General features: G+C 73.1%; 47 protein-coding genes (2 of these 47 running past the window's edge). 12 read left to right on the top strand and 35 right to left on the bottom strand.

Features of this window, described 5'->3' with window-relative positions:
• The 4 genes from NOSIN_RS06265 to NOSIN_RS06250 form a co-directional block, all read right to left on the bottom strand.
• Positions 1-430: the 5' end (the start) of a flavin monoamine oxidase family protein gene (locus NOSIN_RS06265; protein WP_077689826.1), read on the bottom strand. The gene continues 968 nt to the left of window position 1, outside the view; only the first 430 of its 1,398 coding nucleotides appear in the window; it begins with the start codon at positions 428-430; its stop codon lies off the left edge, out of view.
• Between the two features lie 596 nt (positions 431-1,026).
• Positions 1,027-1,827 (bottom strand): PRC and DUF2382 domain-containing protein, encoded by an 801-nt coding sequence (locus tag NOSIN_RS06260; protein WP_077693443.1) that lies wholly within the window; start codon positions 1,825-1,827, stop codon positions 1,027-1,029.
• 337 nt (positions 1,828-2,164) lie between these two features.
• Positions 2,165-3,847 (bottom strand): RICIN domain-containing protein, encoded by a 1,683-nt coding sequence (locus NOSIN_RS06255; protein ID WP_077689825.1) that lies wholly within the window; start codon positions 3,845-3,847, stop codon positions 2,165-2,167.
• Positions 3,848-4,265: 418 nt separating this feature from the next.
• The gene (locus tag NOSIN_RS06250) at positions 4,266-5,024 is read right to left on the bottom strand and encodes an NAD(P)-dependent oxidoreductase (protein WP_077689824.1); all 759 of its coding nucleotides are present in this window, start codon (positions 5,022-5,024) and stop codon (positions 4,266-4,268) included.
• A 161-nt stretch (positions 5,025-5,185) separates the two neighbouring features.
• On the opposite strand from NOSIN_RS06250, the gene NOSIN_RS06245 reads away from it, so the two are divergent.
• Both NOSIN_RS06245 and NOSIN_RS06235 read left to right on the top strand, forming a co-directional pair.
• On the top strand, positions 5,186-5,878 hold the full coding sequence (locus tag NOSIN_RS06245) for a TetR/AcrR family transcriptional regulator (RefSeq protein WP_171986561.1): 693 nt from the start codon (positions 5,186-5,188) through the stop codon (positions 5,876-5,878).
• A gap of 792 nt (positions 5,879-6,670) precedes the next feature.
• On the top strand, positions 6,671-8,794 hold the full coding sequence (locus NOSIN_RS06235; RefSeq protein ID WP_236743311.1) for an ATP-binding protein: 2,124 nt from the start codon (positions 6,671-6,673) through the stop codon (positions 8,792-8,794).
• A 39-nt stretch (positions 8,795-8,833) separates the two neighbouring features.
• Here NOSIN_RS06235 and NOSIN_RS06230 read toward each other — a convergent pair whose 3' ends face one another.
• From NOSIN_RS06230 to NOSIN_RS06140, 20 genes are all read right to left on the bottom strand, one after another.
• Positions 8,834-9,307: an SRPBCC family protein gene (locus NOSIN_RS06230; RefSeq protein WP_077693440.1), complete on the bottom strand. Its 474-nt coding sequence runs from the start codon at positions 9,305-9,307 to the stop codon at positions 8,834-8,836.
• 188 nt (positions 9,308-9,495) lie between these two features.
• Complete coding sequence (locus tag NOSIN_RS06225; RefSeq protein WP_077689823.1) at positions 9,496-10,317, bottom strand: class I SAM-dependent methyltransferase; 822 nt, start codon at positions 10,315-10,317, stop codon at positions 9,496-9,498.
• Between the two features lie 10 nt (positions 10,318-10,327).
• Positions 10,328-11,968 (bottom strand): class I adenylate-forming enzyme family protein, encoded by a 1,641-nt coding sequence (locus tag NOSIN_RS06220; protein ID WP_077689822.1) that lies wholly within the window; start codon positions 11,966-11,968, stop codon positions 10,328-10,330.
• A 110-nt stretch (positions 11,969-12,078) separates the two neighbouring features.
• Positions 12,079-13,869, bottom strand: a complete 1,791-nt coding sequence (locus tag NOSIN_RS06215; protein ID WP_077693439.1) for a CoA transferase — start codon at positions 13,867-13,869, stop codon at positions 12,079-12,081.
• On the bottom strand, positions 13,866-15,491 hold the full coding sequence (locus NOSIN_RS06210; protein WP_077689821.1) for a class I adenylate-forming enzyme family protein: 1,626 nt from the start codon (positions 15,489-15,491) through the stop codon (positions 13,866-13,868). The genes NOSIN_RS06215 and NOSIN_RS06210 overlap by 4 nt, the downstream gene beginning before the upstream one ends.
• Positions 15,488-16,852 (bottom strand): protoporphyrinogen/coproporphyrinogen oxidase, encoded by a 1,365-nt coding sequence (locus tag NOSIN_RS06205; RefSeq protein ID WP_077689820.1) that lies wholly within the window; start codon positions 16,850-16,852, stop codon positions 15,488-15,490. The genes NOSIN_RS06210 and NOSIN_RS06205 overlap by 4 nt, the downstream gene beginning before the upstream one ends.
• On the bottom strand, positions 16,849-17,862 hold the full coding sequence (locus NOSIN_RS06200) for a UbiA family prenyltransferase (protein WP_077689819.1): 1,014 nt from the start codon (positions 17,860-17,862) through the stop codon (positions 16,849-16,851). Before NOSIN_RS06200 ends, NOSIN_RS06205 begins: the two co-directional genes overlap by 4 nt.
• On the bottom strand, positions 17,859-19,013 hold the full coding sequence (locus tag NOSIN_RS06195; protein WP_077689818.1) for a DegT/DnrJ/EryC1/StrS family aminotransferase: 1,155 nt from the start codon (positions 19,011-19,013) through the stop codon (positions 17,859-17,861). Before NOSIN_RS06195 ends, NOSIN_RS06200 begins: the two co-directional genes overlap by 4 nt.
• On the bottom strand, positions 19,010-20,215 hold the full coding sequence (locus tag NOSIN_RS06190) for a DegT/DnrJ/EryC1/StrS family aminotransferase (RefSeq protein ID WP_077689817.1): 1,206 nt from the start codon (positions 20,213-20,215) through the stop codon (positions 19,010-19,012). The genes NOSIN_RS06195 and NOSIN_RS06190 overlap by 4 nt, the downstream gene beginning before the upstream one ends.
• 79 nt (positions 20,216-20,294) lie before the next feature.
• Positions 20,295-20,822 (bottom strand): EF-hand domain-containing protein, encoded by a 528-nt coding sequence (locus NOSIN_RS06185; protein ID WP_077689816.1) that lies wholly within the window; start codon positions 20,820-20,822, stop codon positions 20,295-20,297.
• 182 nt (positions 20,823-21,004) lie between these two features.
• Positions 21,005-21,475 (bottom strand): DUF6917 domain-containing protein, encoded by a 471-nt coding sequence (locus NOSIN_RS06180; RefSeq protein ID WP_077689815.1) that lies wholly within the window; start codon positions 21,473-21,475, stop codon positions 21,005-21,007.
• On the bottom strand, positions 21,472-22,506 hold the full coding sequence (locus tag NOSIN_RS06175; protein ID WP_077689814.1) for a Gfo/Idh/MocA family protein: 1,035 nt from the start codon (positions 22,504-22,506) through the stop codon (positions 21,472-21,474). The genes NOSIN_RS06180 and NOSIN_RS06175 overlap by 4 nt, the downstream gene beginning before the upstream one ends.
• The gene (locus tag NOSIN_RS06170) at positions 22,503-23,642 is read right to left on the bottom strand and encodes an Ldh family oxidoreductase (RefSeq protein WP_077689813.1); all 1,140 of its coding nucleotides are present in this window, start codon (positions 23,640-23,642) and stop codon (positions 22,503-22,505) included. Before NOSIN_RS06170 ends, NOSIN_RS06175 begins: the two co-directional genes overlap by 4 nt.
• On the bottom strand, positions 23,639-24,922 hold the full coding sequence (locus NOSIN_RS06165; RefSeq protein WP_077693438.1) for a M20/M25/M40 family metallo-hydrolase: 1,284 nt from the start codon (positions 24,920-24,922) through the stop codon (positions 23,639-23,641). Before NOSIN_RS06165 ends, NOSIN_RS06170 begins: the two co-directional genes overlap by 4 nt.
• Positions 24,919-25,824, bottom strand: coding sequence for a sugar phosphate isomerase/epimerase family protein (locus NOSIN_RS06160; RefSeq protein WP_077689812.1), 906 nt, complete (start codon positions 25,822-25,824; stop codon positions 24,919-24,921). Before NOSIN_RS06160 ends, NOSIN_RS06165 begins: the two co-directional genes overlap by 4 nt.
• Entirely contained in the window at positions 25,808-26,821 is a 1,014-nt protein-coding gene (locus NOSIN_RS06155) for a Gfo/Idh/MocA family oxidoreductase (RefSeq protein ID WP_077689811.1), read from the bottom strand. Before NOSIN_RS06155 ends, NOSIN_RS06160 begins: the two co-directional genes overlap by 17 nt.
• 245 nt (positions 26,822-27,066) lie before the next feature.
• The gene (locus NOSIN_RS06150) at positions 27,067-27,384 is read right to left on the bottom strand and encodes a hypothetical protein (protein WP_077689810.1); all 318 of its coding nucleotides are present in this window, start codon (positions 27,382-27,384) and stop codon (positions 27,067-27,069) included.
• A 498-nt stretch (positions 27,385-27,882) separates the two neighbouring features.
• Positions 27,883-28,680, bottom strand: coding sequence for an FAD-dependent thymidylate synthase (gene thyX, locus NOSIN_RS06145; protein ID WP_077689809.1), 798 nt, complete (start codon positions 28,678-28,680; stop codon positions 27,883-27,885).
• A 258-nt stretch (positions 28,681-28,938) separates the two neighbouring features.
• Positions 28,939-29,079: a GPGG-motif small membrane protein gene (locus NOSIN_RS27145; RefSeq protein ID WP_170293681.1), complete on the bottom strand. Its 141-nt coding sequence runs from the start codon at positions 29,077-29,079 to the stop codon at positions 28,939-28,941.
• Positions 29,080-29,283: 204 nt separating this feature from the next.
• Complete coding sequence (locus NOSIN_RS06140; protein ID WP_077689808.1) at positions 29,284-31,521, bottom strand: anthranilate synthase component I; 2,238 nt, start codon at positions 31,519-31,521, stop codon at positions 29,284-29,286.
• 625 nt (positions 31,522-32,146) lie between these two features.
• On the opposite strand from NOSIN_RS06140, the gene NOSIN_RS06130 reads away from it, so the two are divergent.
• Positions 32,147-34,480, top strand: a complete 2,334-nt coding sequence (locus NOSIN_RS06130) for a HelD family protein (RefSeq protein WP_077689806.1) — start codon at positions 32,147-32,149, stop codon at positions 34,478-34,480.
• A gap of 78 nt (positions 34,481-34,558) precedes the next feature.
• On the opposite strand, the gene NOSIN_RS06125 is transcribed toward NOSIN_RS06130, so the two are convergent.
• From NOSIN_RS06125 to NOSIN_RS06105, 5 genes are all read right to left on the bottom strand, one after another.
• Positions 34,559-36,967 carry a hypothetical protein gene (locus NOSIN_RS06125; protein ID WP_077689805.1) on the bottom strand — a complete coding sequence of 803 codons (2,409 nt, stop codon included), beginning with the start codon at positions 36,965-36,967 and terminating at the stop codon, positions 34,559-34,561.
• Positions 36,968-37,267: 300 nt separating this feature from the next.
• Positions 37,268-38,245, bottom strand: coding sequence for an aldo/keto reductase (locus NOSIN_RS06120; RefSeq protein ID WP_077689804.1), 978 nt, complete (start codon positions 38,243-38,245; stop codon positions 37,268-37,270).
• Positions 38,245-38,643 (bottom strand): MerR family transcriptional regulator, encoded by a 399-nt coding sequence (locus NOSIN_RS06115; RefSeq protein WP_077693437.1) that lies wholly within the window; start codon positions 38,641-38,643, stop codon positions 38,245-38,247. The genes NOSIN_RS06120 and NOSIN_RS06115 overlap by 1 nt, the downstream gene beginning before the upstream one ends.
• 57 nt (positions 38,644-38,700) lie before the next feature.
• Positions 38,701-39,378 (bottom strand): TetR/AcrR family transcriptional regulator, encoded by a 678-nt coding sequence (locus NOSIN_RS06110; RefSeq protein ID WP_077689803.1) that lies wholly within the window; start codon positions 39,376-39,378, stop codon positions 38,701-38,703.
• A 41-nt stretch (positions 39,379-39,419) separates the two neighbouring features.
• A complete protein-coding gene (locus NOSIN_RS06105) occupies positions 39,420-40,214 on the bottom strand; it encodes a hypothetical protein (protein ID WP_077693436.1) in 795 nt (264 codons plus the stop codon).
• 659 nt (positions 40,215-40,873) lie between these two features.
• Here NOSIN_RS06105 and NOSIN_RS06095 point away from each other — a divergent pair.
• Positions 40,874-41,479, top strand: a complete 606-nt coding sequence (locus NOSIN_RS06095) for a TetR/AcrR family transcriptional regulator (protein ID WP_077689802.1) — start codon at positions 40,874-40,876, stop codon at positions 41,477-41,479.
• A gap of 103 nt (positions 41,480-41,582) precedes the next feature.
• Here NOSIN_RS06095 and NOSIN_RS06090 read toward each other — a convergent pair whose 3' ends face one another.
• Complete coding sequence (locus NOSIN_RS06090) at positions 41,583-42,293, bottom strand: hypothetical protein (RefSeq protein WP_206057622.1); 711 nt, start codon at positions 42,291-42,293, stop codon at positions 41,583-41,585.
• Between the two features lie 255 nt (positions 42,294-42,548).
• On the opposite strand from NOSIN_RS06090, the gene NOSIN_RS06085 reads away from it, so the two are divergent.
• Positions 42,549-44,378 (top strand): SpoIIE family protein phosphatase, encoded by a 1,830-nt coding sequence (locus NOSIN_RS06085; protein WP_077689801.1) that lies wholly within the window; start codon positions 42,549-42,551, stop codon positions 44,376-44,378.
• A 143-nt stretch (positions 44,379-44,521) separates the two neighbouring features.
• Here the strand turns inward: NOSIN_RS06085 and NOSIN_RS06080 are convergent, their stop codons facing one another.
• Both NOSIN_RS06080 and NOSIN_RS06075 read right to left on the bottom strand, forming a co-directional pair.
• Entirely contained in the window at positions 44,522-45,751 is a 1,230-nt protein-coding gene (locus NOSIN_RS06080) for an acyl-CoA dehydrogenase family protein (protein WP_077689800.1), read from the bottom strand.
• Positions 45,752-45,932: 181 nt separating this feature from the next.
• Complete coding sequence (locus NOSIN_RS06075) at positions 45,933-47,375, bottom strand: XRE family transcriptional regulator (protein WP_077689799.1); 1,443 nt, start codon at positions 47,373-47,375, stop codon at positions 45,933-45,935.
• Positions 47,376-47,594: 219 nt separating this feature from the next.
• Between NOSIN_RS06075 and aceA the strand changes: the two genes are divergently transcribed.
• From aceA to NOSIN_RS06060, 4 genes are all read left to right on the top strand, one after another.
• Positions 47,595-48,893, top strand: a complete 1,299-nt coding sequence (gene aceA / locus NOSIN_RS06070) for an isocitrate lyase (protein ID WP_077689798.1) — start codon at positions 47,595-47,597, stop codon at positions 48,891-48,893.
• Positions 48,894-49,117: 224 nt separating this feature from the next.
• The gene (locus NOSIN_RS27140) at positions 49,118-49,354 is read left to right on the top strand and encodes a DNA primase (protein WP_077689797.1); all 237 of its coding nucleotides are present in this window, start codon (positions 49,118-49,120) and stop codon (positions 49,352-49,354) included.
• A gap of 319 nt (positions 49,355-49,673) precedes the next feature.
• A complete protein-coding gene (locus tag NOSIN_RS27135; RefSeq protein ID WP_170293679.1) occupies positions 49,674-49,850 on the top strand; it encodes a hypothetical protein in 177 nt (58 codons plus the stop codon).
• A 130-nt stretch (positions 49,851-49,980) separates the two neighbouring features.
• Complete coding sequence (locus tag NOSIN_RS06060) at positions 49,981-50,811, top strand: CPBP family intramembrane glutamic endopeptidase (RefSeq protein ID WP_077689796.1); 831 nt, start codon at positions 49,981-49,983, stop codon at positions 50,809-50,811.
• On the opposite strand, the gene NOSIN_RS06055 is transcribed toward NOSIN_RS06060, so the two are convergent.
• Entirely contained in the window at positions 50,780-52,060 is a 1,281-nt protein-coding gene (locus tag NOSIN_RS06055; protein ID WP_171986560.1) for a CynX/NimT family MFS transporter, read from the bottom strand. The two genes, NOSIN_RS06060 and NOSIN_RS06055, sit on opposite strands and share 32 nt — an antisense overlap.
• A gap of 169 nt (positions 52,061-52,229) precedes the next feature.
• On the opposite strand from NOSIN_RS06055, the gene NOSIN_RS06050 reads away from it, so the two are divergent.
• Entirely contained in the window at positions 52,230-52,931 is a 702-nt protein-coding gene (locus NOSIN_RS06050; RefSeq protein ID WP_077689794.1) for a FadR/GntR family transcriptional regulator, read from the top strand.
• A gap of 78 nt (positions 52,932-53,009) precedes the next feature.
• On the opposite strand, the gene NOSIN_RS06045 is transcribed toward NOSIN_RS06050, so the two are convergent.
• Positions 53,010-53,771, bottom strand: coding sequence for an RraA family protein (locus NOSIN_RS06045; protein WP_077689793.1), 762 nt, complete (start codon positions 53,769-53,771; stop codon positions 53,010-53,012).
• A 247-nt stretch (positions 53,772-54,018) separates the two neighbouring features.
• The gene (locus NOSIN_RS06040) at positions 54,019-54,924 is read right to left on the bottom strand and encodes an Lrp/AsnC family transcriptional regulator (RefSeq protein ID WP_077689792.1); all 906 of its coding nucleotides are present in this window, start codon (positions 54,922-54,924) and stop codon (positions 54,019-54,021) included.
• 480 nt (positions 54,925-55,404) lie between these two features.
• Between NOSIN_RS06040 and NOSIN_RS06035 the strand changes: the two genes are divergently transcribed.
• Entirely contained in the window at positions 55,405-56,943 is a 1,539-nt protein-coding gene (locus NOSIN_RS06035; protein ID WP_077689791.1) for an LCP family protein, read from the top strand.
• 127 nt (positions 56,944-57,070) lie between these two features.
• Positions 57,071-57,671 carry the 5' portion of a cell wall anchor protein gene (locus NOSIN_RS06030; RefSeq protein WP_077689790.1) on the top strand. Its footprint extends 158 nt past the window's final position, so only the first 601 of its 759 coding nucleotides appear in the window; it begins with the start codon at positions 57,071-57,073; its stop codon lies beyond the right edge, outside the window.

The raw sequence follows: 57,671 nt of genomic DNA, 5'->3' as shown, positions 1-57,671 counted from the left end.
CCATGTTGCGGCGGTGGCGGTCGAAGAGCAGCCGCCGCCCCTTGGGGTCGTAGGCGGTCTCGGTGGAGCGGTTGAACACGGCCGTGCGGATGTCGGCCTCACGGACCAGCCGTGCGAGGGGGTTGTTCTCCTCGCCGCGCATCCAGGAGGCGCCCGCGTCCACGGTGGCCGAGCCCTCCCACTCGCGGATCGAGTGGATGCGCCCGCCCAGGCGGTCGCGGCCCTCCACGACGGTGACGCGCTCCCCCTCGTCGGCGAGCCGGTCGGCGGCGGCCAGACCGGCCATGCCCGCGCCCACCACGATGGTGTGTCCGCGCCCGGGTTCGGCCTCGCGTCCGCGCGGCCGGGCCGCGTGCTCTTCGCCCCCGCCGCCGCTCGGCCCCTCGCCTTCGGCGCTGCTCTCCTCGCTGAGGTCCCCCGGGTCAGTCATACTTCCCCCTCCGTGCCGGTGACCGACAGTGCGAGCCTAAGCGCCCCGGGTGCCCGCCCCTTGGAGGGACACCCGCCGACCCGCGGAGTCAGGCACGGCCCGGCACCTGTTCGACGGGCGGACCGGCCGCGCAGGCATCCAGGAGGCGTGCACGGGAAAGGCGTTTCCACGGCGGCCAGGCCACCATGCGGTGCGACCCCCGCCCGGACGGGTCGGGAAGGACCACCGACGGCACGTCCCCGCCGTTCGGGCGGACCCGGTACCGGGGCTCGCCCGGCTCCTCCCCGGCCGTCCGCCGAGCCTCTCGACCCGCGCGTTCCCTCGCGGAAGGAGCCGTCCGCCGAGTGGGTGGCGCGGAGGTGTTCGACGACGTCTTCCGAGGTGGCCGGGGCGATGGTCCTCACGGGTGTGCCCCTGTTCCGCCGCCAGGGGATGCGGCCACGCCCCGAGGGGGCGTGTGCTGCCTCCGCCGCCTCCTGTCGGAACGGAACAGGTCCTCCTGACCGCCTGGGACGGTCTCCACGGGCGTCCCGCTCGCCGGCCGCCTCCGCGCGGCCCCTGTCAGGCCGCGCGGAGGCGGCCTGACAGGCGGACCGTCAACCGGTCGTGGGCGGCTCTCCCTCTTCGTCCTCCAGCTCGATCCGCTCACGGCGGCGCTCGCCCCTGACGTGCTCGTCATGGGTGACGCCGCGCTTGCGGACGTGGACCTCCTCGACGGGGACCTGCTCCTTGGAGACGACCGGCCGCTCCTCGTAGAGCGTGAAGCTCTCCTCGCTCTCGCCCATCTGCTCGTCCCTCGGCACCGCGGAGGGGTCGTCGATCGGGCGCCGGTCGACCTGCAGCTCCTCGTGGTGCAGCGGCACCGTCTCGTCGAACTGCTCGCTCTCCACGTACTTGTGCAGCCGGGCCCGTCCGGACTCGCGCCGCTCCACGCCGATGTCCACGCGCTCCTCCGAGCGCGTCACCGACACGTCGTCGGTCTCGCCCGCGGGCGCACCCGAGGGAGCGGCCGTCTGCGGTCCGGGGCCCTCCCCGGCGACGTGGCGTCCCTCCTGTGCCGCGATCTGGGACTGCACCGGGGGGCCGCCGTGCTGGGCGTAGTACTCGCGGACGGTCTCCTCCTCCTCGGGGGAGATGTGCCGGTCCGCGTCGATGTGCGGTGCGTCCTTGACGGTGGACTTGTCGTAGGGCACCCGGATGTCCTCCTCCGCGGGCTGGGAGCCCTGCAGCGGAACGAGGGTCTCGTGCCTGCCGAACAGGCCGGTGTGCACCGACACCCAGCTCGGCTGGTCCGTGTTGTCGTCCAGGTAGACCTGGTTGATCTTGCCGACGTTGTGACCCTCCTGATCGAGGACGTTGTGCCCGATCAGGTCTGCGGGTGTGCGATCGCGTGCCACGATGTCCCCCAAAGGTTGCGTGGTCGAGAGGGGCGCCGGAGCGCCCCCAACGCTGTCCGCACACTCCCTACCCGTCACGACCTGGGAGGACTAACTCCCGGCACCAGTCGCTAACCGAACGTGGGCGAGTCTTGTCCGGGAATTTTCCCCGGGGCCCGGCCATTGGTCCTCGCCTGGTGCCGCCCTGACCGGGAAAGGAGCTCGCCCCGCGGCTCTGTCGCCCGGAGCTGTTGGAATATTACTACGGGTTACCACGGGGGTCTCCCGCGCCGCGTGGCACGACGGCGCGCGGCGCCGGGCCCGGCTGCGTCGCCGGACCCGGCGCCGTCTCGGCGGATCAGCAGGTGTTGTCGCTGCTGTTGCTCCACGTGATGTCGCGGACCACGGTGTTGACCGCGCACGGGCTCTCGTTGAGCGCGGTGTCCACCAGCCTCAGGTTCTGGAACGTGATGTCGGAGGTGTTGGCGAACTCGGAGCGGGCCGCGATCCGGATGTCGCCGGGACCCGCGATCGTTCCGCCCTCCTCGGCGATGGTGACGTTGTGGCAGTTCTCGACCAGCACGGCGTTGCTGCCGGTGTCGGCGATGTCGACGCGCTCGATCACCGCGCCGCCGCTCTCGGAGACGCAGAAGATCCCCCGGCCGCCGCCACGGGCGCGGACCTCGCCGACCCGGATGTTGGTCGGGTAGCCGCCGTTGAGCAGTCCGTTGCGGTTGGCCATGCGGAAGGCCGCGTAGCCCGTGCCGGTTCCGGCGCCCTCGGCGTCGACCAGGCCGACCGTGGCGTTGACGGTGTCGTTGAGCAGCAGGCCGGAGTAGCCGGTGTCGCGCGCGGTCACGGTGCCGATGGTCAGCCCGTCCACCCCGTAGGTCTCCACACCGTGGTTGTTCGTGCCCGAGACGTAGACGTCGTCGATGCTGATGTCGCGCGCCTCGCGGACCGCGTCGTTGTCGCGGCTGTCGATGCGCATGCCCAGGCCGCTGGACAGCCGCAGGTCGACCTGCCCGAAGTGGACGTTCCGCGAGGTCCGCACGTAGACGCCGAAGTACGGGGAGCCGGTGACCGACAGGTGGGGGACGGAGACGTCCTGGGCGTGTCTGATGCGCACGGCCGCGTTGTCGGCGCCCACCGAGCCGGTCACGTCGATCGTGCCGCAGACCTCCAGGGAGGTGTGGCTGGGCAGGTCGAGCGAGGCGTTGCCCGGCATGGAGCCGGAGCCGCGCACCACCACGCGCTCCTGCGAGGTGCGGCCGGAGCTGAGGCTGTCGACGGCCGCGCGCATGGCGGAGAGCATGTCGCCGCCGGTGTAGACGGTGCTCCCGCCGTTGCGGGCGGTCCAGGTGGAGCCGTTGAGCACGGCCTCGGCGTGGTAGGAGCCGCTGCCGCAGTCGCCGGAGGGGTCACCGCCGCCGTCGCCGTCCACGCGGACCAGGTCCCAGACCTGGTTGGCACCGCCGAGGGAGTCGTACTGGGACAGGCGGTCACCGGCGGTGGTGCTCCACTCCCAGACCTCCAGGGCCTTGCCGCTGAGGCGGTTGACCAGCTGGACGCCGCCGCCCGTGTCGACCGGGCGCCACTGCTGGTTGGCGCCGCCGAGGTCGGTGAACTGGCGGATCTCGGCGCCGTTGGCGGTGGAGTGCTCCCAGACGTCGATGGCCTTGCCGCTGTTGCGGTTGACGATGCGGTAGTAGCCGTCGCCGGCGGAGACGAAGCGGAACTGCTGCCAGGGCCGGTCGGTGCGGTTCCACTGGATGATCTCGGCGCCGTCCTCGGTGGAGGCGCTCTCGACGTCGGCGACCAGGCCGCTGTGCTGGTTGCGCAGGACGTAGTAGGCGCCGGTGTCGATGTCGGCGGCCTGCGCGGAGGTGGTGGCGACCGCGGAGAGGCCGCCCGTGCAGAGCAGGACGGTCATGGCGGCGTACAGGAACCGGCGCAGGCGGGAGAGGGGCCTGCGGGTTCCGCGGGTGGGTGGTGGCGCGGCCGGGGCCGGCCCGGGGAATACGGGGGGGTTGACGGGCATCGCTGCTCCTCTGTGCGAACTCCGGACGGCGGTGTCCGGATCCGGGGGGGTATGTGAGCGCTCTCATGCCAATTGGTTGCCGGGAACCTAACATGGAAAGCGCTTTACCGGTAGCGGCGCGACTACGGAAAGGAAGACGCGGACCCCGGCGCGGATCGTGGATCCCCTCGCGGCGTGTCGAACGGCGAGGACGGGCACGCGGCGTGCGCGGATGTGAGGAGTCCTCGTCACCGTTCCCACGCGCGGGGGCACCAGGCCGGAAAACCGCTTTCCCCGCCGGGGCGCGGTGGACACGGGCACCGCCTGGTCCGGCCGCGGACGCCCACCCCGGCGAACATCGCGCTCACGGCCATGACCAGCAGCAGGGCGCCGGCGGCACGGACCAGTCGCATGTGCGCCGTGTTCGGGACGCATAAGGTCACCGGGTCTCCTGAGACCCGTGGGGGCGCGGCGGCCGGGCGTGCGCGAGCGCCGAGGGCGTGCGGCATCCGACGATCGCCGGAGCCTCGTGGACCAGTGCGTCGTCGGTGACCGCCTCCACCATGAACAGCGCGAAGTCGGTCCGCCGCGTGATGTTGCTGGCCAGCACAGGGTCGCCGACGTGCCGGCTCCACACCGGCAGCCCCTCGCCCTCCCCCTCCTCGAGGTCGCTGCCGCGCACGACCGTCCACCGGGCGTCGCTGTCGAAGATCCGGCGGCACGCCTCCACCTGGTCGTCGATGTCGATGGCGCGGACCAGCCGCGCCAGCACGCTCACGACCCTGACGGAGGCGCGGAACCCGCGCGAGTACACGTCCCTGCCGTCGCGGGTGATGTGCCATCCGCAGGAGAACACCAGCCGCGCCCCCTCGGGCGCCAGGTCGAGCACCGCCTGGGCCGTGCCGGAGGAGTATCCGTGGACACCCCAGGGGACCAGGACCGTCAGGACCGCGTCACACCCGGCGACCGCGCGCCCGATGACCTCCCGGTCGTCCGTCGGCCCCGCGACCACGGTGATGCGGTCCGCGAACTCCGCCAGCTTGCCGACGCTCTTCTCCCGGCACACGCCCACGACCTCGTAGTCGCGGTCCAGGGCGTGCTGGACCATGTACCGCCCGAGCTTGCCCGAGGCCCCGACGACGCAGACCCTCGTCCGGGGCCCGCCGTCGGCCCTCCCTTGTCCCTGTCGCGTGTCCATACGCGTCCCTCCCGCTCGTCCGGCGGGCGCCCCGGAAGGACCGGTACGGCCGCGAACCTCGTCCCTTACACCTGTAAGGCTGTACTCGGAGGCTATCCTTACACCTGTAAGGCCGTCAAGGACGGGCGGCGAGGCACCGACGTAGTTCACGGAGACCCCAGGTGACACCGACTCCCAGACGGCAGCGCACGCCCCGTTCGTCCCTGAGCAGGGAGCGCGTCCTCGAAGGCGCCATACGCGTGGCCGACGAGCGTGGAGCCGCCTCGGTGAGCATGCGCAAGGTGGCCGAACACCTCGGAGTCGAGGCGATGTCGCTGTACCACCACGTGGCCAACAAGGACGAGATCCTGGACGGGATCGTCGACCTGGTCTTCGCCGAGATCGACCTGCCCCGGGACGCGGCCGACTGGAGGAGCGCCATGCGTCGGCGCGCGTTCTCCGCCCGAGCCGTGCTCTTTCGCCACACCTGGGCACTGGGCCTGATGGACTCGCGGCGCAACCCCGGCCCGGCGACGCTGCGGCACCACGACTGGGTGATCGGGTGCCTGCGCGGGGCGGGTTTCCCGATCGCGATGGCCGCCCAGGCGTTCTCCACCCTGGACAGCTACGTCTACGGGTTCGTCCTCCAGGAGTCGAACCTGCCCTTCGACACGCCCGGGGAGCTGGAGGACGTGGCGACGGCCATGGTCAGCGCCTTCCCGGCCGACGCCTACCCCCACCTGAGCGAGATGATCACCGACCACGCCCTGCGCCGGGACTACGCCTACGCCGACGAGTTCGCGCCCGGCCTGGACCTGATCCTCGACGGCCTGGAGAGGACCCTCGAGGGGTCGGCCGGCCCTTCCGAGGCGTGACCGGTCGCCCGACCGCGCACACGGGTTTCCAGGCCCTGGGCCGCCGACCGGGTCCGTTCACCGGTCCGTCGGCCGGCGGGGAGCCCGCCCTGCGCTCCGGAGCCCTCGAACAGCGCGGAAGCCCGGGAGGGATGTCCCGCGCACCGACGTCGCGGGGATGGCCGGGAGTGGCGACCCCGCTTCACCGACAGCGGTTCGACTGATGGGCTTTCCTTCACGGCGGGCAGGAATCACCATGGGGGAATGCGCACGAACGTGGCGGGGCCAAAGCCGTGAACGAGAACAGCGACCACACCACGCCCGTAGAAAGAGCCCTGGACCTGCGCAACGCGCTCGCCGTCGCTGACATCAAGCAACTCGTGCGCGCGTCGCGTGAGGGTGACGAGGACGAAATGGGGCGGATACGGCAAAGGTATTCGGAGGGATGGGCCGGACATGGCCAAAAGCCCTACGGGGCAAGGCTTCCGTGTTAGCTTCGAGGCCCGATGAACGCTGCGGAGCCCGAGCGGAGAGCCATGGGACTGGAGCTGTTGACCAAGGACGACAATTCGGTGGACAAGGGCTGCCCCTCGTCTACCTCAGCGACACGGTTGACTTCGTCGTCCAGGGCGCTGGGCTCAACGACGCCGGCTTCGCGAAGCCGACCGATCCCCTGGGCGAGGCCGCGGTCCGTGTCTCCCGAGACGGTCCTCGCCGCCGTCGAGTGCTTCCGGCGGAGGGGCGTGTGACCTCCGGCAATGCCGGGTTCCGGCCCGCAGGTATCCCCCGTTTCGACGCCGATATGCGACCCCTGTGACAGACACCGAAAACCCCCGGACCACGAACACCGTGCACGGCAGCCCGGAAACCCTGGTGCAGGCAGGCACAGTGCATGGTGACGTTCACATCGTCTCCCGACCCGCACGCCCCGTCCGCGTACCGCACCAGCTGCCCCTGGCCGCCACCGGCTTCGTGGACCGCACCGCTCACCTGCGACAGCTGGACGCGCTGGCAGCCGAGGCGGAGACGAGTGTTCCCGTCGCGGTGCTGGCCGGACCGCCGGGAGTCGGAAAGACCGCCCTGGCCGTCCACTGGGCACACCGGGCACGGAGCCTCTTTCCCGACGGTGATCTGTACACCAGCGTGCACGGGCACGCTCCCGGCCCGCGTGCCGAGGCCTCACAGGCGCTCGACGCGATCCTGCGAGCGCTCGGAGTTCCCCCCGAACGCATCCCCCTGGATCTGGACGGCCGTTCGGCCCTCTACCGCTCCGAAGTCGACGGTAAGCGCCTCCTGGTCGTTGTCGACGACGTGCTCAACCCGACACAGGTGCGTCCCCTGCTGCCCGCCGCGCCCGGCTGCATGGTCGTGGTGACCAGTCGGAGCACGCTACCTGGGCTCGTCGCCCGGGAGGGCGCCCGGCGGCTGTCCCTGGGCGTCCTCCCCGTAGTCGACTCGGTGGCCCTGCTGCGGAACACCATCGGAACGCGGGTGGAATCCGAACCGCGTGCGGCACATGAGCTGGCCGAGCACTGCGCGCGCCTTCCCCTGGCTCTCCGGGTGGCCGCCGAGCGGCTTCTCGACCGGCCGGACGCGACGCTGAGCGACCTGGTGAACGAACTGGCCGCCGAGGAGTCCCGTCTGGACGCCCTGGCCGAGGAGGACGAGTTGAGCGATCTGCGCGCCGTGATGACGGCGTCCTACCAGGCCCTGGACGACGACACCGCCCGCTTCTTCCGGCATCTGGGCCTCCATCCGGGGCCCGAGTTCTCCTCCGGAGCCGCCGCCGCGCTCACCGGTACGCGACAGGTTCGGGCACGCGGGTTCCTGGACCGCCTGGCCCGCGCGCACCTGGTGGAACGACTGCGTGAGGACCGCTACCGTCTGCACGACCTGGTACGGCTGTACGCGGTCGAGCGGGTCCGCGCCGAGGACGGACCGGAAACGATGGGCGAGGCGGTCGGACGGGTGGCCCGGTGGTACACACACGCCGCCGCCCGGGCCCAGCTCGTGGAGCTCCCCAACTTCCCCGTCGTGCCCGGGGAGGAACAGGACCACGAACTGCCCGGCTTCGCGTCCGTGGAGGACACGCTGGCCTGGTTCGAGGCCGAGCGCACGAACCTCCTGGCAGTGGCACGGGCCGCCCTGGACCACGGCCACCACGACACCGCCTGGCGGCTGCCCGCGAGCGTCTATCCGCTCTTCGAGCTGCACCGGCACTGGCACGAGTGGCGCGACTTGCACGCCATCGGCCTCCGGGCGGCCGAGGAGGCGGACGACGCCTTCGGAGCGGCCCGCAACCACCTGGGCATGGGCGACGCCCAGTGGCTGTTGGGCGACCCCGACGCAGCGGTGCAGCACTACGGGTTCGCCCTGGCGGCCGACCGCCAAGCCGGTGACCCGTGGGTGGAGGGCTTCGCGCTGCGCCAGCTGGGCGTGGTGGCCTGGCAGCGCGGCGAGCGGGAGGACGACACGGCCGGATACGTGGAACGCGCCATCACGGTCTTCCGCGAGTCGGGAGAACGGCGCGGCGAGGCGATGTGCCTGCTCAGCCTGGCCGACTTCGGCGCGGACCTGGCCAGGTGGGAGGAGGCGCTCGGCCGCTGCCGGACGGCGATCGATGCGTTCGGCGGTATCGGCGACGTGTGGAGCGTGGCGTGGGCACGGTGCACCCTCGGCCGGATCCTCACCGGCTCGGGTCGGGCCGCCGACGCCGTGGCGGAGTACCGGGCGGCGATCGGGGTCTTCGAGGAACGCGACGACGCCGACAGCCGGGCGGCGGCGCTGCTCGGCCTGGGTGACGCCCACGCCGAACTGGGCGACACAGGCGAGGCCCGGGCGGCGTGGCGTGCGGCCCTGGAACACCTGCGCGACCACGGCGATCCCCGCGCCGAGGAGGTCGAGGAACGTCTGGGCCGTCGGGCCGCGGGCGGCTGAGGTGCCCGCCGTGGCAGGCGGGTGGCCACGGACAGGCGGTCACCGTTCGACGTGGGCCGCGAGGTTGGCCAGGGACGAGGCGAAGGCCGCCTCGTGGTCGGTCTGGGAGACACCCCGGGGCACACCGGTCGCCTCGACGGCCACCAGGGTGCCCTCGGGCACCTCGGTGAGCCGCCAGACCATCGTCATCGTCCCCGCGAAGTCCGGATCCGGGGACTCGAAGACGACCCGCTGCACGATCCGCTCGTTCGGGACCAGTTCGGCGAACTCGACCTCGGTGACGTCGCTCGACTCCGAGGTCTTGCCCTGTCCGGCCTGCGGGTCGAGGTAGGTCAGCACCATGCGGAACCCGCCTCCGGGCCACGGCTCGAAGCGCTCCGTCCGTCCGGTCATGCCCTCCGGCGGCAGCCAGGCCGCGAGGGCGTCCGGGTCGGTCATCGCCGCGTAGACCGCCGACGCGGGCGCCCGAACGGTCCTGCTTCCCTGGTCCTTGCGCGGTTGCGTCCGGCCCACGGTCCCCACCTCTTCGCGACGGCACTTCCGTCTCCCGAACCTAGCGCCGTGACCGCGAGAGTTCACCGGGATATGCCCAACCGGGATGATCTTGCTCCCAGCGGCACTGTCGAGCGCTGACAGTGCCACCAGGAGCAAGATCACGGCGGTGGGACCCCACCCGACGGATCCCGGCCGGGCCCTGGCCCTCAGTTCGGGCGGCGGCCCTGGACCGAGTAGACCGCACAGGAGCAGGCCCGGAAGGAGGGGTCGGCGAGCAGGGCGCGCACGTCGGCGAGCTTGCGGTCGGTCATCCCCTCGCGCACGAACGCCTCACGCAGGTGGCGGGTGTGGTGCGCGATCAGGTGCACCCCCGGCGAGTCGGCGTCCCACAGCTCCAGCCGGGGCCGGGGGTCGACGTCCACCAGGCCCGCGCGGCGCATCGCCTCGGCGGCGTTGCGGCCCCAGGCCGGGTCGGCCCCGGCACGGATCATCAGCCTGGTCTTGGCCTCCTGGAACTCCTCGTAGAGCTTCTGGGACGCGGCGTCGGGCATGAGCAGCCCCGGCCCGTAGGTGATGTCGAACTCGTCGAGCTGGAGCACCCCGCCGGGCTTGAGCGCGCGCACCAGGCGGTCCAGGACCGCGATCCGCTCGGGGAGGTGCAGCAGCACCAGCCGGGAGTGGATGAGGTCGAAGGCGGCTTCGGGGAGCGGGTCGCGGACGACGTCGTGCCGGACCACCTCCAGCCCGTGGGTGTGCGGAATCCGTTCGGGCTTGATGTCCGTGGCCAGCACGCTCCCGGTCGGGGCGACGCGGTGGGCCAGCCAGAGCGCGACGCTGCCGCCGCCGGCGCCCACCTCCAGGCAGTCCCACCCCGGTCCGACACCGGTCCGCTCCAGGCGCTCGGTGGTCATCGGATCGTAGGCGGCCGCCAGGAAGCGGTGCTGGTCGAAGGCGTGCTCGCTGTGGTTGTCGAAGAGATAGCGCGAGGCCTTCCCGTCGGCGGGTGTCTCGGCGGCTGTGTCGGTCACCGGCTGCTCCTTACGGTGTCGTCTGTCGGTGGTGCGCGCCGACGGCCTCGGCCGCGACGCGGGTCAGGGTGGCCGTGCACACCTTCCCGGTGGGGCCGAGCGGCAGTTCGGGCAGGACCACCACGTGTTCGGGCAGCGCGCGGGTGTCCAGGCCGCGCTCGTCGCGCAGGAAGGCGATCAGCTCCCGCGGGGCGGGCGCCGCGGACCCCGCCGATGGGGACACGCAGGCGCACATGCGCTCGCCCAGGTCGGGGTCGGGCACGGGTACGCAGTGGGCCTCCGCCAGGGAGGGGTGGGCGCCGAGTGCGCGCTCCACCTCGGCGGGGAAGATGTTGACCCCGCCCCGGATCACCGTCCGGCGCAGGCGGTCCACCACCCAGAGCGCGCCGCCCGGGTCCAGTCGGCCCAGGTCGCCGGTGCGCACCCACCCGCCCGGGGCCCGGCGCTCGGCGTCCAGACCGGGTGCGGCGACGTGGCACAGCGGTGTCATCGGGCCCAGGGCCCAGATCTCGCCGGTCTCTCCGGCGGGTACCGGGCGGCCCTCGGGATCACGGACGCTCACCCGGGCCACGTCGGGCGCGGGGTAACCGGCCATACCCGGCTCCCAGGCCTGCGGTCGGCGTCCGGTGTGGCAGTTGACCCCGTCGGTGGAGCCGTAGACGTTGACCACCGGTCGGCCGAAGCGCGACGTGCAGGCGTCGTGGACCTCCCGGTGCAGCGGCGCCCCGCTGGACACCACCACGCGCAGGGACGAGGTGTCCGCCCGTTCGGGCAGCGCGGCCACGCGCCGCAGCATCGTGGGGACCCCGACCAGGTGGGTGGGGCGGTGCCGTTCGATCGCGCGCAGCGCGGCGAGCGGGTCGAAGCGGGGCAGCACCACCAGGGTGCCGCCGTGCCGGGCCAGGGTCACCGGCACCCCGCAGGACCCGAAGGAGGACGCCAGCGAGACCAGGACCAGGGCGCGCATCGGACCGGGGCCCGTGTGCAGCGCCGCCACGTAGTTGCCCCGGCCGCCCGCCATGGCGTTGTGCGTGTAGGCGACCATCGAGGGCTCGCCCTGCGAACCGGAGGAGACCAGGACGCGGGCCGGGGACTCGGGGTCGGGGCGCGCGGGACGCCAGCCGCCGGCCGCCTCGGGACCGGGTCGGTCCAGGCTGCACGCCCCGGAGCGGGCCGGACCGAACGTCCACACCCGGCGCAGGTGCGGCAGGTCCATCCGGCGGATCTCCTCCACCCTCTCCGGGACGGTGACGAGCGCGGAGGCCCGGGAGCGGAGCAGGAGGCTGCGCACGTCGTCCGGGGGCCGCCCGTCGGGAACGGGCAGCGAGACCGCGCCGACGGCCGCGACGGCGAGTTCGGCCACGGCCGCGTCGCGTCCGTTGGGCAGCAGGACGCCGACGACGTCCCGCTCCTGCCCGCCTCCGGCGGTCAGCGCGGCGGCCGCGCGGCGCACCGCGGCGTCCAACCCGGCGTAGTCGAGTGCGCCGCGGTCGTCGACGACGGCCGCCCGGTCGGGATGGGACCGCACGTGTTCGCGGAACAGGGTGTACAGGTCCTTGCCCGGACACCATCCGCGAGCGGTCCACTCCGCGCGCAGACGCCGCGGAACGAGGTCGGTCAGTACCAGTCCGTTGGACGAGGTCCACGTCATCGAGTCTCCGGAGAGGTCGAAGGGCACGTCGGGGCCGGGTGGGGCGAACCGTGTCGGCCCGGCGGGACCGTCCGCTGTGTCTCGTCCGCCCCGTCGGCGGTCGTGCGCCCTCATCGCGTCCTCTCCAGACCGGCCACGGAGGCCGCCGGGGCGCCGTCGACCGGCCGCACCGCGGCACGGGCGAAGCTCCACGGGGCCCGGAAGCAGGACGCGCCGCCGACCGTGTCGAAGGCCCCCGCGAACTCCGGTGCGGCGGCCATCTCCGCCAGGTCCCCGACCGGAGCGGGACCGCCCCGCTCCCCGGGCGCGGTGCCGCGTCCGGCGCGGCGCAGCAGCCGGGCCGCGTCCGACAGCGCGGTCCGGGCCCGTATCCCGGTACCGGTGCGGGCGCGGGCCAGCAGCGCGGCCACCGCCCCCTCGGCCGCGATGGTCCCGCCGAGCACGTCGGTCAGGGTCAGCAGGGACGGTGAGGGCTCCTCCCCGGGGCCGGCGAGGAGATCGGCCACCCCGCCGTGTGCCTGGACCAGGTAGTCGGTGGCCAGCGCACCGGGTTCGGGGGGTTCCCCGCCCCACCCGTCGGCGTGCACGTGGACCAGGGCCGGGGCACGGTCGGCGAGGTCGTCGGGGCCCAGGCCGAACCTCTCGGCGCGACCGGGCGGCCAGTTGTACAGCAAGGCGTCGGCCGTGGCCGCCAGGTCCTGTGCGGTCCTGCGCCCGGAGGCGGTCCTGAGGTCGGCCTCGACCACGTCCTTGCCCCGGTTCAGGGCGAGGAACCGGGCGGAGCAGTCCCCCGCCATCGGCGGCACCCCGCGCATCGGGTCGCCGCCCGGCGGCTCGACGCGCACCACCTCGGCGCCGAGCATGGCGAGCAGCAGGCCGGCGAGCGGGCCCTGGATCCGGTTGGTGGCCTCCACCACCCGCAGGCCCGACAGGGGTGCGGTGGCGTCGGCGCAGGGCCCCGCCGGCGGGAGAGCCGGGCCACCGGTGCCGCGCAACCGCCACTCCGACGCCGGATCGGGTTCCCGGGCGGCCTCGGCGGTACGGACCGGGGAGATGCTCGTCCCCGTCCGGAGCGCCGCCGCGCGCACCCGGTCGAAGTCCACGGCGGCGACCGCGGCGGGCAGCTCCGGCGGCAGCGGACACACCGCGGTGGCGAAGCGGCCCTGGAAGTGCGGCCATCCGGCGGCGACCGCGTCCGGGGCGGCCCCCAGGTCGGTCCAGAACCGCAGCCAGACCTCGGCGTCCAGGGTCTCGATCTCGAAGCGCGTCCCGTCGGCGGAGCGAAACGGCGGAACGGGCGCTTCGCCGGATCCCCTCCGACCGCTCGGCGACGCGGCGCCGGACGCCGACGCCTCCCCGCCGGCGGGCTGAGCGGATCCGGCGCCGGGCGCGGTGACCGCGGCGACGTGGGGGCCCGCGGCGAGCAGGGCGGCCTGGGCCACCGAGACCGACGCGGACAGGGCCGGTCCGCCGCGCGCCAGGGCCAGCGCGGAGGCCGCCACCGCCTGTGCGGCCAGCATCCCCGCGCACACCGACGCGTAATCCATACCGAGGAACCGGGGTTGCCCGCGTGCCCTGCCGTGCAGGTGGGCGAGCCCGCAGGCGGCCTGGACGTCGCGCTCCCCCGCCAGGGGCGCCGCGACCGGACCGGACCAGTCGATCGCGCAGCCGACCGGTGCCGGCGGCCTCGCGTGGGCACCCTCTCCGCCGTGGGCGCCGACCAGGCCGATCCATCCGGCCGGGGCGCCCGGGGGCGGCTCCCCGGCCACCCGGGAGACGGCGCATCCCAGCGCCTCCAGGCGCAGCGCCGCCACCCCCAGCGCGGCCGAGTCCCCGACCGCGCGGGCGGTGGCTCCGGCCAGCGGGAACACGGCCGCCGCGTCCGCCGACCGCGGCGTCATGTCCACTTTCCCGTTCCGCAGGTGTCGGGGCGCAGGCCCAGGCGGTCGCGCAGTACGGTCCGGCGGACCTTGCCGGTGCCGGTGCGCGGAAGCTCGTCCCAGGTCCTCACCACGGGGTCGGCGAGTTCGGGCAGGTCGGCGACGGCCTCGCGCCACGCGTCGGTGTCGAGCCGGCCGTCGCCGGTGACCACCACGGGCACCGGAGGACCGTCCGGGACGCTCAGTACGACGCACTCCAACACCTCGGGCAGGCGGTCGTCCACGACGTCCTCCACCTCCAGGCAGCCGCCCTCGCGCAGGGCGTCGACCTCGCGGTCCACCAGCCTCACCCCGCCGGTGCGGGTGATGACCCCGATGTCGCCGGTGTTCCACCACTCGCCCACCAGTTTGGACCGCCACCGGCCCTCCTCGCCGACGTAGCCCAGGCACAGGGCCCCGGTACGGCAGAACAGCAGGCCGGGAACGCCCGTCGGGACGGGACGCATGGTGTGCGGGTCCACCGCGCGCAGCCGGGTGCGGGTGGGCACCGGGTGACCCAGGTCGCGGGTGGTCGGATGGCGTTCCCGCTCCCGGGCCAGCGCCCGCCGGGTGAGGAAACGGAAGGTCAGCGGCCCGGTCTCGCTCTGGCCCCAGCCCTGCATCCACACCGGGTGTCCGTGCCCGGTGGCGCCGAGGAAGGTGCGCACGGTCGGCGGGTGCATGGCGTCGAAGGTGCTGACGTAGAGCCGTACCCGGTCGAACGGGTGGTCCCCCCGCTCCGCCCGGTGCTGCCAGCGCACGAAGGTGGCGGGATGGGCCTCCAGGGTGGTGGGGCGGTGCCGGTGCAGCAGCGGGCCGGCCTCGTCCCAGTCGTCGCTGGTGAGGGCCGACAGCGCGGCCGGGGACAGCCACAGCACGCTCGCGGTCCAGGCGAGCGCGCGGCCGTGCGCGAAGGAGAACGCCCCGGTCACCGTGTCGTCGGGCCGGCTGCCCAACAGGGGCCAGCGGTGCGACTCGAATCCGGCCAGGCGGCGCATGATCGTGCGGGTGGAGTGCGTGACCAGTTTCGGCACACCGGTGGTGCCGGAGGTGTGCATGATGGACAGGGGCGCGTCCAGGTGCGGCCTGCGGGGCGGCGGTGCGTCGATGCCGCGTACCTCGTCCAGGCACAGGACGTGCCCGGCCGGGCCCCCGAGCCCGGCCGGACCGTCGACGACCAGGGTGCGGGCGGCGTGGACGGCGGGGTCGGCCCCCGCGTCCCGGGCCGCCGCCAGCAGCGCCGTGTCGGTGACCAGCAGCGCCGGCTCCAGCCGTTTGAGCAGGATCTCCAGCGTCCCCGGCTCCAGGTGCGCCGACAGCGAGGCGGGCACCGCGCCCAGCCGGGCCACGGCACAGCTCAGCAGCACGTAGTCCCAGTGGTTGCGTTTGGCGATCGCGACGCGGTCGCCGGGCCGGACACCGGCCGCGGCGAACCAGCCCGCGGCCTCGCGCACCAGTCCGGCCACTCCGGACACGTCCAGTTCGGTGCCCAGGTGGGGGGCGATGTCCAGGGGCCTGCCCAGGTGCACGGCGGTGGTGGCGCCGCGCCCGGCCAGGTCGTCGAAGAGGGTGCCCAGGTGGATGGGCTTGGTGAACAGCGTCATCGGACTTCCCTGGGGATCGGTACGGGGGTCGCGGCCGTGGAGTCGAGGAAGGCGAGGACCCGCCCGGCGGCCGTCGCGGCGGAGGAGACCGCTCCCTCGCTGCACGGGCGCAGCGCGATCCAGTCCCCGGCGTAGTCCACGGCCGAGGGCGGGCGGGCGACGAAGGCGGCGCGTGCCCCCAGCGCGCGCGGGCCCGCCGCGGGCAGCCCGTGGCGGAAGCGGTGTACACGGACCGAGTCGACGTGGTCCGCCAGCCCGGGTACGAGGCGCTCGGCGCGCGCCGTGAGCCGCGCGGCGACCTCCTCGTCGGGGGCGTCGAGGAGTTCGGAGGCTCCCCGTGGCGAGGCGACCAGCGAGACCAGGCCCCGGCCCTTCGGTACCCGTCCGGGGTGCTTGTTGTGGTCGGCGGTGACCACGTTGAGCAGGGGGTCCTCCGCGGCGGGCACCAGGGTGGCGAATCCGCCGCGCACCCCGACCGGTGCCATGGGACGGTCCAGCACCAGGGAGACCCGGAGCATGGGCGCGTACTCGCACGCGTCGAGGTAGGCGCGCTCGGCCCGGGACCCGCCCGGGTACAGCCGCGCCGCGACCGGGGCGGGTACCGCCAGCACGGCCGCGCGGGCGGTGACCGGTCCCGCCGGGGAGTCCAGCCTGACCCCGCCGGGTCCCGCCGCCACGCCGGTCACCGGGTGGCCCGTGGCGACGTCGAGCCGGTCGGCCAGGGTCCGCGCGAGGGTGTCCATGCCGTCGCGGTAGGTACACCACCGGGCCGTGCTGCCGGCGGAGGCCAGGTGCGCGGCGAAGGGGGCGGCGGCCGTCCGCTCCGGGTCCCAGCCGAAGAACCCCGCGGCCAGCGGGCCGATCAGCCGCTCGCGCAGCTCCGGATGGTAGGGGCGCAGCAGGTCGGCGAGGGTGCGCGCGCCCAGCGGGGAGCGCTCGGGGTGTTCGGGGTCCGGCGCGGCGCCCGCGAGCCGGACCTGCAGGCGCAGCAGGTCGACCCGTGCGCGCGGGGACAGTCCGGCCCCGGTGAGCAGCCCCAGCGGGCGGCCCGTGTGCGGCCGGGCGCGGCCGCCGCGCCACGACGCCAGGGCGCCGCGGACCCGGGTCACCGCGCCCCGGTCGGTGTCCAGGCCCAGGGCTCGGATCAGCCGCCAGGTGGCCGGGTAGGCGGAGGCCGGCGGCAGCATCTCCGCGCCGGTGTCGATCAGGAAGCCGTGTTCGCGCAGGGTGCGCATCCGGCCGCCTACCGCGTCGGCGGCCTCCAGGACCCGTACCGAGCGTCCCGCCCGGGCCAGGGTGTGGGCCGTGGCCAGTCCGGCGGGGCCGGCGCCGACCACGGCGACGTCGGTCGTCTCACTCATGCGGCGCCTCCCACGAGTGCCGGGGCGAGCAGGTTCGCGGCGATCAGCAGGACCACGGTGACCCGGTGGGTGTGGATGGCCATGCGCCGGGCGCGCAGGATGTCGCCGTACACGAAGCCGATCACCAGCTGGGTCACCCGCAGCACGAAGACGGGGACGAGCACGACGGGGAACCACCACGGGGCGATCCCGGCCAGGGTCGATGCGGAGATGAGCAGGCTCTCCGCCACGGTCGCCGCGATGATGAAGGCGGTGTTGAGGTGCCGGGGCACCAGCGCGGCGACGGTGATCCGCCCCGCGGCGCGGTCGCCGTCGGCGTCGTTGGTGTTGGAGTACAGGCCGAACAGCATCGGGCCGAAGCCGAAGAGCAGCGCCTGGACCACGACGAAGCCGTTGAGCCCGCCGGTGAGCAGCCCGTAGGGCACCAGCACCCAGCCCACGCCCAGGCCGATGAGGAAGACCTCCTGGAATCCCCGGTAGCTGATCCTGAGTCCCCAGGAGTACTGGACCGAGGCGAGGACGCACAGGGCGGCCAGCGCGACCGCCCACGCGGGCCGGTGCGGGGCGGCCAGGGCGACGAGGGTCCACAGCACGGCGCTCACCCCGGTCGCCGCCCAGGCGAAGCGCAGGGCCTGCGGTTCGGTGAGCGTCCCGGCGACGAGGGGTTTGCGGGCCAGCCTGCGGCGGGCCGCGTCCGATCCGTAGTTGGCCGCGTCGCTGCCGTCCCGGTATCCGGTGACGTCGTCGAAGGCGACCATCGCGGCCACCACGGCCACCTCGGCGAGCAGGATGAGCAGGAGCAGGCCCAGCGTGCCCGGCTGCCAGCGCAGCGCCGGCGCCAGCATGGCCAGCACCAGCGGCAGGCCGATGTAGTAGTCGACGATGTCGAGTTTGGCCAGGCGCGCGTAGGCGGACAGGGTGGCGCGCGCGGACGCGGGCGGAGGCGCCTGCGCGGACGCGGGCACGGCGGTCGGTTCGGTGGCGGTCGACCGGGTGGTGTGGTCGGTCATCGGGGCGTCCTCCTCGTCCGGTGGGCGAACGCGCACACCGTGTCGGCGACGTGTTCCACCCGGGCGTCGCTCAGGTGCGGGTAGAGCGGCAGGGAGAGGTTGCGCCGGGCCGCCGACTCCGCGTTCGGCCAGCGTCCGCCGGGTGGTGCGTACGGGGCGAAGGCGGGCTGTTCGGGCAGTGTGCGCGGGTAGTACACGTGGGTGTGGACTCCGTGTGCGGCCAGGTGCGCGCGCAACTCGTCGCGCCGCTCGGCCAGGAGCGTGTAGACGTAGTGGCAGCGCCCGTCCCCGCCCACGGGCGGCGCCGTGATCCCGGCGTCGGCCAGTGGCGCGAACCGGGTGGAGTAGTACGCCGAGATCTCGGCCCGGCGCGCCAGTCGGTCCTCCAACCCCTCCAGCCGGTGCAGCTGGAAGGCGGCCATGACCTCGTCGAAACGGCTGTTGTGGCCGATGCGGTGGTGGAGGAAGCGGTGCTCGCCGTCCTGGCCGTGGTTGCGCAGCATCCGCGTCCGCGTGGCGAGTTCGGCGTCGCCGGTGACCACCACGCCGCCCTCACCGGGCATGCCGAAGGTCTTGACCTGCACGAACGAGTAGACGCCCGCGTCGCCCCACAGCCCCGCGGGGCGGCCCTGGAGCGTCCCGCCCTGGGCCAGGGCGGAGTCCTCGACCAGGCGCAGCCCGTACTGGCGGGTCAGTTCCCGGTACCGGGGCATGTCCGCCATCACCGAGAACACGTGCGCGGGCATGAGCGCCCGGGTACGCCCGGTGACGGCCGCCTCCGCCGCGGCCGGGTCCATGGTCAGCGCGACCGGGTCGATGTCGGCGAAGACCGGCTGCGCGCCGCAGCCGATGACGGTGCTCGCCAGCGGCGCGCAGCCGAAGGCCGGTACCACCACCTGGTCGCCGGGTCCCACGTCCATGGCGGCCAGGACCAGGGTGAGCGCCGAGGTCCCGCTGGAGCAGGCGACGACGTCGGCCGCGGCCAGCCGGTCACGCAGCGCGTGCTCGAACCGGGCGGTGTGCTCGCCGAGGATGAACTTCTGCGCGGCACCCGTCCCGATCTCGTGGACGGTCTCCAGCAGCACGTCGCGGTCGTCCTCGAACAGGTCGGGGGCGAAGAAGGGGATGTCCCGGGTGGTCGTCGTGCTCACGCGCGCCTCCCGGCGTAGAAGTCCTCGATCTCGTCGCAGACGCGGTCCACCTGCGCGTCGGTCAGGTCGGGGTGGAGCGGGAGCGCGACCGCCGCCTCGCACGCGGCCTCGGCGCGCGGGAAGTCGCCCGGGACGTGTCCCAGGTGCGCGAAGCACGGTTGCAGGTGCAGTGGGACCGGGTAGTAGGTCTCGGTCCCGATGCCGGCCGCGGCCAGGTGGTCCACCAGGCCGTCGCGCTCCTCGGCCTCGACGAGGTGGACGTAGACGACCCGTCCGCCGCCCGGGTGCGGCGCGGTGTCGCCGGGCACGGCGCGTATCCCCGAAACGCCGCGCAGGCGGGAGTCGTAGCGCGCGGACAGCTCCGCGCGTCGGGCGATACCGGCGTCGAGCCGGGTGAGCTTGGCCAGCAGCACGGCGGCCTGGATGTCGTCCATCTTGCTGTTGCAGCCCGGGACGACCGTGGGGTTGGCGATGCCGGGGAAGTCGTCCAGGGTCCGCCCGGAGCGACCGTGGTGGCGCAGTGCCCGCGCGGTCTCGGCCAGGAGCGCGTCGTCGGTGAGCAGGGCGCCCGCGTCACCGATCGCGCCGAGTGTCTTGGCGGGGAAGAACGACAGCACGCCTCCGGCGCCGAGCAGTCCGGCGTGCACACCTCGCAGCCGCATGCCGATCGCCTCGGCGCTGTCCTCCAGCACGGTCAGTCCGCGCCTTCGGGCGACCTCCTGCACGCCCTCCATGTCGGCCAACCGGTCGAACAGGTGCACCGGCATGACCATCCGGGTGCGGGGTGTGGCCACAGCGTCCACCGAACGCGGGTCGATCCCGTATCCCCGCTCCTCGATGTCGGCGAAGACCGGGACGCCTCCGGCGAGCACCACGGCGCTGGCCGTGGCGACGAAGGTGTAGGCGGGGACGATCACCTCCTCGCCGGGACGCAGCCCGGCGGCGCGCAACAGCAACACCAGTGCGTCGGTCCCGGAATTGACGCCGACCACGTGTCGTGCGCCGGTCCAGCGGGCCAGAGCGCGTTCGAATTCGGCGACCATCGCACCGTGCGAGAACTTCCCCCGGTCCATGACGCGCAGACAGTTATCGCGGATATCGGGCCACAGTTCCCGGAAGGTGTCGGACTGGTCGAAGAAGGGGACGGGAAAACGTGTTCTCCCCGTGGTCGGCGCCTCGGGGGGCGAAAGCGTTCTCTTCACTTTTCCGTTTCCGTACCGAGGAGGGGGCGAGGGACCGGGGCCCGGTCGCGGCGGGGGGTCGCCGCGACCGGGGACGGGGTCAGCCGCCGAGGAGGGGGATGTCGTTCTTGCCGAGGTGGTAGTCGCGGACCGCGGCGACCAGCTCGGCGGTGGACAGACGGCCGCTGCCGTCGGTGTCCAGCTCGGAGAAGGCCCGGGTGGCCTCGGCGCCGCCCAGGCCGATGGCGTCGAACCACTTCTCCATCTCGCTCGGGCTGATCTCACCGCTGCCGTCGACGTCCAGCACGTCGACGATCGCCTGGATGGTCGGCTGGACGATCTCGGCGAAGCCGGCGTCGCCCCTGCCGATGATCTTCTGCTCGGCGACCCTGACGAACTGGTCCTTGGTCATCCGCTGGCTGCCCGCGGCCGCGGCCAACTGGTCGAACATGCCCAGGTACGCCTCCCTGAGCGCGTTGCCCTTGGCGGTGCCCTCGGCCCCCAGGCGCGAGATGATGCCGTTCGCCTCGTTCTCGAAGTCGGAGCGCTCGATCGCCCCGTTGCCGTTGTTGTCCCAGAGGCGGAAGCGCTCCTCGAGGCGGCTGTTGGCCTTGGTTGCGGTCGTCATTGAATTTCCCTCACATTCAACATGGAAAAACAGACGTACGATGTCCCGTCGGAACACTGGAAAGGATCTTCGACCGAGCCCAGCCGAACTCCCTCCACTTCCAAAGATTACCGCCGGACCACCTCTCACGAAAGGGGGATCAGAACAATAAGATCGAATAATTGATAATTTATATCGGACATTTATGAGCAAATACCGGATTCCTCTGGAACCGGTTCGGCGGACGTTGTTCCCGTCGCGGCGTCCGGGACGCCCTGGCGGAACACCAGCGCCTCCCCCGCGGCCAGTCCCAGGTCCCGTCCGGTCGGCACCGGGTCGGCGTGGACCAGCACGTTGTAGTGGTTGGGCATGTGGCAGCCGTCGAAGCCGAGCACCACCCCCACCCGGCGGGAGCCGATCCACACCTCGTCGCCGCGGTCGACCACTCCCGCGGCGGTGATCTCGGCGAACCCGAGGAAGCCGACCCTGTCGATCCGGGCCCCCGCCGCCGTCTCGGTGTGGTCGGTGGCGACCAGCTCGTGCACCTCCCCCGCGCGCACGCACCGGCTCGCGTGGGGGACGAGCCGCATGCCCCGCTCGTCCCTGCGGTGCACCAGGACCTTCACCAGCGTCGCGGTGACCTCGCGTTTGGGACCGTCCTCGTACGGGTTCACCTGGCTCCCTCCTGTGTTCGCCTCTCCTCGACGGCCGCCAGCCGGTAGGCGTCGCCGACCAGCTTCAGCGCGGACGGCCCGCCCGGATCCTCGACCAGGCCCTCGCGCACCCGCCACTCGAACTCGGTGAGCACCCCGACGTACTCGTGCCACAGGGATCCCTTGAAACCGGGATGGCCGGCCAGCATGTCCGTCCTCAGGTCCGTGCCGTCGTCGGTGCGCACCTCGACGTCCTTGCGCTCGCCGGGATGCGACCAGTCGAGCAGCACCCTGGCGCGGGCTCCTCCCGCCCACGGCCCGTCTCCGACGGTCGGCCCGCGGCCGCGGCCCCCTCCCCGTCGCCCGTCACCCGTCACCGGCGGGCGGCCTCCGGCCCGGGCCCCCCGTGCGCGCAGTTCGACCTCGGCCCGCCGGTCGGTGCCCGCGGCGTCCCGGTCCACACGCGCCGCCACCACATCGACCGGGCCGAGCAGCGACTCGACCAGGTCGAACGCGTTGGGTCCGTTGTCGGCGACGCATCCGCCTCCGCACCGGTCCGGGTCCAGGTACCAGGTGTCGGTCCCGGCGTGCTCCTCGATCCGTTCCAGGTAGCGCACGGTCACCTCCACCACGCGCCGGCCGACCAGGTCCTCACGCAGCCGCGCGACCCCGGAGTTGTACCGGCGGTGGAAGGCGGTGAACAGCGGGGTGCCCCGCTGGCGGGCGAGCTCGGTGAGCGGCTCCGCCTGGGCGGAGTCCAGGGCGAGCGGCTTCTCCACGCACACGGCCGCGCCCCACCCGAGGGCGTCGGCGCAGATCCGGGCGTGCGCGTCGTTGGGCGCGGTGACCACCACCGCGTCCGGGGCGGCCTCGTCCAGCATCCGCGCGTGGTCGGTGTAACCCGGCACGCCGGCCGGGCGCGCGGCCAGCACGGCCGGGTTCCGGTCGCACACCGCAACCAGTTCCAGTCCGGGCACGGTGCGCAGCGCGGCGAGGTAGAAGCGGGAGATCACACCGAGACCGACCAGTCCGACCCGTAGCGGCGGCCTCATCGCGGGGCTCCCTGGACGGGCGGGACCCGCAGCCCGGTCCGCTCCGCCAGCTCGGCCAGCTCCGCGTACAGCGGAGCCTCCAGCGGCACGCCCCCGCGGCGCCGCTCCCCCGCCCGGTGGTACTCGTGCCAGCCGGGATAGCGCACCGGCTCGGCCCGGTCGGTCGGCGGGCACGCCAACAGCGCGCCGAACAGCTCCTCCGCGTCCTCCCCGGCCCCCTCCCGCAGGGCGTCGGGCGCGACGGCGGCGACGAGGAAGCCGATGTCGTCGTCGCGGCCGCTCGGTCCGCCGTCACCCGTGAGGGCGTCGGGGTGCGGTCCCAGCCCGGCGCCGGGCACCAGCGCGGCCAGCACCTCCACCATGAGTCCCAGGCCGAACCCCTTGTACCGGCCCTCCCGGCCGCCCAGCCACATCAGGTGCGCCCGCCCCGCGTCGAAGGCGTCCGGGTCGGTGACGGGCGCGCCCAGGTCGTCGCACAGAAGCCCCTCGGGCAGGGTGTGCCCCTCCCGGGCCGCCTGGCGGATCCGGCCGGTGGGCGCGGCCGTGGTGCTCATGTCGAGCAGGAACGGGGGGTGCTGGCCGGCCGGGGCCGCGACGCTGAGCGGGTTGGTGCCCAGCATCGTCACAGCGCCGCCGGGCGGCCGGGCGATGCGCTGGCGTCCGCAGTTGCTGGCCACCAGGCCCACCATGCCGTGTTCGACCGCGCGCAGGGCGTGGTAGCCGGCGCATCCCAGGTGGGTGGCGCCGCGTACGGACACCAGGCCGACGCCGTGGCGCCCGGCGCGCTCGACGGCCCGGTCCATGGCCTCGCTCGCCACCCACAGGCCCAGCGCGCGGCGCGCGTCCAGGAGTACGGCGGCGCCCAGGTCGGTGACGGTACGCGGCTCGGCGGCGGGGTCGGCCCTGCCCTCGTCGAGCAGTGGCAGGTAGAGCCGGGTCAGGTTGGCCAGGCCGTGCGAACGCGGTCCGGCGAGGTCGCCGTGGCACAGCGCGCGCGCCGCCTCGGCCGCCCGGTCCGGCGCGAGGCCGCGGTGGGCGAACACCCCGGCGGCGAAGGCGGTCAGGTCGTCGTGGCCCACCCGCACGGCACCCTGGTCCGGCGGGGCCTGCGGCGGGATGTGGGAGGTGGTGCTCACGGTCGTCCGTTCGTCTGGGCGGTGAAGGCGGTCAGGAGGCGGGCCACCGCGTCGGCGAACCCGTCGAGTTCGGCGGCGTCGGCGAACTCGCCGTCGGCGTGCGCGTTGTTGGCGGCCAGGTCGCCGGGGCCCAGCACCGCGGTGTACGCCCCGGCGACTCCGGACATCCAGATGGCGTCGCAGGTGAAGGCCGGTTCGTCGGAGGGCCACGGGTCGATCCCGGCCCGGCCCATCAGGTCCCGCCCCCAGGGGTCGCGGTCGTCCAGCACGGGCAGGCCGCGCTTGCGCCACTCCAGGCGGGTCAGGGCGCGCGCGTCCGCGGCGGTCCGGTCGAACAGCGCGGTCCCGGTGAAGGCCTCCGCGAACGCGTCGAGGCCCTCGTCGAGCGCCTCGGTCAGCGCGGACTCCAGCACGCGTCCCGCGTCGGCCCGGGTGTAGGAGAGGTTGAGCAGCAGCGATCCGGTGCCGTAGACCCTGTTGTGCAGGGTGCCGGTGTGCAGGCCCGCCACGCACACGGCTCCCGTTCCGGCGTGCGCGTCGAGCGCGCGCCCCAGGTGTTGGGCCAGGAAGCCCAACAGCACGGCGGCGTTGTGTCCGGTGTGCGGGCGGTCGTCCACCGCGTCGTCCCCGTGGACCGACACCCGGGCGGTCATCGCCGCCGTGCTGCGCGGGAGGAACCGCGTCCGGGTGGGCTCGCAGAACACGTTGAGCCGGCCGGTGTGGCCGCGCTCGACCAGCGGGCGGGTGCCCAGCACCCCCATGGCGCCGCCCTCCTCCCCGGCCACGGCCTGGACGACCACCGCGACGTCGCGGCCCAGGGCGGGGCACCGGTCGCGCGCGGCGCGCACCCCGGCCAGCAGCGCCACCGCCGGGCCCTTGGCGTCGATGGCTCCGCGCCCGTGGAAGCGCTCGCCGTCGAAGCCGACCGGCAGGTCGCCGGCGACCGTGTCCAGGTGCACGTTGAACATCACGGTGCGTTCCGCGGGCAGTTCGGGTCCCAGTCGCAGCACCAGGCTGGGCTGGCATTCGAGGAAGGCGGGGTCGGCCAGGGCCTCGCGCACGGGAGCCGGGACGTCGGGCCGGTCCATGTCGGCGGGATCGGCCGGTGCGTGGCGTACCACGCGAAAGCCGGTCCCGGCCGCGGCGCGGGCGTAGGCGTTCTGGGCCTCGCGCAGGCGCGGCCGCGGCCCGGCCGGCCCGGTCTCCAGCGGCCCCGCGGTGGGCAGCTCCATCAGCCGCAGCAGCAGGGCGTGGTCATCGGGTGTGAGGGTCGCGCTCACCTGGCCCCCTCCGCGCGGCGGGGTGCGGGCACAGCGCACCACTGCTCGGCCACGAGCCGTTCCAGCTCGCGCCCGTAGGCGACGAAGGCGGCACGGTCGCCGCGTCCGGGGTCGGCTCCCGAGGCCCGCAGGTGCGGGCGCAGGTGCAGGTGGGGTTCGATGGACAGCGCTCCGGTGTAGCCGTGTTCGGCCAGCAGCCCCAGGCACGCTGCGACCCCGGCCTCTCCGGTGCCGGGGAGCACGTAGCCGACCTCGCCGCCGGGCCCGGTCACCGCGTCCTTGACGTGGACGTGCGCCACGTGCCCGACGAGGGCGCGCAGCATCTCGGGGGCGCGGTATCCGTGGGCGACTCCGTTGCCGGTGTCGAACAGCAGCCGCAGCGACGGGCTGTCCACCTCGGACAGCAGCTCCAGCGCCCGCTCCGCGCTCTCGCCCGCCCAGCCCGCGCAGTTCTCGTGCACCAGTACCAGGCCGGCGTCCTCGGCCCTTCGGACCAGCTCGCGCAGGCGCGCGCGGACCCGGCGTCCCCACGCGGGCTCGGCCAGCCCTCCCGAGGGGTAGGACATGATCCTGACCAAACGGGTGCCCAGCACCGCGCAGCGCCTCGCCAGGACCTCCAGCTCGGTCAGGTCGAGGGACGGGTCTCCCGTGGCGGGCCGGGACCAGTCCCCGATGCGCGAGGCGACGGCGACCACGTCGGTTCCGGCCTCCCGGATCCCGCGCGCGGCGCGGTCGAAGGCCCGCTCGTCCAGCTCGGCGATCGGGACCGCGTCGACGGTGCGCAGTTCCAGGCGGTTCCAGCCGAGCTCGGCCAGGGCCGCGAGCTGACCGTCGAGGCCGGGCGCGGCCTCGTCTCCGATCCCCGCGGGTACCGGGCGGGGCGGTTCATGCGCCGACGACACTGCCCACCCCCTGTCCCCGGGTACCGGACGCGCACAGGTTCTTGGCCTCGGTGAGCAGCCGGACCGCCTCGATCTGGGCCGAGAGTGCTCCGGGGGCGCGGTGGGACCGGGCGTAGCGGGTGTAGGCGGCTCGGATGAAGGCGGGGAACGCGTCGTCGTCGAAGACCGAGCGGATGGGCTCCCACCCCTGTGCGTCCACCCGCAGCTGGGCCGTGTGGTCGGCCGCGCTGCACGGGTAGTGGCCGGTGAGCAGGGCCCTGTCGAACTCCAGCACGATGCGGCGCTCGCGCACGGGGGAGGTCAGGTCCGAGTCGATCCGGCTGAGCACCCCGGAGTGGTGCCTCAGGCCGAGCCGGGCGCGGCCCAGCCTGGGCAGCCGCGTCCGGTCGGTCACCATGTCCTCCAGGGAGGCCGAGGCGATGTCCGCTCCCCCGGCGAGGGTGATCACCACGGCCAGCGCGTGGGGCACCTCCACGTCGAAGGCGGTGGGGTGGCCCGGTGCCTCGGCGGTGCGGGTGAAACGGGGTTTGTTCTGCAGCACCGTGATGGCGCGCAGGTCCCCGAAGGCCTTCCCCCGCAGGACCGCGAGCAGCCGCCGGGTGAGCGCGCTGTCCAGCCACTGGGTGGTGACGGTGATGTCCAGCCCCCAGCGCCGCCGGAGCCGGGCGACGGAGGCCAGTCCCACCAGGTCCAGGGCCAGCGGCTTCTCCACGATGATCCTGCGGTAGCCGAGCTCCGCCAGGTGCTCCAGCAGGCCGGAGCGCAGGTGCGGCGGTGTGCACAGGTGGACCACGGTGCTCAGCGGCGGCGCGTGGTGCACCGCCTCCTCCGGGGATTCGACCATGAGCACCCCCTCGGCCGACGCCCGGAACGGGTCGAACCCCACCACCGGGCCCGGGGCGAACAGGGTGGGTTCCCTGGCCCGCGCCTTGGCGAGCGATGGCAGGTGCAGCCCTTCTCCCGACCTGCCGAGGCCGACGACGAAGGTGTGCAGCATAACGGACGAGCACCTTTCCGTTTCCTTGTCCTCGCGATACGCGGGACACCACCGCTGATTTTCCGCCCGCCTCCGGCCACCGCGCCGAAAGCGCCGGACGCCCGGAGGAACCTCCCCGTGCGAAGAATCCGGGAACGGTCGCGTCCTCACCCGTGCAAATGCGCGGTGGAGGGGAATCGCCGCGGCGGTCTCCGCCGGCCGGACGGTCCCGCGGGTGCTGTTCGCCCGCCGCGGGACCGGGTCGGTCAGGACACCGAGAAGCTGAACATCCCGCTGGGCGGAGCGTGCCAGCCGTGGTCCGGAGCCACCACGAAGCCGGGGCTCAGGCAGGTGGGGCCGGCGTGCATGCTCACGTCGGAGTCGGTGAGGTTGACCAGCACGTGCGCGGTGACCGGGAGCTGGTGGCAGGACCCCGACGGGGGGTCCGTGTAGCGCTCCAGCGCCTCGAACTCGGTGGTGAACACCACGACCTCTCCCGTGGCGGCGTATGCCGGAACAGCTCCCAGAACGGTTCCGCCCACCGCGAAGGCGAACACCGCGGCGACGGATACCAGAACCCTCATTCCTGCCTCCTTTTGCCCTTCGAACGTTTCCAGGAAAAACACGGACCGCACGCATCACCGGTGCGGCGGGGCGTCCCGGACCATCCTCCCTCCTCCCCCGCAGAAAAGACCAGACCCACAACAAAGCGGCAGTGGATTTCGGACCGCCACTAAAATTCACAAAACAGAATAAATCCCAGAGCAAGGCAAATCGTGAAAACACGATTTTTGCAGAGAATCATGGTCATCTTCGCCTGTAGGGCCTGGTATCGCCTGGAAGATGCCTGTTTCCGGGACAGCGGAGTCCTGGATATGTGGGGCCACGGGTGCTGCCACTACCTACTGTTACAGGTGGTGTCACAAATGCCGTACACCAGTTCTCGTTGGGCGCCGTGTTGTTCGGGCCTGGTCCTGTGGTGCGGTACCCGCCGTGCGCCCTCGCGGTGAGAAAAGACGCTCATTCCTGCATGCACAAAAAAGCCCGTCCCCCCGAGGGAGGGACGGGCACGGTCGCGCCGGTCAGACCTTGCGCCACTTCGGGACCCAGGCGCCGTCCTGCACCTCGTAGTCGCCGAAGAGCGCCGGGGCCTCCTCCCGGAGCGCCTCGCCGATGAGGTGGAACAGCAGTCGGATCTCCTCCTCGGCGCCGGGAGCGGTGCGCGCCTCCAGGGTGTGGCGCAGGGTGCGCACGTTGGCGGTCCACACCAGGCCGGTCGCCACGCCCTCGGGAGCGAAGCGGCGCATGAAGGAGGTCTTGTGCTTCTTCTCGGCGAACTTCACGCCCTCGTCGTCCAGGCCGAAGTGGTCGGCCATCCAGAGCTGGAACTCCTCCATCTGCTGGAGCATCGCGGTGGCGCGCTCCATCAGCTCCGGGTCCTCCTCGGCCCAGTCGGGGAACCAGAACGGCAGGTCGCTCAGGCGCACGAAGCGCAGGGACTCCTGGGAGACGGCCACACCCGGGCGGTGCCGGATGAGCTCGTGGGTCAGTACACGGGACACGTTGTGCAGGACGAAGCTGAAGCTGATGTGCTCCAGGACCGAGCCGTGCAGGCTGGCCAGGAGGTTGCCGAGGTAGGCGTCCTGGTCCTTGCGCACCCGGGTGACGTTGGGGTTCAGGCCCGGCTCCCAGGAGCGGTAGCACAGGCGCCCGGCGAACTCGGCGAGGTTCTGCGGGTCGTTGAGGTGGGCGTCGAGCTCACCGCGGTCGAACCTCTCCAGCCACGCCTCTCCACCGACCTCCTTGAGGTAGTCGGTGACGGCGTCGTAGTCCACCTGCGGACGCGCCACCAGACGGACCTGCGGCTCGACCCTCTTCACAGCATGCCTCCCGTTCGTGATCCCCGCTCCCCGAACGCACGCCGAACAGCCGCGACCAGGGGTTCCGGGGCACGGGAGCGTGATGGGGGCGAGGGCTGACCAGCCTCACACGAGGGTACACGGGGCCGGGCCCGGTCGGCCTGGGGGCCGAACAGGAGCGGGCCGGGCCCCGCCGTTTCGGTCGGAGGCCCGGCCCGCGTTCGGTGCTGTCCGTCGTACCTTCCGCCTGTGGTGTCCGGGTGGAGGAGGGACCACAGGCTAGAAACCGTAGAAGTAACCAGGAGCGATGAAGAGTCCGACGACAATGGCGATGATGCCCCAGAGCATCTGCCCGCGCAGCACTCCGAGAACGCCGGCGACGATGAGGATGATTCCGAGGATCGTAAGCAAAATACCCATATACAACCACTGTCCCGTAACAGGTTGATCAAACTTTTTGGTTGGCTGTGTTTGTGGAAAAGAAGTCTCAACGCAGGTGAGAGGCCGTGTACGGGGTGCCGGAGTGGCCGCGGGCCCGAAGGGACCGGGGGCCCGCGCGTGAGGAGCGCCACGCGCGGACCCCGCCGGAGGGCGGGGTGGCGGGGGTGGTGCGGGCGGCCCGGCTCAGCCGCGGGCCAGGCGCAGTGCCTGTGCCACGATGCCCTCCCCGACGGCCGCGGTGAGGATCGACTCGGGGTGGAACTGGACCGCGTACCACCGCGCGGCCGGGTCCTCGACCGCCATCACGACAGGCTCCTCGCCGGCCTCGCCGTCCAGGACCGCGGTGACCTCGAAGCGCTTCACCAGGTCGGGGACGGTGTAGGTGGAGTGGTAGCGGGCCGCCGGGAAGGCGTCACCGCCGTCCAACCCGGTGAGGAGTTCACCACCGGACACCCGGACACGGCCGGGCTTGCCGTGCACCGGATCGTCCAGGGTGCGCAGTTCTCCCCCGGCATGCTCCACCATTCCCTGTAGCCCCAGGCACACCCCGAACACCGGCAGGCGGCGCGCGGCGAGCTCGTCCAGCAGGGCCGACATCCCGAAGTCCACGGGCAGGCCGGGACCGGGTGAGAGGACCACCAGGTCGGGGGAGAGCCGGTCGAGCAGGGAGGCGTCGAACCCGTAGCGGACGGTGGTCACCTCGGCCCCGTGGCGGCGTACGTAGTCGGCCAGGGTGTTGACGAAGGAGTCCTCGTGGTCCACCAGCAGCACCCTCATGCCCCGGCCGGGGAGTTCGGCGGGGGCCGCGTCGGCCTCCTCCGTGCTCCCGGCGCCCTCCTCCCGCTCTCCGATCCGCTCTCCCAGGGCGAGGGTCTCCAGCAGGGCCCGCGCCTTGAGGAAGGTCTCCTTCTCCTCGGCCTCGGGGTCGGAGTCGTAGAGCAGGGTGGCGCCCGCTCGCACGGCGGCCACCCCGTCGCGGATGTGGGCGGTGCGCAGGGTGAGGCCGGTGTTCATGGAGCCGTCGAAGTTCAGGACGCCGACGGCACCGCCGTACCAGCGGCGGGGGCTGGTCTCGTTCTGCTCGATGAACCGCATCGCCCAGGTCTTGGGCGCTCCCGTGACGGTGACCGCCCACATGTGGGTGAGGAAGGCGTCCAGCGCGTCGAGCTCACGGCGCAGGGTGCCCTCGATGTGGTCGACGGTGTGGATCAGGCGCGAGTACATCTCGATCTGGCGGCGGCCGATCACCCTGACGCTGCCCGGCTCGCACACGCGGGACTTGTCGTTGCGGTCCACGTCGGTGCACATGGTCAGCTCGGACTTCTCCTTGACCGAGGAGAGCAGTTCCTGGATGTTCTCGGCGTCGCCCAGGGCGTCCTCGCCGCGGCGGATGGTGCCCGAGATCGGGCAGGTCTCGACCCTCTGCCCGGTGCCGGGCTCGCCGCTGACCCGCACGAACATCTCCGGGGAGGCGCCGACCAGGTACTCGCCCCCGCCGAGGTTGAAGAAGAACTCGTAGGGGGCGGGGTTGCGCTCGCGCAGCAGCTCGTAGAAGCGGGCCGGCGAGGAGCAGCGGGCGTAGGTGCGGTGGCCGGGTACGACCTCGAACAGGTCGCCGCGGCGGAACTTCTCCTTGGCCTTGGCCACGACGCGCGCGTAGGAGCCGGGTTCGGGCCCCTCGGGCACCTCGGTGGCGACCACGGGCGGGGTGAGCTCGGTCTCTCGCGGAAGTCCGCGGGTGGTGGCCTCGGCGCGGTCCCCGTCGGCGGGGACGGTGAAGTCGTAGGTGTAGCGCACGCACGTCTCGCGCTTGCGGTCGCGGACGATGACGGCGTCGGGCAGGTGCAGGACCAGGTCGCGGTCGTCGGGGTCGCGGTCGATGTGCCGCTCGATGGGCTCGAACTGGAAGGCGAGGTCGTAGCCGAAGGCGCCGTACAGGCCCAGGTTGGTGTCCTCGGGGCTGTGCAGGGCGGCCAGGACCGCGCGCAGGGCGGTGAAGACGCTGGGACGGCGGCTGCGCTCCTCCTCCGTGAAGAACGCGCCGGGGTCGGGCTCGGGGACGGTGACGGCGACGCGGCCGTGCCCGAGGTCGGCCGTGGCGTCGTCGGGGTCGGGGACTCCGGCGGAGTACAGGGCCCCGGCCAGGACGGGCAGCAGGACGCGGCCGCGGTCGTTGAGGGCGGTGGCGGTGACGGCGCGCCCGCGCGTGGTGATCTCCAGGCAGGGGTCGACGTAGCCCAGGTGCCAGCGGTCGTAGCGGCCCGGATACTCCATGCCGGAGGAGAGGACGCCGCCGCGCCGGTACTCGACCGACCGGACGAGTTCGGCGAGGACCTCGGGGTCACAGGGGGTCGCGCTGCGGTGGACGGTCACGCCGCCCTGGGTGCGGTACGTGGTGGTCTGTACGTCGCTGGGGTTCACGGCCGGTCCTTTGGCACTGTGGTCGGTCGGGGTGGGTCACACCGGCCGGGGCCGTGAAAACAGGAAACGACCGCCGGTCCGGGGCGGTCGCTGCATGGGTATGCGCACTCGGAGCACCGCCTAGGGGCGGCGCCACCACTGGGCCTGGGTGGTCGTGTGTCGCATGCGCATGAGTGTAGCGGGTGCGGAGGGTTCTGGGGAGGGAGACACCGCGTCGTGTTCTCCCGGGCACCGGGTTCCCGGTTGCGCCTTCGCCCGGGGGTCCCGCGCACCTGGCGCAGCCGCTCCTCCCGCCACGCCACCCGTGGTCTCCCGGTGCGTGGCCGTAATGCGGCCGTCCCCGCCCCGGGAGCGCGGCGACGCGGCAGAGGCAGAGGCAGAGGCAGAGGCAGAGGCAGAGGCAGAGGCAGAGGCAGAGGCAGAGGCAGAGGCAGAGGCAGAGGCAGAGGCAGAGGGCTGGAACCCGGGCCGTGTCCCACGCGAAGGCCTCCCGGCGCGGACCACGGGAGCGTCAGCACGTGCGAAGGCGCTCGCGTGGAGGCGCGGCGCCGTGTTAAGCTGTGGAGTTCACTGCCACTTCTAGAACTAACCACAAAAGCCCTACACTACGGAGCATACCAAGCAGATGGATTTCTGTCAAGTGGACGCCGAGGAGGCCTCGTCGGCCGCCCTGGCCGTGGAACAGGCCCGGGTCAGTGCGATGTACGAGCGCCTGGACGCCCTGCGCGCGCGCACCGCCGACCAGCTCGCCGCCGCCCACATGCAGGAGCGCGGGGGCTTCGCGGCCGCCGTGGAACGCGAGACGCGCTCCTACGAGCAGGCCCGCCGCCAGGCCCAGCTCGGGTCGGTCGAGGAGGGCCTGTGCTTCGGCCGGATCGACCTGGCCGAGGAGGACGGGAGCGGCTCCGACGAGGACGAGGGGCGCGAGACCCGCTACGTGGGCCGGATCGGGCTGCGCGACGCCGAGTACGGGACCATCCTCGTGGACTGGCGCGCTCCGGCCGCCCGTCCCTTCTACGCCGCCACCCCGGGTGACCCGCAGGGGCTCACCCGCCGTCGCCACCTGCGGGTACGCCGCCGCAGGGTGGTCGGGATCGACGACGACGTGTTCGACCCCGACGGTCTGACCGACACCGACCGCCGCCAGCTGGTCGGCGAGGCGGCGCTGCTCGCGTCACTGAACCAGGGACGGACCGGGCGCATGGGCGACATCGTCGCCACCATCCAGACCGAGCAGGACCGGGTCATCCGTGCCCGGCTGGCCGGGGTCCTGGTGGTCCAGGGCGGTCCCGGCACCGGCAAGACCGTCGCGGCCCTGCACCGGGCCGCCTACCTGCTCTACACCCACCGCGCCGTGTTGGAGCGGCGCGGGGTGCTGGTGGTGGGCCCCAACCCGGCGTTCCTGCGCTACGTCAGCGACGTGCTGCCCGCCCTCGGGGAGACCGACGTGGTCATGCGCACGGTCGGGGAGCTGCTTCCGGGAGTGGCGGCCTCCGCGCACGACGCGCACGACGTCGCCGCGGTGAAGGGCTCGCCTGGGATGGCCGACCTGCTGCACGCGGCCGTGGACGACCGCCGGCGCACGCCCGAGGAGGCGTTCGGCGGTGAGGACCTGCTCGTGGAGACCGACGCGGGCGTTCTCACCGTGTCCGGCGCGCTGTGCGAGCACGTGCTGCGGACCGCGCGGGGCCTGCGCCTGCCGCACAACACGGCACGCAAGTACGTGGTGAAGACCCTGCTCGAGGAACTGGCGCACTCCGAGTCGAAGCTGCTGGGCCGCCCCGTGGCCGAGGAGGACCTGCCCTTCGTCGGTGAGCGGCTCTGGCACGAGGACCCGGTACGGGAGGCGCTGGACGGATTGTGGCCGTACCTGACCCCGCAGCGGCTGCTGCGCGATCTGTTCGCCGACCCCGCGGCGCTGGAGCGGGTCGGGGCCCGGGCCGGGATCGGCGCCGAGGCGTGCGCGTCCCTGGCCCGCGCCCCCGAGCCGCCGTGGACCGTGGAGGACGTTCCGCTGCTGGACGAGGCCGCCGAGCTGCTGGGGCACGACGACAGCGCCGAGCGTGCGCGCGAGCGCCGCGCCGAGGCCGAGCGGGCCGAGGAGGAGCAGTACGCACAGGGGGTGCTGGAGCTCGGCGGCCTGTTCGAGGACCAGATCATCCAGGCCGACGCGATAGACGTCTCCATGATGGCGGACCGGCACCGTGACACCGGTCCGTCGCTCACCACCGCCGACCGTGCGGGGGCGGACCGTGAGTGGACGTACGGTCACGTCATCGTGGACGAGGCCCAGGAGCTGTCGCCGATGGCCTGGCGCACGGTGATGCGCAGGGTGCCGACGCGGTCGTTGACCGTGGTGGGCGACGTGGCCCAGACCAGCAGTGCGGCGGGGGCCCGGTCGTGGACGGCCGCGCTGGAGCCGTACGCGCGGGACAAGGTGCACGTGGAGCGGCTGCGGGTGAACTACCGGACCCCGGCGCCGATCATGGCGGTGGCCGCCGACGTGCTGCGTGAGGCCGCGCCGGACGAGGAGGTGCCCGAGTCGGTGCGCGAGGAGGGCGATCCGCCGTGCGCGGTGCGGCTGGCGTCGCTGGAGGAGGGCCTGCCCGGCCTGGTCGACGGGGAGATTCGAAGGATCGGTTCGGGCAGGGTCGCGGTGGTCACCGCCGACCGGTGCCTGGACGCGGTGGCGGCGGCGCTGCCCGCGGCCGCCCGCCCGGGACCGGGCGGTTCGGGGTCGGGCCGGGACGCCCTGGAGGAGGCGGTGGTGGTACTGACCGCGACCGAGGCCAAGGGGCTGGAGTTCGACTCGGTGGTGGTCGTGGAACCAGACGCCCTGCTGGCGCAGCCGCGCGGTGCCAACGACCTGTACGTGGCGGTCACCCGGGCCACGCGCCGGTTGACGGTCGCGCACACCGGGGAGCTGCCGGACGTGCTGGGCCGCCTCGACCGGGAGTGAGGCCGGGTCACACGAGATGCACGGGGGCGCGGGGTGCGTCACCGACCGCCGCGCGGGTGGACAGGGCGCTCCACCGGCTCAGAGGGGCCACCAGGATGCACCGGTGATCCTCGCGGCCAGCAGGCCGAGCAGGTCCGTGGTGCCCAGGCCGAAGCGGGCGCCCGCCTCCAGACCGGTGGCGAGGAAGGCGGCCAGGAGGATCAGCACCAGGGCGGGGGCGGGCCATCGGCGGGAACGGGACGCCTCGGAAGCGTCACCGTCCTCGCCCGGCCCCTCCAGCCAGGGGCGTTCCAGGCGGGCGACCTCGCGTCGCAGCTCCTGCACCTCCGCGTGGTAGTGGTCGCGTTCCTCGCGGACCCGCTGCAGTTCGGCGCGTTCGGCTCTGACGGCGGCGCGGACGTCGACGACGTCGACGCGCGCGCCCTCCGGCCCGTGTCTGGAGTGCCAGCGCTCCAGCCGGGACAGTGGCAGGTCGACGTACTGGGTGGGCCAGTTGTTGTCCGAGTCCTCCTCCCCGAGTGCCTCACCGGGCTCGGGTTCGGTCTCGGCCGCGTAGTCGGACGGCGCCTCCGCCGCGGTACCGGTTCCGGCCGTGGCGCCGACTCCGCCCGCGCCGGTCCCGGGGACCACCGGCAGGGGCGGCGCGTCGGCGGGCGTCCGGTCCTCGGGGCCGTCCGTGAGGTCGGGGCCCTTCGACGGCTCGGGGACCCCGTCCGACCGGCCCGGTGTCTCCGGGGGTACGGGGGACGCCGCGACGGTCCACTCGTCCTGGGGCCGAGGCGGTTCCTGGGGTTCGAGGGACTCCGGGGGTGGTTCCGTGGGCTTGTTCGAACTGACTGGCCCACCCGTGCCGAAGGTGTCCTGGGACGGTACGGGAGGGACTTCCCCGTCCTGCGCCTTCGCCACCTCCTCCTGGAGTCCCGTGGCGTCCTCCCCGGGTTCCGGCGCGTCCCGGACGACGCGCGGTCCGCGGGGTTCCCGGAGCCCTCGGGGCTCGGGCGCCCCGAAGATCCGGGGCCGGCCGGACGGGTCCGGGCCCGGTCCGGGCGCGTCCTTCGAGTCGTCGGGGGCGGGATCCTCCGGGAGGGGCTCGGGCTCGGGGACGGTCTCGGGCCAGAGCGCCTCGTTGTCCTCGTGCGGCGAGCCGTGCGCCGCGCGGCCCTCCCCACCGGTCCGGTCGGTGGAGCCGTCGCCGCGTCCCGGCGCACCGGTCCCGCCGGGGGAGCCGGACGCCCCCTCCCTGGTGATCCCCCTCAGCGAGCGCTGTCCGCCGGGCACGTGCGCGGCGGTACCGGCCGCGGGCACGGGCACGGCGTCCTCCGCTCCCGGCCGGTCCGGGGAGGGGCGGCGCTCGGAGAGCGGCTGCGGTCCGGTCTCCTCCTCCCCCGGCTCCTCCGCCTCGGGCAGGTCGGGAAGGGGCGTCCCGGCGTCGGCCCCTCCTCCGGAGGTTCGTTCGGAAGCGGGGTCCCCGCCGCCGGGAAGGCGCCCGGATGCGGGGACGCCGTCCGCGGCACCGGCGGGGACGCCGACGGTGGAGCGGGGCCGGGGATCGAGCCAGTCGCGGAGCAGGGCGCGGCGGTCGGCGAAGGTCGGGGCGTCGGGCACACCGCGCTCGCGCAGGTGTGCGGCGAGCGCGTCCCCGCCCTCCTCCCGCAGGACGGTCACGAGCCCCTCCGCGGTCTTCCGGTAGTCGGGGGCCGGGGGGTTGAGGAAGGGCGACGGGGTACCGGGGACGGGCGGGCCGAAGGCCAGGTGCTGGCCCTCCGCGGTGCCCAGCACCGGGTCGTAGGTGGAGAACGACCAGCTCCACCCGGCCGCCGGAATGGCGCGGGGCGGAGTGAGCACGTCGTGCAGTGCCCGGTGCACGCCCCACAGGAAGCGCAGCTGCACCGCCTGCCACAGGTCGGCGCGCTCGGGTTCCAGGGCGATGTGGACCGGCAGGTCGGGGCGGTACAGGGCGGCGGCCACGGCACCGACCAGGATCGGCTCGTCCTCGACCGCGGTCTCGGCCGCGCGCCTGTCACGGGTGCGCACGGCCCCGGGGGTCGCGGTGCGCTCCCAGGGCTCGGGCACGGGCAGGGTGGCCATGGTCGCCCAGCCGGGTACCGGCGGCCGGCGTTGGGCGGGGCGGGTGTTGGGGTTCTCGTGCAGGGACAGCACACGCGGCAGGGCGAGTCCGTACGCCGGTCCCACGATGGCCCAGGCGTGCGCGGATCTGACGTCGCCGGGCCACCGGTAGACCAGGGCGGCCTGCCCGTCGGGGTAGGCGCGGGCCCAGAGGGTCTCGGGGTAGTCGGCGGGGTCCTTCCCCGGCAGCGCGGACCGGTAGTCGGCGGTGAGCGCGGGGACGAGGCGGTCGCGCCACGAGCGCAGCACGGGCTGCTCGGACTCGGGAAGGGAGGAGGCCGCCGGACCGGGGCCGGACCGGCCGAGGAGGGTGGGTTCGGCCCAGGCGAAGTGGATCTGGTGGTACATGCTCTCCGGCAAGTCGCCCCTCCCACGGGTTCGCGGACCGAGACGGCGCGGCCGCTCCGCCGCCACTAGGAAGGTATCCGGTCAAGGCATCGTAAAACCGAGCGATCTTACATATGTGGTGTTACGCGTGGTTTATCCAAGATTGGTGACCGACCCCGGCCTCGGTTCCGGCTTCGCCCGTGCCACTACGCGCCGCGCCGGGCGGTCCGCACGCCGAACACGACCGCGCCGGCCAGGGGCACGGCGTCCGGGGGCCGACCTCCCCGGGGCCTCGGGCCCGTCCGCCGAGCGGACGGGCCCGGTCCGTCCGCGCTACCCCGCCTCGGCCAGGCGCCGCCACTGCTCCTCACTGAGCACCAGGTCGGTGGCCTCGATCGCCTCGTTCAACTGCTCCAGGGAACTCACCCCCACCAGCGGCACCACGCTCGGGTCACTGTCCATCAGCCAGGCGAGCACGACCTGGTTGCGGGTGGCCCCGGTCTCCCGGACGACCTCGTCCAGCGCGGCCAGGCGGGCGGGCGTGCCCGGGTGGTCGTAGGCCCCGTCCAGCTCGGCGGCCTTCTCCGGGCGGGTGTAGGCGCCCCACAGGAGCGGGGTGTAGGCCACCAGCGTGTGCTCACGGCCCTCGGCGGCCTCGGCCCGGACGAAGTCGAGCAGCTCGGGGGTGATGTGCATGTGCCCCATGGACCGTAGCGGCACGTCGAACCGGGGCTGCAGGTAGCTGTACCGGTACTGCAGCACACGGGGGCGCGGCCAGCCCCGGGCCTCGGTGACGGCGCGGGCCCGCTCCAGCTTCCAGGAGCGGTGGTTGCTCAGGCCCACGTTCTCGACGGAGCCCTCGTCGACGAGCTCGGCGAAGGCGCCCAGGGTCTCCTCCAGCGGGGTCCTCTCGTCCTCCTGGTGGGCGTACAGCACGTCCAGCCGGTCCACGCCCAGGCGCCGGCGGCTGCGCTCGGCGGCCGCCGCCACGACCTCGGCGGACAGGCCCTCCTTGGTCTCCAGCCCGGTTCCCGGCACGGTGGGCTGCGCGCCGAGCTTGGTGGCGATCACGACCTCGTCGGTGATCCCGCGCTCGCGGCGCCACCGGCCCAGGAAGGTCTCGCTCTCGTGCCCCTCGAAGCCCTCCACCCAGAACTGGTAGCAGTCGGCGGTGTCCACGAAGGTGCCCCCGGCCTCCACGAAGCGGTCGAGTACGGCGGCGGAGGTGGCGTCGTCGGTCTCGCTGCCGAACTTCATCGCGCCCAGGCACAGGGCGCTGACCCGGCGGTCGCCGATGGTGGTGTAGCGCATCAGGAGGTCTCCTTGACCTTCTCGGGGGTGCGCTCGGCGAGCACGCCCAGGTAGTAGTCGATCTTGTGCTGGATCGCCGCCTGGCACCGGCGCATCTCGGCGATGCGCTCGTCCAGGCGGCGCTGGTGGCTCTGGAGCACGTCCAGGCGCGAGGGGATGGTGTGGTCGCCCTCGCGGACGAGTTCGGCGAAGTCGCGCAGCCGGGCGATGGGCATGTCGGTGTCGCGCAGGCACCGGATCATGTTGAGCAGCTCGACGTCGTCGGCGCGGTAGCGGCGGTGCCCGTTGGGCGAGCGGTCCACCCGGCGGAGCAGACCCGCCTTCTCGTAGTAGCGCAGGGTGTCCAGGGTGAGGTCGAAGCGCTCGGCGATCTCACCCGGGGTGTAGTAGTCCCTCATGGAGAGAAGCATGGGACCTGGAGTGCGCTCCAGGTCAAGGGGGCGGGGGAAAAGCCCTCAGCCGCCGCTGCCGCTGATGGCGCCGACCACCGCGTCGGTGAGGTCGTCGATGATCTCCTCCTCGCCGACCTCGGGGTGCTCCAGCCACCACTCCCCCGCCGCCTGCACCATGCCGACCACGGCGTGCGCGACGATCTGGGAGCGCGTGCGGTCGCCGATGCGCAGTTCCGCGACGAGCTGGTCCGCGAGCTCCTCGCCCAGGCGGCGGACCATCATGCCCAGGTCGCTGCGGGTGCGCGAGTCCTCGGAGGTGGCCCGGTCCATGAGGAACCGGTAGAGGTTGAGGTTCTGGGAGATCATCGACAGGTAGGCGCCGACCGTGGCCCGGGCGCGCACCTCGAAGCCGGTGTGCTGGTGCAGCTCCTCCCGGATGCGCTCGATGAGCGGGTCCACGTGGCGCCGGGCCAGCGCCCGGTACAGGCCGCCCTTGTCCCCGAAGTGCCGGTACAGGATCGGCTTGCTGATCCCGGCCTCGGCCGCGATGGCCAGCATCGACGCGTCCGGGCCGTCACGCTGGATCACCCGGTCGGCGGCGTCCAGGATGGCGCGGCGCCGCTCGGGGTCGCGTCCGCGCCCGCCCCGGCCCCCGCGTGCGGGGGGAGCCCCCGGCACGGGCGTGCCGGGGGCGTCACTGCTGTTGCTCGGCGCGGTCTGCCGCGTGCGTTCGAAGGCCACAAGGGATCACCGTAGCGGTTCGGCGCCGTGGGGACCGCGGATCAGGTCCGGAGTGCGATCCAGGTGGCCCTGGCCAGGGCCATGAGGCGTCCCTCGGCGTCGTAGAGGGCGCTGCCGGTGCGGATCTTGCGGCCCTCGACCGACTCCAGGTGGCCCATCACCACGTGGGTGTCCCCGGTCCGGGGCGCGCGGTCGACGCGGACGGTGATCCTGCCGAGGAGGGCGGGGCGGCCGACCACGTCGCTGGACCAGCCTCCGGGGCAGTCCAGGGCGGCCCACACCTGGGCGAGGCCGACGGTGCCGGAGCCCTCGTCCAGGGCGGGGTGGGGGGTCCAGGTGCAGGCGACGGTGTTGCCCACCGCGTCGGGGCCGGTACCGGGGCGCACGGAGCCGGCGAACAGGCGCAGGCCGTCGCCCTCGGCTCGTTCGGGGCCGCAGCTGTAGCAGCGCGGGAAGGGGTGGGCGGTCAGGCCCGGGTAGCGGCTCTCGGCCTCCTCCGCCTCGGGCGCACCGACCGGGCCGCCGGGGATGACGGGGCTGTCGGGAGTGTCCGGGAGTTCGGTGACCGCCGCCTCGGCGACCAGCCGGGCGCTCTCCTCCTCGGCGGCGGGGTCGGTGAGGCTCAGCGTGCCGTTGGGCTCGCACTCCACCGTCAGCGGGTGGTCCAGGGGCGGCGGGACGCGCAGGGTGACCTGGACGGCGGGTCCGCCGACGGCCGTGAGCCGTGAGGCGAGCAGGCCCGCGGTGTAGCCGCCGTTGCCCGAACCGTCGGGACCGTTGTAACCGGTGGGAATGGTGATGGTGGTGGGGGCGCCGTTGCCCGTGGTGGCGTTCATGCCGCCAGGGTAGAGGTCGGATGTTCGGATCGGCGAGGGCGGTTCCGGGCCGGCCGGCACCGAACCGGCCAGGACAGGGCGGCGGGTGCTCCGGCGTCCTTCGGATCCGCGGCGCCCGAGCCCGCCGAGCAGGCGGCGCAGCAGGCGCGTGTACGCGCTCCGGCGTGCGGGGGCGCGCACTGTTCCGGTGAGCTCGTGCTCGGCACGGTCCAGGGCCTCCTCCAGCAGTGCGTCGTGCAGGGGCCGAAACACCAGCGGCCAGGTCAGCAGGGCCGGGCCGCCGGCACGCATGGCGAGCAGGTGGCGCAGGACGGTTCCGCCCGAGGGTCCGGGGCGGACGGTGAGCTCGTGGAAGCCGTCGAAGCCGCGCGGCGCCCGGAAGCGGAAACGCACCCGCCGTCCGGGGACGTACTCCTCCACCGTGTAGCGGACGGGCCCGTGGCCGCCCGAGGCGCCGACGGCCAGGGGAGCGTCCAGGCGCAGGCCGGGCCAGTCGTCGCGCGGCCAGAGCCGGTCGTCGGCACCGGACAGGCCGTCGACCAGCGCGCCCACACGTTCCGTTTCCGCGGGGAACCGCCGCTCATGCAGGTTGTACACGTCCATACCCACTCCTTCTAGAGAGATGCCTCTAAAACCTAGTAGAGCATAGTCTCCAGAACATGGGTAGACCCGCGCGCTTCAGCACCGACGGACTGGTCGCCGCCGCCACCGCCCTGGCCGCCGAGGGCGGGCCGGCGGCGGTGACCATGGCCGCCGTGGCCCGGGAGGCGGGGGCGCCCAGCGGCTCGCTGTACCACCGCTTCCCCGGGCGGTCCGCGCTGTTGGCCGCCGTGTGGCTGCACGCGCTGGAGGCGTTCCAGGCCGGATGCCGTGAGGCACTGTCCGCCGGGCCGGCGCCGGAGGCGGCCGTGGGCACCGCCCGCCACGTGGTGTCGTGGAGCCGGGCGCACCCTGACCGGGCCCGGGTGCTGCTGCACCGGCCGGCCGACTTCGACCTCCCGCACTGGCCGGAGGCCGACCGCGCCCGGTGGGAGTCGGCCAACGCCGGGATCGGCGCGCTGCTCGCACGGGTCGCGCGCGGCCTGCGCGAGCCGGGAGAGGAGGAGTCGCACGCGCTGGAGCGGGTGCGGCTGGCCGTGGTGGACCTGCCGCTGGCCCTGGTCCGGCGGCACCTGCTCGGAGGCCGGGACGTCCCCGGAGGAGCGGAGGAGCTGGCCGCCGACTCCGCCCGCCGCCTGCTGGCTCCGCGTCCCGCCACCGGCTGAGGTCCGCGCGCCCCCGTCCGCTCCCGCCCCGACGGCACCGCCCGTGCGGGCCACACGCCCCGCGGTCGGGGGCCTCCTCGGTCCCACGGCCGGGTCAGCCGGGTCAGCCGGCGCCCGACGGCTCTTCGGCAGCGTTGCCACGGGTGTCGTCGTCCGGCTCCGCGGGGCTGAGGAAGAAGGCGCCCAGCACGCCGGCCAGTGAGGCGAACACGACCACCGAGTAGACGGCCAGGACCACCTCCAGGCTCTGGGCGAACGCGTCGTCGGCGGTCAGCGGCTCCCCCGAGACGGTCGCCAGCGCGGCGTCGTGCAGGGCGCCCGCGTAGTCGCCGTAGGAGCCCAGGATGTACAGGAGCTGGCTGGAGCCCAGGACCACGATCGCGGTGACCACCGTCAGCCAGGTGATGCGGCCCGACAGCAGGCGCGAGGCCGAGCGCGATCCCCGGACCGCCGCCGAGAGCACTCCGCCGATCCGCGCCGTGCGCAGCAGGGCGAAGGCCCGGGCGAAGCGGAGGAAGGGCAGGGCGAGGAAGAGGACCTGCCACCAGTTGCGCCTCCAGAAACGGCGCTGGTCGCGTGCGACGTAGGCGCGCAGTGCGAACTCGGCCACGAAGAACAGCCACAGCAGCCAGCCCAGCAGGGACAGCGCGGTGACCACCGAGGGCTCCGTCGCCAGGGCCTGCCCGAGGACGACGAGGACGAAGAGCAGCCCGAGCGCGCCCATCGGCTTGTCCAGCCAGCGGGCCAGGGCCTCCGCGGCCTCCACGCCGCGCCGCTCCCCCAGCGGAGGCCGTGGTCCGGTAGATGTGCTCATGGGCGACTACTACCCGTGGCCCGTGGCCGGTCACCAGGGCGCCGCGGTGCCGGTGCCCGCCGCCGCGCGTCCGGGCCGCGCCGCCGGTGCGTGACATGCCGTCGGCGGCGTAATCCGCTCTTCGCCCGGCTGGGGAGGCCACACTGTACTGCGTTGGTCACGGTCATGTCCGGAAACCGTGTGCACTGACCGCGTGGATGGGCCTTCGAGCGGGCCCGGTGGGAGCCGTCGGTGAAAGGACCGGAGGTGGGTGCGATGAGCGGCGTCAACTGGCCGCCGGAGACCGACCTGCTGCGCGCGGTGTTCGACAGTCTGGGCGCGGGGATGTTCGTCACCGACACCACGGGACGCATCACCGCCTGCAATCCCTACGCGCTGCAGATCCTCGGTTGGTCCAAGGAGCGGGTGGTGGGCTTCGACCTGCACGACCTGCTGCACCGCGACTCGGAGGGAGGCGAGGTCCCACGCGAGGAGTGCCGCGCCCTGACCGTGCTCGCGAGCGGCCGGTCGACCGAGGGGAGCAGCGAGTTCTACCTGCGGGGGGACGGCACGCTCATGCCCGTCATCTGGGCCGCCACCCCGCTCCAGCACGAAGGCGACGTGGACGGCGTGGTCCTCGTCTTCCACAACTTCAAGAAGCACCGCGACTCCGCCGAGCAGACCGCGGCCCACCTGGCCGCCCTGGAGGAGCTGACCGCCCGGCTGAGCATGGTGGCGGAGGTCTCCGGACTCCTCATCTCCACCCTGGACACCCCCGAGATGCTGGACAGGCTGGTCCGGCTGCTGGTGCCGGACATGGCCGACTGGGCGGTGATCGCCCTGCTCCCGGACGGGCGGACGGAGGAGATGCGACGCATCGCCGTGCACTCCCGCGGCGACCCCGGCGCCGCCGAGTCGTTGAAGGGCCCGCTGCCGCAACCACCGCACAACTCCCGTACGGCGCTGGCACACGCCCTGTACAGGGCCCAACCCACCCTGCTCGACGAGCGGGCCCTGGGACAGGAGCCGGACGAACCGCTCGCCCGGGCCCACCAGCAGCTGTTCGACCGGCTGGGCGGGCACTCCGCGGTGGTGGTGCCGCTGTACACCCGCAGGCAGGTCTTCGGCGCGCTGACCGTGGCCCGGACCGGTCGGCAGCCCGCCTACACCGATGCCGAGGTCCTCGTACTGAGCGACATCGGACGGCGCACCGGACTGGCGTTGGAGAGCGCCCGTCTCTTCGAACAGCAGCGCCATGTCGCCGAGACCATGCAGCGCCAACTCCTGACCCCCCTGCCCCAGGTCGACCACCTGCGGCTCGCCGCCCGCTACCAGCCCGCGCAGCAGGCCGCGGAGATCGGCGGGGACTGGTACGACGCCTTCGTCCTCGCGGACGGCGTCATGGCCCTGGTCATCGGCGACGTGGTCGGCCACGACCTCCAGGCCGCCGCGCACATGGCCGAGGTCCGCAACATGCTGCGCGCCCTGGCCTGGGACAGGCAGGGGCCTCCCAGCCTGATCATGCGGCGGCTGGACGAGGCCATGACCAACACCAGCGACGCCCCCATGGCCACCGCCGTCCTCGCACGTCTCGAAGGCCCCGAGGGCGGGCCCTGGGACCTGCACTGGGTCAACGCCGGGCACCCCCCGCCGCTGCTCGTCACCGCCGACGGCCACACCCGCTACCTGGAGGGCGGCCACGGCCCCCTTCTCGGTATGAGCGCCACACTGCACATGGGCCTGGACTGGCCCGACGCCGGCGAGGAGCTTCCCGCGCGGTCCACCCTGCTGCTGTACACCGACGGCCTCATCGAGAGCCGCGACCGGCCCATCGACACGGGCATGGCCGACCTGCGCCGCCACGCCGCGGCCCTGGCCCACCACGGCCTGGAGGACTTCCTCGACGAACTCCTCGTCCGCATCGACCCCGGCGGCGACGACGTCGCCCTGCTCGCCCTGCGCCTCCCGCCGGCGGGCGCGGGCGCCGCTGGCGACACGCGGCCGCCCCCGCCACAGCACGCGCACAGCCCCGCCGCCCCCGAGCGGGGGGCTCCCGGCTCACGCGCGGAGGACACCCCGGTCAGGGACACCTCCGAGGAGGAGTAGGCCCGGCGGCATCCGCCCTCCGGGGCACGCGGACACCGTCGGAGGGGGCGGACCACCCGGCCCGCCCCCTCCGACCGCGCGCAGCCGGACCGGGCCCGGCCACGCGGACGGCACCCCGGCCGGCGCTCCGACCCGCGCGAACGTCAGCGGATCGGCAGGCCGGTGATCCGACGGCCGATGATGAGCTTCTGGATCTCGCTGGCGCCCTCGAAGATCGTGAAGATCGTCGCGTCGCGGTGCCACCGCTCCACCGGGTACTCCCTCGTGTACCCGTTGCCCCCGAGGATGCGCACGGCGTTCTGGGTGACGAACGTGGCGGTCTCGCTGGCGTAGAGCTTGCTCATGGAGCCTTCGGCGTTGTCGAAGTCCTTGTCGTTGCGGGCCATCCACGCGGCGCGCCACACCAGCAGGCGGGCGGCGTCGATGCGGGTGGCCATCTCGGCCAGGGTGAAGGCCACGCCCTGGTTGTCCCCGATCGGGCGACCGAACTGCTCGCGCTGGACGGAGTAGTCCCGGGCGTACTCGTAGGCGGCGCGGGCGCAGCCGACCGCCATCGCCCCGACGCTCGGGCGTGAGGCCTCGAAGGTCTTCATCGCGGCCTGGCCCTTGGAGCGCTTGCCCTCGCGGACGCGGGCGAGGCGCTCGTCGAGCTTCTCCTTGCCGCCCAGCAGGCAGGACCCGGGGACCCGCACGTCGTCCAGGACGACCTCGGCGGTGTGCGAGGCGCGGATCCCGTGCTTGGCGAACTTCTGCCCCTGGCTGAGCCCGGGGGTGCCGGGCGGCACGATGAACGTGGCCTGTCCCCGGGAGCCGAACTCGGGCTCCACGGAGGCCACGACCACGTGGACGTCGGCGATTCCGCCGTTGGTGGCCCAGGTCTTGGTGCCGTTGAGCACCCACTCGTCCTTGGCCCCGTCGTAGACCGCGCGGGTGCGGATCGCCGAGACGTCGCTGCCCGCGTCGGGCTCGGAGGAGCAGAACGCGCCGAGCTTGACGTCGTCGGCGGTGCCGAACATCTGCGGCACCCACTCGAAGAGCTGTTCCTGGGTCCCGTTGGAGGCCACGGCCACGGCCGCCAGCCCGGTTCCGGTGATGGACAGGGCGATGCCCGGGTCGCCCCAGTACAGCTCCTCGAAGGCCACGGGGATACCGACGCCGCTGGGCTCCAGCCACTGGTTGGCGAAGAAGTCGAGGGAGTACAGGCCGATCTTGGCGGCCTCCCGGATGACCGGCCAGGGGGTCTCCTCCCTCTCGTCCCACTCGGCGGCGGCGGGGCGGATGACGTCGGCGGCGAACCCGTGGGCCCAGTCCCGGACATCGCGGACGTCCTCGCTCAGTTCCAGGCTGAAGGCGGGCGCGGCGGCCTCACTCATACGTTTACATCCCTTGTCGGTGTCGGGCCCTCCGGGGGGAGGGACGGCCAGCATCTGTTACCAACGGTAACACCTGGGCCTCCCCGCCACAACGCCGCGTTCGCGCACGGTCCGCACACGGACAGTGCGCACAGAGGAGGGCCGGAGTGCGCACACTCCGGCCCCTCGCGTTCCGGCCGGCTCAGTCGAGGGCGGAGTGCTTCTCCAGGAAGGTGTAGACGTCGTGCTCGTCCACGCCGGGGAAGGTGCCCGAGGGCAGCGCCGAGAGCACGTGCGAGTGCGCCCGGGCCGACGGCCACACGTTGCCCTCCCAGCGGGCGGCCAGGTCCGCGGGCGGACGCACACAGCACTCTCCGCCGGGGCAGTTCGACTTGGTGCGGTTGGTGGTCTCGCGGCCCCGGAACCAGCGCGACTCCTTGTAGGGCACGCCCAGGGTGATGGCGAAGTTGCGCTCGCGGCTGGGGTCCACGTGCGCCACGCACCAGTGGGTGCCGTTGGGCTTGTCCGTGTACTGGTAGTAGATCGAGTAGCGGTCCGGCGAGGCGAAGACCTGGCGCCCCGACCACTGGCGGCACATGCGCTGGCCCTCGATGGCCCCGGTCTCGTCGGTGGGAAAGACCAGGCCGTCGTTCTCGTAGGCCTTGTAGATGATGCCGGTCTCGTCGTTGCGGATGAAGTGGCAGACCAGGCCCAGGTGGCGGTGGGCCAGGTTGGTGAACCGGTGCGCGGCCATCTCGTAGGAGACCGAGTACACGTCGCGCAGGTCCTCCACCGACAGGTCGCGCGCCTGCTTGGCCTCCTGCAGGTAGCGCACCGCGGTGGACTCGGGGATCAGGACGGCGGCGGCGAAGTAGTTGGCCTCCACCCGCTGGCGCAGGAAGTCACCGAAGTCGAGCGGGTGGCCGTGGCCCAGCACCACGTGGCCCAGGGTCTGCAGGAGGATCGTGCGCGGGCTGTGCATGCCCAGCGTGGTCTCGCGCTTGAGGTAGATACGCCGGTTGACGTGGTCGGTGAGGGAGCGCACCGAGCGGGGCAGGTCCTGCACGTACTTGAGGGAGAACCCGTGGTGGGTGGCGATGGAGAGGATCTGTCCCTGGGACAGGGCGCCCGCGGTGTAGTTGACGGCGTTGAGGGTCTCGGCCGCCGCCTTCTCGATGTGCTCGAAGTAGTTGCCGCGCTCGCGCATCTGGCGGCGCAGGTCGGCGTTGGCCCGGCGGGCCTCCTCGGGGGTGGCCGTGGGCTTGGCGCTGCGCCGCTTGAGCTCGTCGTACAGGCCCACGATGTGTTCGAGCACGTCGTTGGGGACGCGCTTGCCCACCCTCAGGTGCGGCAGGTTCAGCTTCTGGTAGAGGGCGTCGCGCTGGGCCTCCTCCACGGAGATCTCCAGTTGCGCGCGCCGGCTCGGGGGCTGCTTGGACAGCAGTTCCTCCACCGAGACGCTCAGGGCCGAGGCCAGGGCCGTGAGCAGGGAGAGCTTGGGCTCACGCTTGCCGTTCTCCAGCAGGGAGAGCTGGGAGGGAGCCCTTCCCACACGTTCGCCCAGGTCAGAGAGGGTCAGGCCACGCGCACGCCGCAGATGGCGGAGTCGCTGGCCAAAGGTGACGAGATCTAGGTCACCTGTCAAAGACGGTATTTCTTCAGCACCAAAGTACGCCATGGCTTCATGGTACGGAAAGAATCGAAGATCTTCACCCGATTTCAGGTGGAAAAGTCTTGGTTCTTGCCCAAGAATCATAGTTACCGGCGGGGAACTTACCGCTCAGGGCTCACCCCCTGACTCTGGGCAGGACCTCCCTCGACCGGTGTGAACACCTTGGGGACTATACGTAAGGCGGGAACGAACATGGGCACCAGCGCTCGACGACAGGAAGCCAGCGCCGAACTCCAGCGCGACTGGGAGACCAACCCCCGGTGGGCTGGTATCGAGCGCACCTACTCCGCGGACGACGTGGTCAGGCTCCGCGGTTCGGTCACCGAGGAGCACACCCTGGCCCGTCGCGGCGCCGAGCGCCTGTGGGAGCTGCTCCACACCGAGGACTACGTCAACAGCCTCGGCGCCCTCACCGGCAACCAGGCGGTCCAGCAGGTCCGCGCCGGCCTGAAGGCCATCTACCTCTCCGGTTGGCAGGTCGCCGCCGACGCCAACCTCTCCGGCAACACCTACCCGGACCAGAGCCTGTACCCGGCCAACTCGGTCCCGTCCGTGGTCCGCCGCATCAACAACGCGCTCATGCGCGCCGACCAGATCACCTGGGCCGAGGGCGACGACAGCGCTCCCGACTGGTTCGCCCCGATCGTCGCGGACGCCGAGGCCGGGTTCGGCGGCGTCCTCAACGCCTACGAGCTGATGCGGGGCATGATCGCCGCGGGCGCGGCCGGTGTGCACTGGGAGGACCAGCTGGCCTCCGAGAAGAAGTGCGGCCACCTGGGCGGCAAGGTCCTCATCCCCACCAGCCAGCACGTCAAGACCCTGAGCGCCGCCCGCCTGGCCGCGGACGTCGCCGGTGTCCCGTCCCTGGTCATCGCGCGGACCGACGCCCAGGCCGCGACCCTGATCACCAGCGACGTGGACGAGCGCGACCAGCCCTACATCACGGGTGAGCGCACCGCTGAGGGCTTCTACCGCTTCCGCAACGGCGTCGACGCCTGCGTGGCCCGCGGCCTGGCCTACGCCCCGCACTCCGACCTGCTCTGGATGGAGACCGGGACCCCCGACCTGGACGTGGCCCGCGACTTCGCCGAGCGCATCAAGGCCGAGTACCCGGACCAGATGCTGGCCTACAACTGCTCGCCGTCCTTCAACTGGAAGCGCCACCTGGACGACGCGACCATCGCGAAGTTCCAGCGCGAGCTGGGCCACATGGGCTACAAGTTCCAGTTCATCACCCTGGCGGGCTTCCACTCGCTCAACCACTCGATGTTCGACCTGGCCAAGGGCTACGCCCAGAACGGCATGACGTCGTACGTCGAGCTGCAGGAGGCCGAGTTCGCGTCCGAGGCCGCCGGATACACCGCCACCCGCCACCAGCGCGAGGTCGGCACCGGCTACTTCGACGCCATCAGCACGACCATCTCCCCTGAGGGCAGCACCACCGCCCTCACCGGCTCCACCGAGGAAGACCAGTTCTCAGCGGCTCACTGACACTGGTCTTCGTTCCCAGGAGGCCGTTCCTCCCCGCTTTCGTGGCTGGGGCGGGGCGGGGCGGCCTCCACCCCCTAGCCGTCGGCCATGCGCGTTCCGTGTCACACGCGCATGGCCGGCGGCTTTTCACGTGCCGCAGGCCGGGGCCTGTTCGCGTGCCGGAGGCCGGGCCTAAGCTTGCGCTGCGCGGACCCGCGCACCCCCGAAGGACCGGAGGCATTCCCGTGAGACTCCCCGAACCCCTCCCCTCCACCCCGGCCGCGCTGCGCCGCGTGCTCGCCGTGGGCGCCCTGGCCGCGGCCATGGCCCTGGGCACCTCCGCGTGCGAGGAGGTCATGCCGGAGATGGAGACCGAACAGGGTGAGGACGGCGACGAGGGCGGCGACCAGGACCAGGGCGGCGACCAGGACGAGGGCGGCGACGAGGACCAGGACGAGGGCGGGGACGAGGACGACGGCTGAGCCCTGGGCTCCCCGGACCGCGCCGCCGCACCGACCGGCACGCCCGGGGCGGCGCGGGCCCCCGCGCCGAGAGGACCCTCCCCCGGCCGGGCACCGGGTGGGGGACGTGGCCCCACCAGGGGATCGTCACTCCCCGTGTGATCCTGGTAACGAAGGCGCGTCACGTCTAATGTGGTCCGCACGTGGGCCGCAGACGGACGACACCCGGCTCGCGCCGCCTCGAAGGACGTGTGCCTCTCCGGACGCGCACCGCGAGGCGGACCGCACCGCGGACCGGGGCCGGCCCATGGCACCCGTCCACGAACCGATGGAGTCAGCGATGAGGCTTGGGCACACCAGCCGGAAGACCGTGACCACCGTCCGCCGCGTGCTCGCGGGCGGCGCGATCGCCGCCGTCGCGGTGTTCGGCGCCGCGGCCTGCGAGGACGAGGGGGACAACGGCGACATCGAGGAGCCGGCCGTGGAGAACCCGGACATGGAGGGCGAGGAGGAGTAGGAGCGGCCTCCGCCGCGGCCCCGCACGGGCTCGGTGCGCCCGGGCGGCGTGGTTCCCGCCCCGGCGCACCGCCCCGGCGCAGGGCTCCCCCGGTCACGTACCGCCGGGCTCAGGACGTACATTGCATGGCGTGACCGACAAGATCCACTCCTCCCGCGCCGAGCAGCCCGCGGAACCGTCTCCCGCCCCCGCCGCCCCCACAGCCCCGGTCGACCGGCACCTGCTGCGCTGGGAGATCCTGTGCGTGCTCGCCCTGTCCCTGGGAGCCGCGGGGGTCTCGGCGGCCATCTCCTTCCTCGGCGTGCTCACCGAGCCCGAGTCCCTGGCCGAGCAGACCGCCAGCCTGGTACGCCCCCGCGCGGAGGAGGAGCGCCCCTGGCTGGACCTGTCCTGGCAGATGTTCGTCCTGGTCAACGCACTGGTCCCGGTCCTGCTGGTGGCCTACCTCATGCGCCGCTCGGGGGAGTCCTCGCACACGCTCGGCTTCGACGTGCGCCGTCCCGGCTTCGACCTGGGCAGCGGCGCCGCCCTCGCCGCGCTCATCGGCGCGGGCGGCCTGGCCGTGTACGTGGTGACCTGGCAGCTGGGACTGACGGTCGCCATCAGGCCCAGCACCCTGGCCGGCCACTGGTGGGACGTCCCCGTCCTGGTGCTCCAGGCCGTCAAGAACGGTGTCCTGGAGGAGGTGATCGTGGTCGGCTACCTGCTGCACCGGCTGGGGCAGCTGGGCTGGACACCGTGGAAGGCGGTGCTGGCCAGTTCGGTGCTGCGCGCCTCCTACCACCTCTACCAGGGCGTCGGGATGTTCTTCGGCAACCTGGTGATGGGCCTGGTCTTCGGCTGGTTCTACCTGCGCTACGGACGCGTGATGCCCCTGGTGGTGGCGCACACGGTCATCGACGTCGTGGCCTTCGTCGGCTCGGTGTACCTCATCGGCCGTCTGGACTGGCTTCCCGGGTGAGGCCGCGCGCGGCGAGGACGTCCTCCAGGTAGCGGGGGCGTCCCAGCAGCATGCCCACGGCCAGGTTGACCGCGACCAGGGACGCCACCAGGAGCAGCGGCGCGTGCCAGCCGCCGCTGCTCTCGTGCAGCAGCCCGAACAGGAAGGGCCCCGCGCCGCCCATGAGGTAGCCCAGGCTCTGGCTGGAGGCCGACAGCGCCGCCGTCCCGGCGCCGGTGCGGGTGCGCAGCGCGAAGGAGGTCAGGGCGAAGACGAAGGTGCCCATGCCGATGCCCACGAGCGTGGTCCAGACCCACACGCCCGACAGCGGGGCGATCCACAGCCCGGTCAGGCCCGCCGTGTAGGCGACGGCGAACACGGCGACGAAGGGGCGCTGGTCGCCCATACGGGTCAGCAGTGTGGGCAGCAGCAGGGACATGGGGATGCCCAGGACGGTCAGGTAGGACAGCGCCAGGCCCGCGGTCTGGGCGTCCATGCCCTGGTCGCGGAGCATCTGCGCGTACCAGCCGAACATGATGTAGGCGATCGAGGACTGGGTACCGAAGTAGAGCAGGGACTGCCAGCCCAGGCCGGTGGACAGCACCTGGCGAAAGCCCAGCGCGTGGGCGGGGTCGCCGCGTCCGGGCTCGTGGCGCAGCACCAGCAGCCACGGCACGGCGGCCACGACGCCGAAGAGGGCGTAGGCGCCCAGGGCCACGCGCCACTCACCGGTGGACTGCTCCAGGGGCACGGTGGCCGCGGCGGCGATGGTGGTGCCCAGGGCCAGGGCCGTGGTGTACACGGTGGTCATCAGGCCCACGCGCTCGGGGAAGTGCTGCTTGACCAGGGCGGGCAGGATGACGTTGCCGACCGCGCCCCCGGACAGCGCCACCGCGCTCAGGGCCAGGAACACCCACGGCTCGGGGGCCACGGCCCGGGCGGCGAGGCCGGCGGTGAGGGCGGTCAGCGCGCCGACGAGCAGGTGGTGCTCGCCGAGGCGGCGGGCCAGGAGGGGGGTGAGGCCGCCGAAGAGCGCGAAGCACAGTACGGGCAGGGTGGTGAGGACCCCGGCGCCGACCGCGGTCATGCCCAGCCCCGAGGTGACCTCGTCGAGCACGGGGCCGACGCTGGTGATGGCGGTGCGCAGGTTCAGCGCGGCCAGGGCGATCCCCGCGGCGATCAGCAACAGGACCACTCGCGGGGGGCGGACCGCCCTGCCTGCGGAGGAACCGCTCGACACGGGGGTGCTGGGCGCTGGTCCGACGCTCATGGAAGACGACTCGCAGAAATTCGTAGGATGACCCGATGTACTTCATGAGGATAACGCATTGCCGCTCGAAGCCAATTCCCGACCGTAACTGGTCTAAGCTCCGGGCTTAACCCTTCCGTACCTGTGCGCTGGCCCTGTCATCCGGCGACCCGCCCTAGGAGGTAAACGCGTGCCCCTCGCCTCGACACGCCGGACCGGTCTCGTCGACCAGGTCATCAGTCAGCTCAGAGCCCAGATCGACTCGGGGGAATGGGGCGTCGGCGACCGCATCCCCACCGAGTCGGAGCTCTCCGACCAGCTTGAGGTGGGACGCAACACCGTCCGCGAAGCCGTGCGCGCCCTCGCCCACGCGGGTCTGCTGGAGATCCGCCAGGGAGCGGGCACCTTCGTCCGCGCCTCCAGCGAACTCGGCGGCGCCCTGCGCCGCCGCCTGGAGCGCTCCCGCCTGAGGGAGAACCTGGAGGTGCGCCGCGCACTGGAGGTGGAGGCGGCCCGGCTGGCCGCGCTGCGCCACAGCGAGGAGGACATGGCCGACATCGACCGCGCCATGGCCCTGCGCGAGGCCGCCTGGCGCGAACGCGACATGGGCGCGTTCGTGGAGTCGGACTTCACCTTCCACCGGGCGGTCGTCAACGCCACCCACAACACACTGCTCATCGACCTGTACGACGACATCGCTCAGGTGGTGTACGCGAGCATCGCCCACACGGCCTACGAGCAGAGCGACGGGGCGACCGACCAGCCCTCCTCGTCCACCGAGGGCGTGGACCACTCGAAGCTGACCGAGGCGATCCGGGGCGCCGACGCGACCGGGGCCGCCCGCGAGGCGACCTGCTACATCGACGAACTGCTCTCGCTCACCGAGGACTGAGCGAACCGGCGTGTCCGGGAGCACGGCCGGCAGGGGTCGGCGCCCGGACGCCACGGGCCGCCGGCCTCCGTGCGGCGTTCAGTCGCCCCGGTAGGCGTCGCCCACGGCGGAACGCGGCGAGATCCTCGGCCGGCCCGCGGAGCGGCCCTCGACGCCGTGCGCGGACGCGTCACGCAGCGCCCCGAGCGTCCGCGAGCGCCCCGTCCCGCCGCGGCGGGAGCGGTCGCCCCCGCCCTCCCAGCCGGCGACCCTGGAGGGGTCCAGGCCGAGCAGGTCCAGGGTGCTCTCCCCCGCGTACACGGCGTCGATGATCTCCCGCTCCCGGGAGATGCTGTCCAGGGTCTCGGTGATGATGGAGCCCACCTGCCCCCGCGGCAGGCACACCACGCCGTCGTCGTCGGCGACGATCCAGTCGCCCCGGCGCACCGGCAGGGGCGCGGGGCCGCCCGCCGTCATGCTGATCTGGCGCCCGACCGATCCGCCCGCCTCGTGTCCGGCCTCGCGGACGGCGACCCCCGCGCCGAACACGGGGAGCTCGCAGCGGACGATGGCGGCGATGTCGCGCACGCAGCCGTCCAGGACGATCCCCCTGACCCCCCGGGTACTGGCGGCCACGGCGAGGAGCTCGTCGACGTAGCCGTACTCGGCCTCGCCCGCGACGTCGACCACGAGGGCGGATCCGGGAGGGGCCTGGGCCACCGCGACGTGGATGGCGAGGTTGTCCCCCGGTGTGCAGCGGACCGGGAAGGCGGTCGCCGCGAAGGCGGCCCCCGGCCAGACGGAGAACAGGTGCGTACCGAACGGTCGGCCGCCGCACCGTGCCAGCGACACCGTGCCCACAGCCGTCAACGTATCCGCAAGCGCCACGTCAGCCTCCCACTACACCCGCGCCCGGTGCGGCCGGCTCGGACCGGCCCCTTCCTATACTCACGGGTAACTTAAGCGTGACGCAAGCCATACGGGGCGGAAACACGTAAAAATGCTACCGCTGGTTACAGATTCGGACGAGGAGTACGGAAGGACCCGCCCCGAGCGGGACGGGAACACCCCGCCCCGGACCAGCGCGGCCGACCCCCGCCCAGCGCGGTCAGGCGGTCCACTCCACGGGGCGCTCCCCTCCCCGCCGTTCCTTGCGCACGGACAGGTGGTCCCAGCACTCCACGTAGCCCACCCCCGGCGCCGAGCGCACCGCCTCCAGCGCCTCCACCAGCTGGCAGCGGTCGGGCGCGGTGAGGACGCCGATGATGTCGTAGCGACCGAAACCGCTGGCCAGGAAGGAGATTCCGGACATGTTCGCCAGTGAGGCGCCCAGCGCCTCGGCGTCGCCCCGGCAGCGCACGCCGAAGCCCAGCCGCTCGTTGGCGCCCACCGCGGAGGGCTCCACCAGCGCGGTCACGTGCACCACACCGGAGTTGAGCAGCCGCACCACCCGGGAGCGCGCGGCGGCCTGCGACAGGCCCACCTGGCGGGCCAGGTCCGCGTAGGAGGCCCGCCCGTCCCTGAGCAGCTGGCGGACCAGGCGCCAGTCCAGGGCGTCCAGCTCGATGTCGTGCAGCTCCCGGACGCTGCTGTGGGCGTCCTTGAACACGGCGTTGGCACGGAAGACCTCCGCGCCGTCCACACCCGGCAGCGAGCGCAGTTCGGCCAGTTCCTTGGCCAGGGCGGCGTCGTCGGCCACCCGTACCTGCGCGACGGCGGGGAAGCGCCCGGCCGACTGCGCGGCGAAGGTCACGGCCTCGCGTTCACCCAGCGCGTCCAGCAGCGCCCCCACGGGCCCGCTGACGCGGAACGACACATGGCCGAGCACCTCCATTCCCACGACTCCGGCGTGCAGGACCCCGACGATCCTGATCGCTCCTGACTGCACGAGCTGGCGCACTCTCGCGCGCACCGCCGTCCTCGACAGGCCGACTCCGTCGGCCAGTGCCTGGAACGTCGCTCTGCCGTCCCCCTGCAGCGCACGCATGAGCGCGGCATCAACCGCATCGAGCACGATGGCTTGCCTTTCGTTCCCATGACGCCGTCCTTCCCCCGGACGACGCCCCCTCCTGCGGCCAGATCATCCCAGTTGCGGCGCCCGTTCACTACTGATCGCGAAAGAAATCGGCTGATTCACCCCTTTGACTGCTCCGAAAGCTTCGCCCAATGCCCCATCAACCACCTCAGCGCCACATAACAGACTTGTATAGAAGATCCATCATCACTGAGTAGTCGTCCCCACAACTCTCGCAAAGCGCCACACTGATCTGGCGGGCCCACCGACACCCCCAGGGAATCTCCCCATGCCCAGAGGCCACACGGGCGGCCCGCTCCACGCGTCCGAGCACACGCACGCCTCCGGCAGGGAACCGAACGACCCTTCCCAAGCGTGTACATAACAGGGGGTTTCGGACACTTCCGACCCCAGGCACCGCTCGGCGGGGACGACGGAGACAACGGGGCGGACAGCCCCGCGGCTGGAGAGGAACCACCGGTGGCAGCGGAGGACGATCAGCGGGACGGGGCGCCCGCGCGCCCCAGTACGGGACGGGCACTGCTGTGGACCGCGGCGTCGGTTCCCCTCCCGGGCCTGGCACACCTGCGGATGCGCCGCAGGGTCGCGGGCACGGTGATTCTGGGCCTGTACCTGTCCATGGTCCTGGGCCTGGCTGCGTGGGGCTGGTGGCTGGTCGCCAGCGAGACGGGGACCATGACCCTGGTGGCCACCATGGCCCTGCAGAGCCGGTGGCTGCTGAGTGCCATGGGCTTGGTGTTCGGTGTGGCGGTGCTGTGGCTGACGGTGATCGTGCACTCCTGGGTGATCACCAGGCCCGCCGGCGCCTCCCGGGGCTCGCGGGTACTCGGCGCCGCGATGGTCCTGCTGCTGTGCCTGACCGTGGCGACGCCCTCCGCACTGGCCCTGCACGGCGGCTACACCGCCTACCAGACGCTCAACAACGTGTTCCAGGCCGAGGAGGACCCCCTCCATCCGCCGCACGACGAGGCCGACCCGTGGAACGGCCAGGAGCGGGTCAACGTGCTGCTGCTCGGCTCGGACTCGGCGGACAACCGCTACGGCGTGCGCACCGACAGCATGATGATCGCCAGCATGGACACCAGCACCGGCGACACCGTGCTGGTGGGCCTGCCGCGCAACCTGGAGAACGCCCGGTTCCCCGAGGGCAGCGCCCTGGCCGAGCGCTACCCCGAGCCGTACGGCTTCGACATGATGCTCAACGAGCTCTACCAGGTGGTCGCCGAGGAGCCCGAGGCGCTGGCCTTCAGGCCGTCCGCGTCCGACCCCTCCGCCGACACCCTCAAGAAGGTGATCGCGCACAACGTCGGCCTGGAGATCGGCTACTACGCGATGGTCGACATGATGGGCTTTCGCGACCTGATCGACGCCATCGGCGGCGTGGAGGTGCTCATCGAGGAGCCGATCCCCTACGGCGTGCACGGCGGTGTGCTGGAGCCGGGCCTGCGCCGCCTCAACGGCCACGACGCCCTCTGGTACGGCAGGTCCCGGACCAACAGCGACGACTACGGCCGGATGGGCCGCCAGGGCTGCCTGCTCAAGTACGTCGCCGAGCAGGTCGAGCCGACGACCGTCCTGACCAGCTACCGCAAGCTGGCGGGCGCCACCGAGCGCACACTGAGCACCGACATCCCCCAGGCCAAGGTCCCCGCGTTCGTCGAGCTGGCCGACATGGTCACCGACAAGGGCGAGATGAGCACGCTCCAGCTTTCGCCGCCCCAGGTCAGCACCGCCGATCCTGACTGGGAGGAGGTCAGGAAGCTGGTCGACGAGGCCATCGCCGGGGAGGAGGCCGGGGACGGGGCCCCGACGGACGAGGCCTCCGGTTCCCCGTCCCCGGGCGCGTCCGACGAGCCGAGCGGGCCGGCCGGGGAGGAGACCGGGGACGACGGGCTCACCGAGTGGCAGGAGTACACCGGCCTGGACGAGGAGCGCCCCGACGAACCGGGCCGCCAGGTGGGCGAGGACCCCACCGCCCTGGAAGCCCTGTGCCCCTGATCCGGCGCTGACCCGGATCCCGGGCCCGGCTGCCCCGGAAACGCCGAAGCGAAACCCCCTCTGACCGGTGTCGGTCAGAGGGGTTCGCGCTGTTGCGGCCTCCCCACGGCCGTGTGACTCTGGCGCCGTGACCCCCGCCCAGATCTGGTCCCTCGTCGCGTTGGGCGCCTTCCACGGCCTGCACCCGAGCATGGGCTGGCTGCTGGCCGTGACCCGCGGCCTCCAGGAGGGCGGCCGGGCCGAGGTGCTGCGCTCACTGCCCGCCGTCGCCGTCGGCCACGCCGCCAGCGTCGGCGTCGCGGCCGTGGCCGTCACCGTCACCGGCTCGGCCACCGCCTCGGTGCTCTTCCCGGTCGCGGGCGGCACGTTGATCGTGTTCGTGGGGCTGGTGATGCTGCTGTCGCGGCGGCACTTCCACTGGCGCGAGGTGCGCCTGCCGCTGTGGCAGCTGACCGCGTGGTCGTTCCTGATGTCGTCGGCGCACGGCGCGGGTCTGATGCTGATGCCCGTGCTGGCGGGACGGCTCGCGCACACGCACTCCGACGGGCACTCCGACGGGCACGGGGCGCACGGCGCCGGGGGCCGGCCGGCGGAGGGGGTGGAGGAGGGCGCGACCGTGGGCACCGGCGGGGCCGGGGCGGCACCGGCGCCGGAGGAGGCCGCGGCGGCCGTGGAGACGTGGAGCCTGTGGGACGCGACGCTGGTCGGCCTGGCCGCCACCGGGGTGC

It is taken from the genome of Nocardiopsis sinuspersici (assembly GCF_001998325.1).
Classification (GTDB): domain Bacteria; phylum Actinomycetota; class Actinomycetes; order Streptosporangiales; family Streptosporangiaceae; genus Nocardiopsis; species Nocardiopsis sinuspersici.
This window is presented reverse-complemented; position numbering and strand designations above follow the sequence as displayed.

Excerpts from the sequence above, each read along its gene's own strand:
- NOSIN_RS27145 (WP_170293681.1), bottom strand. The coding sequence starts at position 29,079 with ATGGGTATTTTGCTTACGATCCTCGGAATCATCCTCATCGTCGCCGGC.
- NOSIN_RS06095 (WP_077689802.1), top strand. The coding sequence starts at position 40,874 with ATGGGTAGACCCGCGCGCTTCAGCACCGACGGACTGGTCGCCGCCGCC.
- NOSIN_RS06105 (WP_077693436.1), bottom strand. The coding sequence starts at position 40,214 with ATGAACGCCACCACGGGCAACGGCGCCCCCACCACCATCACCATTCCC.
- NOSIN_RS06115 (WP_077693437.1), bottom strand. The coding sequence starts at position 38,643 with ATGAGGGACTACTACACCCCGGGTGAGATCGCCGAGCGCTTCGACCTC.
- NOSIN_RS06250 (WP_077689824.1), bottom strand. The coding sequence starts at position 5,024 with ATGGACACGCGACAGGGACAAGGGAGGGCCGACGGCGGGCCCCGGACG.
- NOSIN_RS06210 (WP_077689821.1), bottom strand. The coding sequence starts at position 15,491 with ATGACGCTGTTCACCAAGCCCATCCACCTGGGCACCCTCTTCGACGAC.
- NOSIN_RS06120 (WP_077689804.1), bottom strand. The coding sequence starts at position 38,245 with ATGCGCTACACCACCATCGGCGACCGCCGGGTCAGCGCCCTGTGCCTG.
- aceA (WP_077689798.1), top strand. The coding sequence starts at position 47,595 with ATGGGCACCAGCGCTCGACGACAGGAAGCCAGCGCCGAACTCCAGCGC.
- NOSIN_RS06150 (WP_077689810.1), bottom strand. The coding sequence starts at position 27,384 with ATGAGGGTTCTGGTATCCGTCGCCGCGGTGTTCGCCTTCGCGGTGGGC.
- NOSIN_RS06155 (WP_077689811.1), bottom strand. The coding sequence starts at position 26,821 with ATGCTGCACACCTTCGTCGTCGGCCTCGGCAGGTCGGGAGAAGGGCTG.
- NOSIN_RS06185 (WP_077689816.1), bottom strand. The coding sequence starts at position 20,822 with ATGACGACCGCAACCAAGGCCAACAGCCGCCTCGAGGAGCGCTTCCGC.
- NOSIN_RS06085 (WP_077689801.1), top strand. The coding sequence starts at position 42,549 with ATGAGCGGCGTCAACTGGCCGCCGGAGACCGACCTGCTGCGCGCGGTG.
- NOSIN_RS06130 (WP_077689806.1), top strand. The coding sequence starts at position 32,147 with ATGGATTTCTGTCAAGTGGACGCCGAGGAGGCCTCGTCGGCCGCCCTG.
- NOSIN_RS06080 (WP_077689800.1), bottom strand. The coding sequence starts at position 45,751 with ATGAGTGAGGCCGCCGCGCCCGCCTTCAGCCTGGAACTGAGCGAGGAC.
- NOSIN_RS27135 (WP_170293679.1), top strand. The coding sequence starts at position 49,674 with ATGAGGCTTGGGCACACCAGCCGGAAGACCGTGACCACCGTCCGCCGC.
- NOSIN_RS06205 (WP_077689820.1), bottom strand. The coding sequence starts at position 16,852 with ATGAGTGAGACGACCGACGTCGCCGTGGTCGGCGCCGGCCCCGCCGGA.
- NOSIN_RS06175 (WP_077689814.1), bottom strand. The coding sequence starts at position 22,506 with ATGAGGCCGCCGCTACGGGTCGGACTGGTCGGTCTCGGTGTGATCTCC.
- NOSIN_RS06200 (WP_077689819.1), bottom strand. The coding sequence starts at position 17,862 with ATGACCGACCACACCACCCGGTCGACCGCCACCGAACCGACCGCCGTG.
- NOSIN_RS06220 (WP_077689822.1), bottom strand. The coding sequence starts at position 11,968 with ATGACGTGGACCTCGTCCAACGGACTGGTACTGACCGACCTCGTTCCG.
- NOSIN_RS06215 (WP_077693439.1), bottom strand. The coding sequence starts at position 13,869 with ATGACGCCGCGGTCGGCGGACGCGGCGGCCGTGTTCCCGCTGGCCGGA.
- NOSIN_RS06255 (WP_077689825.1), bottom strand. The coding sequence starts at position 3,847 with ATGCCCGTCAACCCCCCCGTATTCCCCGGGCCGGCCCCGGCCGCGCCA.
- NOSIN_RS06090 (WP_206057622.1), bottom strand. The coding sequence starts at position 42,293 with ATGAGCACATCTACCGGACCACGGCCTCCGCTGGGGGAGCGGCGCGGC.
- NOSIN_RS06055 (WP_171986560.1), bottom strand. The coding sequence starts at position 52,060 with ATGAGCGTCGGACCAGCGCCCAGCACCCCCGTGTCGAGCGGTTCCTCC.